Raw genomic sequence first — 47947 nt, forward strand, 5'->3', positions numbered from 1 at the left:
CTGATGGTACTTCGTCTCAAGACGCGGGAGAGTAAGTCGCTGCCAGGTCTGCTAAACGCATGGAATCTTCTCTTTACAGGATCGACTTCCGAAAGGCGGTCGACGATGGCAGAATCGATCTCTTGTGTAGGCGGTTGCCTACGAATGGCGCGGGGTGGAGCAGCCCGGTAGCTCGTCAGGCTCATAACCTGAAGGTCGCAAGTTCAAATCTTGCCCCCGCAACCAGTTCAAAGCCCGGCCGCGCGCCGGGCTTTTTGCTTTTGGTCCTACGGCGTCATGGTCAGGGTAGAGCAGCCTGCCCGGAGGTAGCTCGTCGTTCGCGGGCTCACCATAACCTGAAGGTCGGAAGTTTAAATCTTGCCTCGGCAATCAAGGTTGCTGCACGCGAGAGCCGCTGCTCGATCTCTGGCCTGCTACCGGTCTTTCGGACCCATCCTTGAGCTGACATGGCTTGTTCCTCGAACTCGACGGACCCAGATTGCCATCGGCGAGTGCCTCGACCGAATATTGTAGAAGCGCTCGATGTAGTCGAACACGCCCGGCCCGGCGTCATTCCTCGTCCCGTAGACCTTGCGCGCCGTGCGTTCGGTTGTCAGGGACGAGAAGAATCTCCATGGCGGCATTGTCCCAGACTTTGCCTTACCGGCTCATCGAGCAGCTGCCGAGGTTGATCATCAGGCGTTGGAACTGCTCTTGAAGCTCCGGCCGATTGCCATCACTAGCACCTCGTCCTGCCGGAATCGGGTGCTCGGGCTGCGGTTTGAGCCAGGCATGGAAGCCCGACCGGGAAATATACATCCAGGTGGTATAGCCATGCTCGCGCAACCTTTTGTCGTGTGGAGCTTTGCCATCGCCTGGGGTAAAGGCGGCACATGATAAAATCGTTCGCGCGACCTATTGCATGGCTGCTGCTCGCCGCCATTCTGTATGTGACAATCTCGCCGATACAGGCGCGGCCGGTGACACATCAGCCCGTAAGCGTGGAGCGACTTGTTGCCTTTGGGCTTCTCGGCTTGGCTTTTGTGATCGGATACCCGCGACGCTGGCTTTTGGCTGCCTGCTTCGTCATTGGGTTGGCATTCGTGTTTGAGGCTGCTCAGCTTCTTGCTGCAACCAGGCATGCGCGCTTCGATGACGCCCTAGTGAAGGCGATCGGAGCGGCTATCGGGGTTACAATCGGGGTTACGATCAACCGGCTGTCGCTTCTTCGGCATTGAGCGGCCTCGAACATCATCGACCGGGGATCAACGGCTTGCGGCTAGTTCAAGGGCGCATGCCGTCCGCCTTTAGACGGCGCGAGGGCGCAGCCTGGTCAAGTCATGCTCGCATTGTTCAGATCCGGCGGACTGCTCGTGTCCCACGCCAGCTTGGCCGGCCCCGTGGAACCCTCCGGATCCCACCCCCGCCCTATCGCCTCGTGGGCCCTAACGTCGTCCGTCCGCCATTCCTTTGAGCGACCAAGCTAACCTGCGACAACTGCCCACAGAAAGACTCCGGCTCCAACAAGACCAAGCGCTGCCGAACCCAGCCACGCAAGTCGCTTCCGCGTCAATGCAGCCACAGCGCCTAGGGCAATAGCGACCTGCAAAAGTGCTACGGTGTAGGCGAAGAAATGGTGGCGATGGATCAGGTCGTCGGCCTCCGTGTTCTTCGCGTCGCGCTGCTGTTCGAACGCCTGGGCGTTCTTTTGCGAATCCTGCTGCTCGTCCTTGTAGCGCGAGAGGTCCTTTTCGACGTCTGGAGAAGCCGGCTTCTCCATACTGGCAAGAACTTCCCTCTGGGAGCCGAGAACGACGGCCTTAATGCCTTTTGCCTGGTAGTACGCCCACTGGTCAGATGCTTGCGCCTGTAGCTGCGCAGCCTCGGTTTTGAGCGCGAGTGCCTCATTCACCGCGCTGCCGGCCAGCAATGAGGCCACTGCCGCCAAGGCGGCAAAGAGCGCAGTCGTCAATGCAATCGTGCGGAGGAGCGTGCTGCCCTGTTTCTCCACCTCCTCTTGGACTGCGTCGTGGAGTTGATCGGTATCGATTTCGATCTCTTCGGGCATGACCGTCTCGCGCCTGGGACCGCCTCACAGAAGATGGTGTTCTGTTCCAGGCAATCCAGAGGCCCAGCGGCGTCCGACTTATGACGCTGGCGAGCCGCCGGCGTGCTCTATTGAAAAAGGAGGCCCGGTTGACCCCGACCAACGTCTTTGCGGACGTTTCGCTGCGGGCTCAATTCAAATCCATGCCGCTTGAGTCTAGCCGCGGAAAACGTGGCCGGGCTCCACCTTCTGGCTGATCGCTCGAGTCATAGGAATGAGTTCCTTTGCGGCCTTCTCCCAACTCGGGGCCGAGCCACGCACCGGCTCGGCGGAGGAGTTTGGGGAGGCGGAGTGGGAATCACTGCGCTATGAGGACTGCCGGATGCGGCCACCTCGTCCATTTGCGGACGATGCTGAGAGTGCGAATCCTGCCCCATTCCAGGGATTCGTGCGTGGCCATTCGCCCACGCGCGTAGTCGTATATTCGACTGATGCTTGATGAGTTTTTGGGAAATGCTGCCAAGGCATTGAAAATCAGTGGTACGCCCAACGGGAGGCGGCGATGCCGGGCTGAAGGAACTGAAAAATAATGGCTTTTTGCTCGTCTCTGTAGCAGAATCGTAGCAAGATCCGGTAGCACGCGCAATCAACCTAGCCTGGAACGTGTGCCTGCCTTGCAGCTCTCATTTGGTAGCCGTTTCCATGCTTGGCAGACCGAGCAGAACCCCGTGCCCAGCGTAACCACCAACTGGTTGGATCAACGAGAGCCCTGGGCCGTGGTTTGTTAGTCTGAAGAGGTTGCGTTCCGCATTGGCCCTAACGAGGCACCCCGCTCGACTTCGGAACGACTGCTTTGCGCCGAACTCGGCCGTAGAGGCAAATTTTGCGTGCGCCCGGAAGCGGACGTTCCGGCGAGCGTGTAACCGAAGTCACCTTTGCACCGATATCGGCGATAGTGACAGGCTGTTTCTGCTTCCTGGAAGCAGACATGGGCGCAAGCGATCAACGCCGTCTTCGCTCCTCACGCCCACGCTTGCGTTCGGGGCAGTGCAGGGCTGAGTTTGCCTATCTGACGATACTTGAAGTGATCGATCCAATGACCTCCGATGCCTTCTGAAAAGCAGCATCGCGATCCTTTATGCCGTGACGGCGGGCAATGTAGTTGAAATCATTGTAAGCCGCCCAGACAGTACCGTCCTCGTCTTGCAACACGAGCAGGCGCACCGGCCAGTCGATTCCCGAAATCGGATTGGAGGTCATAAACTGGGAGCCGAGAGGCGGGTTGCCGAACACCAGTAGGGTTGAAGGTCGCAACTTGATCCCGGCATCGCCCGCCAGCTTGGACTGGTCGACGGAGAAGAAGAACATGATGCCTTTCGAGGCCACGTCCTGCTTTATCCGGTCAATCGTCTCGCTGAATGTGTAGGCGCTTTTCACCTTGACGATTCCGTTGTCCAAGTTTTGCCGACCGGGCTCTTCCGCTCTGGTGATGGCGGGCGAAAAAATGGGGGCAAAGAGGATGAGAACGGCGGCGCACAGGCCTGCAATTCGGGTAGCCATGGAGCACTCCTCCGAGCTGCCACTCGTGCACCACGCACGAGCCACTAGAGCAGCATGAAGAAGGTCCCCTGCATGGTGAAATGCCGAGTCGCTCCCGATTTGATACCCGCCAGCTATCGTCCGAAACTTGCGCGGGTGGCATTGGGTCGACTGTGCTGGTCAGCCCTAAGCTCGCGGATTCAGGATTCTCGCTCGACAGCCACCGTCTCCTTTCCGGACCGTGCGGCAATTGCCGGCTGGCCGAGCCAGCGTGCGCTCATCGCCTCCTTCACCAACACCCCGACCGCGGGCGAGTGCGGACGGCCGCGCACGGTCACGAGGTTGACCTCGCGCCAGAACTCGGGGTCGACCATGGGCCGGCATACCACCTGGGGATGCTTGGCACAGCTCTGTGTCATGAAGCCAAAGCCCAGCCCGGCGGCAATCATGGCCAGGATCCAATCGTCCCGTTCGCTCCGGTACACCGTCTCGCATCCCTCGAAGCCATGCTCACGCCATAGCGCGCCGGCATAGCAGTAGAACTCGCAGTTGATCCGGTTGAGGTAGCGATCGCCGGTTAGGTCGCTAGGCCGGATCGTGTTGCGCTGCGCCAAGGGGTGGTCGCGCGATACCACGATCATGAATTGCTCCTGGAACAGGGGCATGTAGTGCAGGCGGTCATCCGGATTCTGGCCTGGAATGCAGTAGATCGCCATCTCGAGCTCCCCCTTCAGAAGCCGCTGCTCCAACTGGGCCGCACTGGCATCAATGACTTCCAGCTCAATGCCCGGGTGCCGAAGCTGCAGGCCGCTGACAAGGCCAATCAGTTCATCCGGCTGGATGGTGCACATAACGCCAAGCTTCAGGCTCGTCTTCTTGAGCTTGGTGAAGTCGAGTGCCTGTCGCTTGGCCTCCTGAGACTGGGCAAGTACCTCTTCCAGGTGTGGCCTGACCATGCGCCCAAGCTCCGACAGATGGGTGTTGGAGCGTTCCCGATGGAATAGAAGGCCGCCAAGTTCCTCCTCGAGCAGCTTGATGGCTCTGGTCAGCGAAGGCTGCGCGACATTGCATCGCTCCGCAGCCCGCGTGAAATTCAGCTCCTCGGTCACAGCGAGGAAGTACCTGACCTGGTGCATCTCCATCGGAGCATCCCTCCGATTTTGCTGACTGGCCCTTACAACGCCATCGGCCCTGCCGCATGCCGGGCTATCAGACTACCGCCGACGGGCCTGCTGCGTCGATAGCCGCGGGCTATGGAATCGAAGCTCACTCGGCATTTCCAATGAGCCCGGGCCTGAACGACCATGACGCAACCGCGTCTCGGGCGCCCGCATCCGGGAGCAGCGGAATAGAGGAGACATCGACATGCTGAACCGAATTCAAGGGACGTTGATGGTCGGGCAAGTACTTTCCGCGGCCGCTCTCCTTTGGGGGACAATCCTGGTTGCCTCAGCAAACGCAGGGGAGTGTCCTGCAGACAAGATGAGTGCCGGCGCGCGCACCCAGGGAGAAACGCAGCCCAACGGCGTCACGGATACGGTATTGGCTACGATCGATCTCTCGAAGGAGAAGGTGAACCTCGCCGATCGCCAGTTGCGGACCCGGAAGCTGGAAATCCAGCCTGGTGGCGTCGTTCCCTGGCATAGCCACGAGGACCGCCCGGCCCTGATCTACATCATCTCGGGGACGATCGAGGAATATGCGAGCAACTGCTCGGTCCCGATCGTGCATAAAGCCGGCGAGGTCTCCGTTGAGAAGAGCGGTGTCCAGCACTGGTGGAAGAACACGGGCACGACTCCCGTCGTGCTGCTCTCCTCCGACGTGTTCCACGACATGCCCAAGGCCAACCCTCACGCGATGTGACGAGTGCCTGCTTCGGCTGGTGCTCGATCCGTCAAGCCAAGCAGCAGCCGACTCTCCTGAGACAGGAGACAAAGATGACAGTATCCAGCCAAGACCAAACACTATCGATGCAGCGCCATCATGGCGGCGCGCTCGAGCGGACGATCCTGATCGGCCTGATCGCCTTCCTGACCGTGGTCGATCTGTTCGGCACCCAGGCCATACTGCCGGCTCTGGCCAGGAGCTACGGCGTGACGCCGGCGGCGATGGGATTCGCCGTTAATGCGACCACGATGGGAATGGCGGTCGCCTGCCTGGCTGTCGCCTACTTCAGCCATCGGATCGACCGCAGGCGCGGCATACTCATAAGCCTCACGCTGCTGACGATCCCGACCGCCCTTCTTGCCGTTGCGCCCAACCTCGCGACCTTCACGGTGCTGCGGATCGCCCAGGGGCTATGCATGGCCTCCGCCTTCACGCTCACGCTCGCCTATCTCGGCGAGCATTGCAGCGCCACGGACGCAGGTGGTGCCTTCGCGGCCTATATCACCGGCAATGTCGCCAGCAATCTGTTCGGCCGGCTTCTGGCGGCGGGGCTGGCCGACCATCTCGGTTTGCCGGCAACGTTCCTGTCCCTGGCGGGGCTGAACCTTCTCGGCGCGGTGATCGTCTATCTCTGGCTCACGCAATCGGCGATGATGCCGGCTGGGGACGAACCCAGCCGATCGCCATACTCGATCTGGGTCGAGCACCTGCGCAACCTGCTCCTGCGATCCAGCTTCGCCATCGGTTTCTGCATCCTGTTCGCCTTCATCGGCACCTTCACCTACGTGAACTTCGTTCTGGTCCGCGAGCCGATCGCGATCGGTCAGATGTCCCTCGGGTTGGTCTACCTCGTCTTCGCACCTTCCATCGTCACGACCCTGCTGGCCGGCCGTGCGGTTCAATGGTTCGGGACCCGAACCACCCTGTGGGGATCGCTGGCGGTTGCAGCACTCGGCCTGCCCCTGCTGGTCGTATCGAGCCTCCCCGCGGTCCTGTTCGGGCTGATGCTCGTGGGCATCGGTACCTTCTTCGCCCAGGCGACCACGACGGGGTTCGTCAGCAGTGTGGCCACGACGGATCGCGGCTCGGCGAGCGGGCTCTACCTTGCTTCCTACTTTTCGGGCGGCTTGGTTGGCAGTACGATCCTGGGTCAGCTCTTCGATCGCCTTGGCTGGACGGCATGCGTTGCCGGGGTCGGAGTATCGCTCCTGATCGCCGCACTCCTCGCCATTCGGCTGCGACCCGAATCCGAGAGGCCCTTGTCCGAGACAGGGCGCGACGCGCCGGCCTCGTCTCCGGCCGCTGTGCACTAGCCGTCTCCGGGGCTCGATAGCGACCCTCCGTAGAAGCCGAATGAGTCACCACAAGCCTGCAGGAGGATCATCATGAACCTCGCCCACACCCAGCCAGGGACCGTTCCCGCGGGAGTTCTGGACGGTCAGGTCGCAATCGTCACCGGCTCCACCAGCGGCATTGGCCTTGGCATCGCCCGCTCATTCGCAACTGCCGGAGCTTCGGTCGTCCTCAACGGCTTCGGCGAGGCCGACGCCATCAACGCCACCATCGAGGGACTGCAGGGCGAGACCGGTGCCAAGGCAGTCTATTCGGCTGCCGACATGACCAGGCCGGACGAGATCGCCGGGATGGTGGATCTGGCCCTGGAGACCTTCGGCCGCCTCGACATTCTCGTCAACAACGCCGGGATCCAGCACGTCAGCCCTATCGACCAGTTCCCGGTCGAGAAATGGGACGCGATTCTCGCCATCAACCTGTCCTCTGCGTTCCACACGATCCGTCTGGCCCTTCCGGCCATGCGACGTCAGGGGAGGGGCCGCATCATCAACATCGCTTCCGCGCACGCGCTCGTCGCCTCCCCGTTCAAGGCAGCCTATGTGGCTGCAAAGCACGGGATTGTCGGTCTGACCAAGGTGGTCGCTCTCGAGACGGCGGAGGAGAACATCACCTGCAACGCGATCTGCCCGGGCTATGTGTGGACTCCGCTGGTCGAGGCCCAGATCGAAGGCCAGGCCAAGTCCCATGGCATCCCGCGCGAGCAGGTAATCAGGGACGTGCTCCTGGCGCAGCAGCCCAACAAGCGGTTCGCCACCGTCGAAGAGATCGGAGCCTTCGCCACCTTCCTGGCCAGCAACGCCGCGGCCTCCATTACTGGCGCCGCGCTTCCGGTTGACGGCGGTTGGACGGCCCACTGAGGAGGACGCCATGCTGAAACACGTCAGATCCGATGCCCTCGGTTCGAAAGGCGGCTCCGACGAAGCGCTCATCACCGAACTCGAACGGACCGGAACCCCACCTGAAGCGATCACGGAACAACGGCTACCGGACGTCGTACCGGCCCCGATGCGACGAATCCCGAAGGAGCTCGGCCAGATCGTCCTGGTGCTGCAGGGCGGCGGGGCGCTCGGCGCGTATCAGGTCGGTGCCTATCAGGCTCTGCATGAGGCCGGTGTAGAGCCGGACTGGGTGATCGGCACGTCGATTGGGGCGATCAACGCCAGCCTCATCGCCGGCAATGCCCCGGAGCATCGCATGAAGCGGCTTCAGGAGTTCTGGAGCCGTATGCAATCCGGCTCTTGGGTGAAGCTTTTGGAGAACTGGCCGGTAGTGGGATCAGTTGCGACAAACGCGACGACGATCACTCACGGCATACCGGCCTTCTTCAGGCCCAACCCACCGGCCTTCCTGGGCTTTCACATTCCCCTCGGACCGGAATCCGCAAGCTACTACGACACCTCGCCTCTGGCCGAGACCCTGTCCGACCTGGTGGATTTCGACTGCATCAATGGCACCGGGACCCGCCTCACGGTCGGCGCCGCGAACGTGCGCACCTGCGAGATGCGGTACTTCGACAGCCGCGACATGGATCTCGATGTCCGGCACGTAATGGCATCCGGCGCGCTTCCGCCTGCCTTTCCGGCAGTCCGCATCGATGGCGATCTCTACTGGGACGGTGGCATCCTCTCGAATACACCCGTGGAGGCCGTCTTCGATGACAACCCACGGAAGAACTCGGTCATCTTCGCGGTCCATATATGGAGCCCGCAAGGGGGCGAGCCGGACACGATCTGGCAGGTCATGAGCCGACAAAAGGACCTCCAATATTCCAGCCGAGCGATCAGCCACATCGCCCGGCAGAAACAGATCCACCGGCTGCGCCATGTGATCGCCGAGCTCGTGCAGCGGTTGCCGGAAACAGAGCAGATGACCGGGGTTGTGCGGGAGCTCGCAGGCTACGGCTGCCTGACCCGCATGCACGTGGTCCGGCTGTTGGCTCCGCCTTTCGAGGGGGATGACCACACCAAGGACATCGACTTCAGCCCGCGAGGCATTCGCCGTCGCTGGGAGGCCGGGTATGTCGATACCAGCCGGGTTCTGGATCTGGCGCCCTGGGCAGGGGACTTTGATCCGATGGAGGGCTTCATCCTGCACGAGGCCCGGCCTGGCATGATGATGACGGCAGGGTAGGACGGCGATCGCGGAGACCGGCGACCTCGATGGATGAATAGACCTAATAGAACTGGGGCAGGAGACCTATCATGCAAAACACCTTCCCCCCCCCGTGGCCGAGACCGCGCGGATACTCGATGGCAAGGTGGCGCTTGTCACAGGTTCCACCAGCGGAATCGGCCTTGGCGTCGCCCGCTGGTTCGCCGCCGCGGGGGCCTCGGTCGTACTCAACGGCTTCGGCGAGCCCGAGGAGATCGACGCGATCGTTGAAGGCTTGCGAAGCGAAACCGGCACGACGGCAGTTTATTCGGCCGCAGACATGACCAGGCCGGACGAGATCTCGGGCCTAGTCAACCTTGCCCTCGAGAGCTTTGGTCGCCTGGATGTGCTCGTGAACAACGCCGGAATCTTCCATGTCGGCCCCGTCGATCAGGTTCCGGTCGAGAAGTGGAATCTGATCCTCGCAGTCGACCTGTCCTCCGCCTTCCATGCCATCCGCAATGCCCTTCCAGCGATGCGCCGGCAAGGTGGTGGCCGCATCATCAACATCGCCTCGGCACTTGCGCTGGTGGGCGCACCGCTCACATCGGCCTATGCGGCGGCCAAGCACGGTATCATCGGCCTGACCAAGGTGGTTGCCCTCGAGACGGCAGAGGAAAACATCACCTGCAATGCGATCTGCCCCGGAAACGTCTGGACCCCCCTCGCGGAGGCGCGCATCACCGAGCAGGTGAAGACACATGGACTGCCCCGCGAGCAGGTCATCCGCAATCTGTTGCTCGCCGAGCAGCCAAACAAGCGGTTCGCGCTAATCGAGGAGATCGCGGCCTTCGCCACCTTCCTGGCGAGTGATGCCGCCGCTTCGATCACGGGTGCTGCTCTCCCGATCGACGGCGGCTGGACCGCCCATTGAGACAAGCCCGAGGTTCCATTACGCCCGGACATTGTTATGGGCGGGAGCGGGGCGGACTTGGCGCTCCCGACAGCCAGGGCCCGCTTGCCGAACGAACCCGCGATCGTCGACGATTGAACCAGGCCATGGACCGCTCGCTTCCACCCCGGCTTTGTCGCTTCCCGCGGGGTTGGCAGATCAAGATTCGAGAGGGCCAGCTGCGAAGCAGAGGAAATTGCAAGTTCCCTGGCGTCTATGAGATCCTTGTGCATGGATTGCGGGACGACGCGCGAAAAGTTGCAGGAATGTGCCTGACTGGCGTGCATTCGTTGCATGGCTCGCCCGCTCGACGGTCAATCTTCACCGAATTGCAAGGCAGTGTGACGTCCGCCTCGTCCACGGCGCCGACGACTGCTCCAGCGGGCGCCCGGCCAGCCAGCGCTCTTGCAAGGCCACCGTCAGGGGAGAGGCTCATCACTGGCACTATGCGCGCCGCAAGGCGTCGTCGATGTAGCGGACAGGCGCTGACGATCATCTTCGCCGAGGCAACTACGGGAAGACCAGCAATGGACGCCCAAGCCTTCGAGGGTGGAAGGGAAGACAGCCGGGGTGAAAATACCCCGGCCGTGGACGCGACCGGCGCGACTAGGCTTCCTTGTCGAGCCAGACCTGCGCGAATTCGTGTTCGTAGGTTGGATGCATCCTATGGTTCTTCACGTAAGGGGCCGAGTGGTTGAACACAGAGCGCCAGTAGGGCTGGATGATGAGGCCGGAGTCCTGCAGGATCTGCTCGAGATCTTTCATCACGACGCGACGCTTGTCCGGATCCGCGATCGCCATCGCCTCGGCGAGCTTCTTGTCGAATTCGGGATTGGAGTAGGCGGACTCGTTCCACGCCTCACCGGTCCGGTAGGCCAGAGCCAGAACCTGGACCCCGAGCGGACGCATGTTCCAGGCCGTCATGGAGAAAGGATACTTCGTCCAGTCGTTCCAGAACGTCGAGCCCGGCAGCACCGTGCGCTTGACCTTGAAGCCGGCTTCACGGATCTGCGCGGCGATCGCGTCGCCGCTGTTCTTGTGCCAGTCCTCGTCGGTGGTGATGAGGTCGTGCTCGTAGTCCTGATGTGCCGACCCGGCCATCAGCTTCTTGGTGCCTTCGATATCGCGCGTCGGCTTCGGCAGTTCTGCGTATTCGGGATGGATCGGCGCGACGTGATGGTTCTCGCCGACCGCGCCCAGGTTCGCGATCCCGAGTTGCATCACGACCGCATTGTCCACGCACATCTGCAGTGCCTTGCGCACGGCCTGCTCGTCGTAAGGCTTGTTCAGCACGTTAAAGCGGGCGAGCAGTGTTGCCGAGGTGTTGGCCTCCGACTTCACCATTCCGAGATCATCCAAGATGGTGACAAAGTCCGAGGAGGTCTCGTAATTGGTATCGATCTCGCCCGCCTCGAACGCATTCACGGCCGCTGATGGGTCGGAGCCATAATCGATGAACTCGATGCCATCGAGCAGAGCCTCGCCGCCCCACCAATTGCCGTTTTCACGGCGCTTGAGGACGACCTTGGTGCCCACATCATAGGATACGAGCTCGAACGGACCGGTCCCGACAGGATGGGCGACGAGATCGTTGCCGTTCTTCTCGAAGTCGCGATGGACGACCAGCGCCGGATAATCAGTGAAGCCGGGGATGACGGTGATGTCCGAGGCCTCCAGCTTGAGCGCGATCGTGTAGTCGTCGACCTTGGTAATGGCGCCCTCGCGCACCTTCTTGGTCGCCGGATCGATTAGGCTGCTCAGACGTGCCGCCATCGAGTTGCCTTCGGCGGTGCCGTCGCACCAGCGCAGAAGGTTGAACATCACGTCGTCCGCGTTGAACTCGTCGCCATTGTTCCAGGTAACGCCCTTACGCACGTGCAGCGTGTATTCGGTGGCGGAATCGTTCACCTCCCATTTTTCGAGCAGGCGCGGCTCGAAAGTGTACTCGGCGGTGTACTTCACCAGGGGCTCAAGGAACTGACGGCAGGCGACACTCATTTCCGGCCAGTCCCAGGTCCGGGGATCCTTCATGTCCTTGACAAACATGGCGCAGCGGACCGTGCCGCCCTTCTTCGGCTCCTGTGCCTCCGCCTTGCCGGGGGCGGCGAGGCCAATCATGCCATAGGCCATGGCTGTCGAGGCGCCGTACACGCTCGCCAAGGCCAGGAACTCACGACGGTCCATCTTTCCGGACCTGACCGCCTCGGCCATCTCATCGATGTGGCCGGGAACCCGGTTGCCGCTGCTGACGTAATTACTCATGAATCTCTCTTCCCTTTCATGGCCGAGTACTGGACCGGGCACGGTGCCGAAGAGGCATCCTGTGTTTGGCGGCTGACGGAGGCGGTGGAAACGACCTCCTTGCGTTAAAAACCGACGCGCGGGTTGACGTTGGGGCGACGCTCGCTGGTTCCTGTTACAGAACGACGTGCGGCATTGACAGGCGAGGACGCCGCCCTCCACTGCTGCAGGAACGTTGCTCGAGAGGAACCTCATGACCGGCATCATCTTGGATTGCGACCCTGGCGTCGACGATGCCATCGCCCTTGCGCTCGCCGTCGCCTCTCCGGAGATAAGGCTGCGCGCCGTGACGGCGGTGGCAGGCAACCGGCCGGTCGAGACCACCTCTCGCAACGCCCGCCGGCTGCTCGATCTGCTCGGCGCAGGCGACATCCCCGTCTATGCCGGGGCCGCGCGTTCGCTGGCCTACTCCGAGCCGCGCTGCAGCACGAGCCACGGCGAGGACGGCCTCGGCGGAATCGATATCGGGTCGGGGAATTCCATCGGCTCCGACCATGCGACGGACATCATCGCCGCGGCCCTTGCCGGTCCGCAAGGCGCGGAACTGACGCTGGTTGCCGTAGGCCCGTTGACGAATCTCGCGCTGGTCGAGATCAAATACCCGGGGCTGCTGGCACGCGCCGCCGCAATTTTGGTGATGGGAGGGGCGGCGTTTACGGCCGGCAACATCACGCCGGCCGCGGAGTTCAACTTCTGGTCCGATCCCCTCGCTGCTCATGTTGTGCTCTCATCCGGTGCCGATCTCCGGATTTTTGGTCTCGACGTTACAAGCCGGGTTGCGATGACCCCTGATTTTCTGGGCCGCCTCGCTAGAGGCGGCGGCAACTCTGCCCGCAAGTTGCACGACATGCTGAAGGTGTACGGGCGCTCCGATCCGCTGCTTCATGACACCTGTCCCGTCGCATTCCTGGTTGAACCGGGCATGTTCACGTCGGAGCGGGGCTACATGCAGATCGATTGGTCTCCCGGACTGGGTGAGGGCCGAAGCCATTTCTGGCCTGAGATGATGGAGACCCGACCAAAGCCCTCCAATGTCTCCGTAGTCACGCATGTCGACAACGGAGCGCTCCTAACTCTGCTCGAGGAACGCCTGGTCCGCCTGCCCTGATGTGTTGTCTCCTTCCTTTAATCGATCTGCGATCGACAACTTGCCGAACGATCGTGAGCAGCGGGCAGTGAGGCGGCTGGAGGCACAGCGGGCCGTTGTGGTCAGGTTTCGCTCCCTCAACTGACCTTGCCACCCGCGGCACATTCAAATCGCGAATGACGGCAGTTGGACCCTCAAGCGACTTTCCTGGTCAATCGGCTTGGTGCGCGGGGCGTTGCGTACCACGGCGTCCTCCGGAAGCTTCTTGCGGCGGATGGCGATCCAGCCCGGTTCCGTTACCGCCTCGCTGCCCGTCGCTCTATCAGGCGGTCTGATTAAAACCGCGCACCTTGGGCAAATAACAAGACGAGCCGGTCAGCCAAGCGCTTTGTCGAAAACGCCGGAGCGAACTTGGGCAAGTCTGTCCGCTTTCCGAGTGCTTCAGCCGAAACCAGACAGTCCGCAAACGGCCGTTGGGACGCGGCCGTTGAAGGTAAGAGCGTCGAGTGAGTCTAGTCGAAGGTGATCAGGCCAAGTTTGCGCCCCGTTGGCCCGCGAACATCGTGCCGTGCAGCGAGCAGCACCTGACGGCCGACCAACGTTATCAAAGGCCTCACGTGGACGAGAATTTTACCGTAACACCGCGCTGTCGAAAATAAGCCTGCATCAGCTTTCTGCCCGACCGGTTGCCCTGTGCGAGCCTAGCCGGGTCGAACACGGCTTCTTTCAGACCCGCCCGCGTCAGCGCTGCCCTGAGGATCGCAATATGCGCGTCAAGGTCTGCATTGTCCGCCTGGAGCGACGAATAGATGCTGTCTGTCGCATCTGCCACAGTCGGTTCACTCACGCTTATACTCCTATGTTGTTCGTCTGGCGGGTAGCACAGTTTCGGCTTGACCAACACCGGGTGATGCTGGTGCCTACTATCGTAGGTTGGCGAGATGAATTGGGCCGACCTGCGTCGGCTCTCGAAGCTGCGCCGCCAGAAGCCGACAGTCAGTTCACGGCCCGAGCCTGCCGTTCCGCAATGCGCCCCAATCCTGCCGGGCAGGAACACGCCGCTATGTGGGCAAAAGTGGCTCCGTGGAAATGATGACCCATCAGACAGCCGAATAGGCTCGGACATTACAGCCCTGAAGCGGGGGCTGCTTAACCCCCCCCGGTAGCATCCTGTACGGGTCTGCAAGCCAGCACGCCCTCGTGAGCTTCGCGGCAGTCCTTTATCCCAAAATGGCTCCTGTCAGTGCCGAGTCGGCCTTCGAAGCCGCGCCTTCATGCCGAAGCCCGATGGAGCGAGCACGATGATGTTGATGTCACAATAGCCGTCGTCTCCGAACCGGATGCTGTAGAGTTCACCCGTGATGGGGATCCCCTTGCAAGCCAGAGGGCGGGTCAGACGTTTCTCAGCGCCTCCAACTCCGGAAGCCCAGATATTGCAGTTCCGGAGATTGACAAGATGGCCGCTCCTAACAGGGCGCCTATCAAGTTGCCGTTTAGTGTCCGCCGCCGCGCCCTATCTCAGATGCGCGCTGCTGCCATCGTCCTCCCATCGTCGAAGTCCTAGGGTTAAGGCGAGTAGCCGTTGCGAGATTTCCGATCAGGATCAAGCCATGCCCTTGTTGAGAGCACTCGGCCAAGCATTCAGGCTTGCTCCGTCCGGCTACTCAAGGCTAATGATCGATGCGGGCGCGAAGGTCATGACCTTCTTCAGGCCGCTGGTCATACCCGCGCCGTGGTCTGGTTGTCTCGACTGCGCTTTGTCGAGGTGTCATCGATAGTTGGAGTGGAAATATCCACGGTCGTTTGTCGGCTCGCACTAGAGCGTTGGCCTGGCGAGCAGTCTCCAAGGTGCCGTTGACAAGCCGCATCGCGGACAGGCTGATGCCAGTCGCGGGCGGATAGTCGATGATCTACTGAGCGTAAGTGTCGCGAATGGCGGTTAGAAGCTGCCCCTGAGCGGCTTAGGCGTTCGACGGGGCGCTATATGATCGGCTAATGGCGCTGGTCGGGGATGTCGAGATTGAGCTCGACACAACACTGTCTGCCGATGGCGAATGACGAGATGAGACGCACTACTCAAGGCCCCTCGTCATTAATCGGTGGTCGATTTACGCGCATCCTCTCTTCCTCGATCAGATCTTCGAGTTGATCGAGGAAGTTGAGGCTCTCAAGGCGCAGGATCCGTTGACTTGCCGGAGAAGAACTGCACCAAGCGGCTGGCTGCGCGATCGCCAGTTGCCTGACGCCGGGCGCTTCGTATGAGGGGAGCGGTCGAAAGCCCTTCCAGCGCGACACCGACGTTCGATCGGCGGATCGAGCGATCAGTTTGCCGGTCGCTTAGGCGATGTGTCCTCGACAGCAACGGGAGCCTGTCTCTGCGACTGATAGAACGCCCCTTCGACGTAGCGCGTGGCGAATACGGACATGGGCATCGCAAGAGCGAACGTGCCGAAGCCCAGCAACGCGATATAGACGCCCTGGGGTAGGTCCAGTCCATTGAGCCCGTACATCAGGCCATAGAGCGGGATCATGTGAAGCAGGTAAAGGGAATAGGATATCTTACCGAAGAAGAGCATTGGCTTGAGCTTCAGCGCCTTGGAGAGGATGTCCTGCCTCCCCGCCCGATCCCGTACATAAAGGGCGGAACCGAAGATGAATATCCAGATTCCGATGGCGATGCTGACGGTGCCGACCGCCAGCGCGGCTGCGGCGATCGTCCATTTGTTCAGATAGGTCTGATCCCTCCACGACCGGCCCCAGGCATAATAACTGACGATCCCCGTCAGGAAGTAGATCGCGAAATAGCTGAGGGCCGCGGTGTTGGGCCATCTCATGCCGACGTACCAGGCAGCCGCGATCCCGGCGATGAACAGAACCTTCAAGGAGAACCGGGCGTCGTGAAGCACCCAGAACAGGATCGGCGCGATGATGTAGAACTGAAACTCCGTCGAGATGTTCCATGCCTGACCGAGAAAGGTATACGCGCCGAAGGGAAGCCACCCTCGAGGGATGATGCCGTGAAGCAGCGTCAGATGGCTCAGCACATGCTCTGGCCACTGCGCGAAACTTGCTTCGTAGACGACCACGCGCCCGGCATTTTTCGGGCCGCTAAAGTCTGCCGACTGCAGTGCCTCATAAGCGACGCCCGACATGGCCACGGACAGGACGAATGCAAACAGATAGACGGGATAAATCCTCAGGAACCGTCTGGAGAGAAAGGGCAGATAGGGTTCGCGCCTGCGCGACATCATCATGAAGATGACGAAGCCGCTCATGATGCAGAAGATTTGAACACGGATAAGCTCCCCAAACAGGGGTTCCAGCACGCCGAGATTGCTTGCTTCTATTCCGGCCGCCGGGAGGAGATGGACAAAAACCACCCATACCGCCAGAAGGCCGCGAAGGCCTTCAAGTTCGTCGATTCGAGCCAATCTGGGGAATCCTCTTTCGAGTTCAAGACGGCCCGCCGCACCCCAAATACCGAAGCCTAGATACCGCGATTCACAAAAACAAGCCGCGAGCGAGAGTGAATTCGGCGATGCGATCACTTTCAGCGGCAGGCGTCATGAGAATTGATGCGTCTGAATGCGGTCGCAGGACGGGCGACGACGAAGCTTCGGCGATGGTCCTGCTATCCGACAGACTCGCCGTCACGCCGGAAAAGCGCGCCCTAACTGGCCACCACGCCGCGCCTTCCGGTAGCGCTGGCGATCATCCGCTCTACCGCTAGTCCTGCAATCCACGCGCTATACATAACATTTATCGTTCTCGCGGTGACTGCCGCCGTATTCTATCGGACCGAGTACGTCCGAACTCAGGAGGTATCACGGCAGGCAGATCAGCTTATCAGCGACAGGCAAATGAAATATACCGCTCGTGGCTTCGCACATGCAGCGCTGGCGTTTCTCGAAAAAGAACCGGGATCTGTACCCAGATGCATATGCGCGAGCAGTTACCATGTGCGCAAAGTACAAATGCGAAGAGCCTGACAGCAACGTCGAGATGGTCGGCTATTCGTACGCACTCATGGGCTTGGTACAGGGCTTGGGTACGCTCTCTCCTAGCCAAGTTACGATTCTCACGGGCGCGACGTGATCGTCCTGCGTCGACATCGTGAGGATAATGACTGAGTTGTCGATGAAGGCGATGGCCTTGAGCTTGCTGCGCACAATGGGCCGCCTGCCGAGGGGCAGCTATCGAACGAACTCGTCCGGTACCGACAGTCAGCAAACGGACCCTTGCACGCCGAAAGATGGACTCGCTCAGAACAGCAGCTTTCGGAGACGTGGGGATTGCCTGAGACCGTCTGGAATGGGGTCGTAAGCTGACTAGGCAAACTTTGCCTGATTGTCGGAACTCAGAACGGCAGCTTACCGCGGAACGTTCCCATAACCGGACGGTCCGGAGAGCGGCGTCAGTTCCGGCAACGGCTTCGAGCGCCGCGCGTGGAGTTGGGCGGCCACTGCGCAGAGGATGACGCATGCCTCGTCGTCCTGCCCCGACCGGGCCATGTCACTCAGGGATGCCGATCCCGTTGCGCGCTCCATCAGCAAGGCATCGCCGAACCGGGCGAGCACCCGAGCGGCCCCATCCCCGCCCCACCATTCCATGAGCACGCCGCCGAGCCGTTCGTCAGCCTCATGGGACAGCTTGAGCATCGCTGGCATACCATCCTTCAGCACCGGTAGGAGGTGGGCGGCGGGCGTGACGATAGGCGCACCATCAGGAGCCAGATTCCAACGGGTCAGGTAGGAGTCAAACATCAGCCTGCATAGCACGGTGTATGGCTGCTTGGGGTCCAGCGGTCGCACGACCAATGGCAGCTATCTCGCCATGATCCCCAAAAGCAGCTGTCCTGAATCGGCCCAAACGCGACGTCGCACCCGCCACTTTAGGATGCTTGCTTCGGCCGGCCGGCGAGATGCGCTTGGCCAATCGAAGAAGAATGTGCTCACTGCTCAGTGCTTACGCGGCTACTTGTGACGTGGTCATAGTGGCGGCCTACATGGTGCAAGTCGATCGCTGCGGCGGCGACCTTGTCGCCTTCATCGATCAGATGTTGGCGGTGAGCGAATGCGAGCTGGCGCCCACGATTATAGGGCGCGAGACCCTGATTGCGCTGCTCGTTGCCGTTCGGGGTGTCTCCCGAAAGCTCGCCAGCATGATGCTGGCGTGGATCATGGGTGCGGCTGGCGACGATCGGCCCCACTGGCGTGCGGTTGCCGCATCGATGGTTGCGGTCGACAGCCTCGTGCACAATCACCTGCATCGCACAGGTATCCTGTCCGCCTATCGGGCACAGCACCCCTACGGCAATCGCTGTTTCGGGCTGATCGGCTGCGAGATGGTGATCCGTGACCTGGCCGAGCGCGTCAGCGATCTCAACAGGTTCACCGTTTCGCGCCGCCGGCTCGAGCGTGCCATCTGGCGCTTTTGCGCCACCATTGAACTTGCCAGATGCAACGGGCGGCGCATCAAGGATGATGGCCCGTGCCAGTTGACTAACTGCCCACTGTGGGACGGCTGTGGACATGTACCGCTGCGACCGCCTCGATCCCAGGAGGCGTCCGATGACACACCAGATCCAGCCGTTTAAGCAAGGCCAACTCGATGGGCTCTGCGGCATCTACGCCATCATCAATGCGATCCGCATCGCCTTAGGCGCCGAAGAGAAGCGCTTCCGCCGCTCCGACTGGGAGGAACTGTTCTATGTGCTGCTGTGCGCCGTCGATGAGGAGATCGGCGCGGTCAAAGCCGTCAGCTATGGCCTGTCGGCAAAGTCGTTCCGTAAGGCTGCGAAAGTTGCTGTCGAGCACATGCGCGATGAACATGAGGCGGCGATTTCGATAACCCGGTTGATCCCGCGGCATGCGAAGCCGACCGCACCACAGGTGATCCAGGCGATCGACGCTACAAGCGCTGGCCAAGCCGTCATCGCCGGCCTTTCCGGCAAGCTTGATCATTGGACGATCTGCCGGCGCGTCAGCGCCAAGTCGCTGATCCTCTTTGACAGCAACTCCTATCTCCGAATTGCTCGCCCGAACTGTCGGATGTGCTATGAACCGAAACATGACCACGGGCGGCAAGACATCATGCATTGTTCCGGACTGTGGCTAGCTACGGCGGTGCCAGGCTCTTAAAATTTTGTCTTGCGAGCAGCCCGTCCGCCCAGCTGAAATTGTGAGCGTAGCGTGCGCTTCTGCGGCCGCTGGTAGAGGACAGGGGACTGGGATCCAACCTTCTCCAGCCCCCGAACTGTATAGCTTGCCAAATAGGGGAGCACTGCTCATTGATGCGAACACGCAATCGGCCGCATATGCGAGCAGGGCGAGGGCACCTCATCGAGACGTCGCCCTCGCACGCCACAACCGAACCTGCGTGAGAGGCAAGGTGCCTGGCGCCATCACTCCGGTGCGTCTTCTGAACCCTAGGTGTTCAGTCTGGATTTGATATCAGTCGATATTCTCTAACGCTTGCTCGATGGTCGCCACAATTAGTCCTATCTGCTCCGTCGATATGACGAGAGGCGGGGACAGTACAATCAAATCCCCCGAGGCACGGACGAGCACGCCCTGATCTAGGCAAAACTGCGCGCACGCGGCGCCGCGTGCACCGGGTGCCCCCGGTCGGGGATCAAGTTCCACCACGCCGAGCAGACCGATCGTCCGGATATCCGCGACGTGTGGTCGACCTTTCACACTAAGCAGCCGGGTTTCCCACAACGGCGCAGTGCGTGCCGCCTGCTCGGCCAAGCCGCTATTCTCGAAAATATCTAGTACGGCCATTCCAGCCGCGCATGCGAGGGGATGCGCCGAATAGGTATAGCCGTGAAACAACTCTATTGTTTCTGGGGGACCGCTCATGAAAGCGTCGTAGACATGATTGCCGACGATGACGCCGCCCATGGGCACCGCGCCATTCGTCATTCCCTTGGCGCACGTCAGAATGTCCGGTGTGACGCCAAAGGCCTGGGCTGCGAATGGCGCCCCCAGGCGACCGAAGCCCGTGACGACCTCGTCGAAAATCAGCAAAATGCCATGACGATCGCAGATGGCGCGCAAGCCTTCAAGATAGCCTCGCGGCGGCGGATAGACACCCCCCGAACCGACCACGGGCTCGACGATGACGGCCGCGACCGTGGCCGGATCCTGAACCTGCAGCAGTGTCTCGAGCTCGTCGGCGAGAGAGCCGCCGTCTGCCGGCTGTCCCTGCGAGAAGGCCATCGTTTCGGGCTTGTATGGCAAGGAAAGATGGGCCGTGTCGGCAAGCAGCGGACCGAATCCCCGCTTATAGCGGCCGATACCGGAGACCGACAAACCGCCGAAGCCCATCCCATGATAGCCCTTGGCCCTGCCGATGAGCTTGGTTCGCGCGCCATCGCCGCGCGCATGATGATAGCCTCGCGCGATCTTGAGCGCCGTGTCGACGGCTTCAGAGCCGGAATTCACGAAGAACACGTAATCGAGTCCAGCCGGCGCGAAGGCCCGCAGGCGTCGAGCATAGGCCAGCGCGTCCGGATGAGTCATTTTGAAGGATGACACGAAGTCGAGTCGACCGGCCGCTGTGCGGATGGCTTCGACAATATGCGGGTGGCCGTGGCCGGCGTTCACGCACCAGAGTCCGGCGGCGCTGTCGAGAACACGACGGCCATCCGCACCTATGTAGTGCATACCCTCGGCCCCCGTGAATATCAGGGGATCGTGCTGGAACACTCGCATGGGCGTAAAGGGCAGCCAGAACGCATCGGTATCGTTGCGCAGGCCCTCATTGCGTGGCCGAGTGATCATGGCTGTCTCGCAAATTGCTGGATGATCTGATCGTCGCCGTGTGCCTTTGCCGGCGCCGGTCGCCACACTTCATCGAGAAAGCGCAGCCAGTTTTCGCCCAGGACTCCCCGGATTCTCCGCTCGGGCCAGCCCCGACGTTCCATGGCGCGCGTCAGTGAGGGGTAGCCGGCCAGCGTCTCCAGGCCTTTGACGACCGCGGCCTTCCCCTTGGCAGGAACCATCTGGCGGCCGGTTCCCTTGTCCTTCCGAATCCATTCGAAGAAGGCTTCGTCTTGCCCTTCGGTGGAATCGGTGCCGACGCCGACATTCTCCTCCCCGCATACGTTGAGGACGTACTCGAACGTGTCGATGCAATCCTCGATTGTAGAGGCTGCCCCGCTTCGCATGAAAGGTGCATAAGTCGCCATGCCGACGAAGCCGCCGCGGTCAACGATCTCGCGCAGTTGTGCGTCCGTCTTGTTGCGCGGATGGGCATAGAGGCCGGCCGGGCAGACATGGGTGTAGGCGCACGGCTTGGTCGAAGCGGCGATTGCCTCGCTCGCGGTCCTGCTTGCGACGTGGGAAAGGTCGATCGCTATTCCCAGCCGATTCGCTTCGGCAATGAAATGCCGTCCGAAACTCGACAGGCCGGAATCTCGGTCTTCCCAACATCCGGTGCCCACATAGTTCTGTGTGTTGTAGGTCAACTGGATGAAGCCGACGCCGAGATCCTTGAACAGCGGCAGAAGGCGGATATCGTCGTCGATGCCGCAGGAGTTCTGCCAGCCCAGTACGATCCCGACTTTTCCAAGCGTCTTTGCCCGACGGATATCGGCCACCGTATGTGCCGGCATGATGAGATCGCTGTGTTCGTCAAACCATCTTCGCCAAAGGGCGATGTTGGTCATGGTGTCCCGGAAACCTTCCCAGATACAAATGGTGCAGTTTGCCCCGGTCAGGCCGCCTTCCTTCATGTGTTCGAAGGTCCGCCGGCTCCATTGAGCGACGACGAGCCCGTCAAAGACGACTGCAGACTCGTGTAGGGTCGTTTCAGACATGCAAGCTCCGTGCCGTGTACTGTGCGGTCAAGCAAAGAGAGGGGTAATGGACGGGAGCGAACGATTTTCGATTTCGTTCACTGCAGCTGTGCAGGCGGTCGCGCGTTGTTCTCCCAGCGCGCCCGAAGCCAACCGAACGAATTTGGCCTCGAGAGCGCCTCGGGCGTAGCCTCCCGCGGCCGTGCTGCCCGTGGGATTCTCGCACGAGGCAGCGAACTCTCCTCCGTTCCGCGTCCGGAGCACGACACGAACGGGTAGAACCCCATGCCGATAGTATGGCTCGTCGGCGGCCGGATCATGATGGAGCACCACCGAGTCTCTGAGCGCACCTACTTGCGGGTCAAGTAGATCCGCTTCGAGAAGCCCTTGCGCTGGCGACCGGCCCAAAAGCTCCAACGCCGCCAGATGTGGCGCATGGAACTGAGCGTCGATAATCGAGGTGGGCGCATCACCACTGAGTTGGGCGAGTTCCTTGAAGCAATGTACTTCTACGGACCGGATATCCTCCGCCTTCACCTTGCCGGCGCAGTCGCGAAGCGCGTCGAGCATGGTGTGGGTCCAGCGGCAGCACCCATAGTGCTTGAAGCCGACGTCACGAAGTAGCCAGTCGCGCCCGAGGCCCTGCACCATCAACTTCGGGTAGTAGCGGTCGGAACCGCTCATGATCCAGAAGCCGTGCTCGCCCTCGAAGATGCTGCGGCTGCCGATGTATCCTTCGCCGGCCAGCAGCGCGGCTAGCAAACCCGCTTCGCTTGCGGCACCGTAGGTGTTCTTGATCCAGGGATATGGCCTGGGTTCTCCCGTCCCGAGTTTGCGTAGGCTGGGCACTGGAGCGTGGACGGCGGCAAGGCCCAGAGCATTCACCACCTTTTCCGCCGACAGACCCAAGGCACTCGAGGCCGCTGCGGCGGCTCCGAAAATCTGCCATGTGGAGAATCCGTAGACCTGCTGCTTCCGCTCGGGGCTTGGCTGCACGGCGCGCCCGATCCGCAGGGAGACTTCGTACCCGATGATCACCGCCCGCAGAAAATCGACACCGTCCATGGCGCGATGCTGGCCGAGCGCCAGGGCCGGCGGCACCACGGTTGCGCCCGGATGCGAGGGCGCGCCCGACCGAAAGGAATCGTCGAAGTCCAGCGCATTCGCCGCCTGGGCGTTCATGTAAGCCGCACCCAGCAGTGACAGCGTCCGGCCGGTACCCGGCACGACGATAGTGCCGGGGCCGTGCTGCCCGAGCACGTCGAGCACGGTCAGGCAGGGAGGCGTGGCGGCTCCGGCGATCATGCAACCGATGCTATCGAGAATGCACGCCTTTGCCTGTTGGACGACGTCGGTCGGGACATCGTCCAGTTTCATGTCCGCCGTCCATTCGGCGAGCAGTCTGGTTTCAGAATTCGTCAATCACCGACCCCTTCCGTCTCGATAGTCTCCGGACCGGAAGCGGCCTGCACCTGCATTGCGGCGGCCGATCACGCGCGTTCGAAGTGCCTCAGAATGTGCCGGACCGCACGTGGAAGTCTATTATCGATGTCGCGCCAATTGTTTCCGATTTCCTACATTTTGTTCGTGTTCATTGGGAAAAAACGGCTTGATCGCCTGGTTGAGGCCGATTGTGTCGAAGATCGGAACAATAAGCGGGCGGTTCGCTATTATTCCCGCCATTTGGTTCGCATAACATTCCGGCGCTATGAACCAGCCATAATCGGCGACTGGCTGCGCCGGCACCGCCGAACTACAACGAATTACAACCCACTGGGAGGGAGGGACAATGAAGTTCTCCAGCATGCTGAAAGTTGTGGTCGCCAGCACGATGCTAATCGCGGGCGCTGCTCAGGCCGAAAATAAATGGGAGACGATCAGAATAGGGACGGAGGGGGCGTACAAGCCGTGGAACTTCACTGATGCCAGCGGCACTGTGATCGGTTTCGAGATAGATCTCGCGAACAGCCTGTGTGCTCGAATGAACGCGAAGTGCGAGATCGTGGCTCAGGACTGGGACGGCATCATCCCTGCCCTGAATGGCGGCAAGTACGACGCGATCATGGCGGGCATGAACATCACCGACAACCGGCTGAAAGCCATCGATTTCTCCCGTCCATACGCCATTTCGACGGCGAGCTTCGGTGTGCCGAAGGACAGCCCGCTGGCGGCCCTTGCCGGGACTGGCAAGAACCTCAACCTCGAAAGCGATGCCGAGGAAGTCAAGAAGGTCATCGAGGAGTGGAAGCCTCTACTGGAGGGCAAGACGATCGGCTTCCAGGGTGGAACCATCATCGATGAATTTTTCGAGGCATACCTCAAGGATGTCTTCGTTCTTCGCGGCTACAAGACGACCGAACAGCATGATCTCGATCTTGCAGCTGGCCGGATCGATGCCATTTTTGCTGCCCAGGCAGCGCTTACCTCCACTTTCAAGCGACCGGAATTCAGCGACTTCGTGATCGCAGGCGCGGGTATCTATGGAGACATCATGGGTCGTGGAATAGCGGTGGGGCTGCGCAAGACCGATCCGGATCTCAAGGCGAAATTTGATGAGGCCATCCAATCGGCCGTGGAGGACGGAACCATCGAGCAACTGTCGCAGAAGTGGTTCGGGCTCAGCATGACACCCAAACAATGAGGTAAATCGATCCCTGCACCGGAGCACGCCAAAATGACCATCTTCGAGCTTATTGGGTTTGGCCCAAATGGCTGGGGACTGGCCATGCTCCTTGCAACCGCCATGACGATCGCCTTGGCCTTGTGCGGTTTCTCAATCGGCTGTGTTATCGGCGTTGCCGTGGCTCGTGCCAAATTGTCGAAGAGCCGCCTGGCGGTTGTCATGGCGGACTTCTACACGACCGTCCTCCGTGGGGTTCCGGACCTCCTTGTGATCTATCTCTTCTACTTCGGGCTGAGCCAGTTCCTCAGCGGGACCGTCACCTTCTGGTGTGCCGATGGCGGCTTTCTTCTCGGGCTCCTGCAGCCTTCCGCAATTACCCCAGGACTGTGCGGTTCGCGCGGCTTTATCGAGTTGCCGCGCTTTCTCATCGGCAGTCTCGCCCTTGGCGTCGTTTCGGGTGCTTACCAGGCAGAGGTCTTCCGCGGCGCCTATGGTGTTTTGAGCCGCGGGCAGATCGAAGCCGCCAAGGCCGTCGGCATGAGCCCCTTCCTTATGTTCCGCCGCATCATCGCGCCGCAGGTTCTTGGATACGCCATCCCTGGCCTGGCCAATGTCTGGCAACTCACATTGAAGGAGTCGGCGCTGGTATCGGTGATAGGACTGGTGGAGATTCTGCGCCAATCGCAGATCGCCGCCAATTCCACGTTCAAGCCCTTTTACTTCTATGTCGTGGCCGGTTCGCTCTACCTCGCGATCACGGCCGTATCGACCTACGGCTTCAGCCGCGTCGAGCAACATTCGTTGCGCGGTATACGGAGGGCATGATGGACATGTCCTACATGGTCGACGTGTTCCTGGAGCTTCTTTCCGGCGTGCCGTTGACTATTCAGCTCGTAGCCACCTCGACCGCGGCCGGCATGATTCTCGGCCTTCTCCTGGCGTTCATGCGCATGTCTAGCAGCGCTGCCGTTCGGCTATTCGCGCAAACTTACATCTTCGTGTTCCGCGGTACGCCGCTTCTTGTGCAGATTTTCCTTATCTATTACGGGCTCGGCCAATTCCACCACACGCTGCAGGACATTGGCCTGTGGTGGTTCTTCCGGGAGCCCTACTGGTGCGCCATCCTGGCGCTGACGCTCAACACCACCGCCTACACGGGCGAGATCTTTCGCGGCGGCCTCCAATCGGTGCCTTTTCCGATGATCGAGGCTGGACGCGCCTTCGGAATGTCCCGGTTTGTACTCTTTCGGCGCATCGTGTTTCCGATCGCACTTCGCCAGGCTCTTCCCGCCTACTCGAACGAGATCATCCTGATGATCAAGGCTACGTCGCTGGCATCGATCGTGACGATGATGGAGATTACCGGGCTTGCTTATAAGCTCATCTCGGAAACGTTCCGCGCGGTGGAAGTCTTCGTCTGCGCTGCGGCCATCTATCTCGTCCTCACCTTTGTGATCACACGAGTTGTGCAAGGACTCGAATGGTGGCTGTCGCCGCATCTGCGCCGCGATCCGAAGTGGATGATGCGGCGGGACGGCGATCGGCACTACGCCAAGAGCCAAGCCGCTTCATCAGGAGGGCTTTGACAGATGCTGGCCGCGCCTCCCGGATTTGAGACGATGAGTTCATCGCACATGCATTCTGTGTTTCCGGAAAAGATTGAACTGCTTGTAGACGGCCGTTGGGTTCAAGGCAGCGAGCGAAATACGGCTGAACTCGTCAATCCGGCAACAGCGGAGGTCCTTACCGAGATCCCCCTCGCCGGCGTGGCCGATCTGCAAAGGGCGCTCGATGCTTCGGTCAAGGGGTTCTCAGTCTGGAAAGAAATGACCGCCGCCGGACGCTGTGAAGCTCTCCGAAAAGCGGCGGAATTGATGGCCGCGGACAAAGAACGCATAGCCACGATACTGACGATGGAGAATGGAAAGCCGCTCGCCGAGGCCAGGGCCGAGATCGAATTCTCCGTCGAAGCTCTCCAATGGTACGCGGAAGAGGGCAAGCGCGCCTATGGCCGCATGATTCCGGGCCGCCTCGAAAACCAACGGCAGATTGTCCTGAAGGAGCCGGTCGGCCCGGTGGCGGCGTTTGCCGCCTGGAATTTTCCTGCCGCCAACGTGGTCCGCAAGATCGGCGGCGCGCTGGGGGCCGGCTGCTCCCTGACTCTCAAGGCATCGGAGGAGACCCCCGGTACGGCGGTTGCAATCGCCCGGTGCCTGGAAAAGGCCGGTCTTCCCGAAGGCGCGCTGCAGCTGGTCTTTGGCGTCCCGGACGAAATCTCATCCTACCTTCTTGCTTCTCCTGTCATCAGGAAAGTATCGCTCACCGGCTCGACCGCCGTTGGCAAGCTGCTGCAAAGGCGCGCCGCCGAAACGCTGAAGCGTTGCACCATGGAACTGGGCGGCCATGCGCCGGTGATCGTCCACCACGATGCCGACATCGAGAAGTCAGTGGCTGTTCTCATCGCGGCCAAGTACCGGAACGCCGGTCAAGTTTGCACCTCCCCGACGCGCTTCTACGTGCATCAGGACCTCTACACCCCCTTTGTCCAACTGTTCGCTGAGAAGGCAGCCCACCTCAAGCTCGGCAATGGGCTGGAGGCAGGCACGCAGGTCGGACCGGTCATCACACGGCGGCGGCTTGCGGCGATAGAGTCGTTGGTCAGGGATGCCGAGACCAAAGGAGCACGGTTGCTGACGGGTGGCCGAAGAATCGAGCGGGACGGCAATTTCTTCGCGCCGACGGTGCTGGCCGATGTGCCGTCGAGTGCCCGCATCCTCAGAGAGGAGCCATTCGGGCCGGTCGCATCGATTATGCCGTTTTCCCATTTTGACGACGTGATCGAGCGCGCCAACTCGACGCCCTACGGGCTGGCCTCGTTCGTGTTTACGCGAGACGCCGCGCTGGCGCAGCGTACGGAGCTGGCATTGGAGGCGGGTCTTGTCGGTGTCAACAATACGGCGATCTCGGCTCCCGAGACACCCTTTGGCGGTGTCAATGAATCTGGCTACGGGTCCGAAGGTGGGATTGAAGGTCTCGAGGGCTATCTGCGGACAAAGTTCATATCAGAGGTCTTCTAGATGAGAATACTCCGGGGGCCGGTCGGTATGACTGCCATGTCCAACGCCGAGGCCGAGGGCAGCATCCCTTCCAATGCCGCCGTCGCGGTTCGTAATCTGCACAAAAGGTTCGGAGCGCTCGAGGTCCTGAAGGGAATCTCGCTGACCGCTCGCGAAGGTGATGTCGTCTCGATCATTGGCGCCTCCGGCTCCGGCAAAAGTACCTTTCTGCGCTGCATAAATCTGCTCGAGATTCCCTCAGAGGGCCGCCTTTGGGTATCTGGGGAGGAGGTTCACCTCAAGCCAGGCAAGGACGGCAACCTCGTCCCTGCCCAGCCAAGGCAGGTGGAGCACATCCGCGCACGGCTCGGGATGGTGTTCCAGAGCTTCAACCTTTGGGCGCACCTCACCGTGTTGCAGAATGTCATCGAAGGGCCGGTTCACGTGCTCAAGATGCCGAGGGCAGAGGCTGTCGTCCGCGCCGAGGTCCTGCTCCAGAAAGTAGGCCTTTACGAAAAACGGCATCAATACCCCTCCTTCCTGTCGGGAGGACAGCAGCAGCGGGCGGGAATTGCCCGCGCACTGGCGATGGACCCGAAGGTGATCCTCTTCGATGAGCCCACCTCCGCGCTTGATCCAGAGCTCGTTGGGGAGGTGCTTCGCGTCATCAGGACCCTTGCGGACGAAGGGCGCACGATGCTGCTCGTGACACACGAGATGAGCTTCGCCCGCGATGTTTCCAGCCATGTCGTTTATCTGCATCAGGGGCTCGTCGAGGAAGAGGGACCGCCGCAGCAGATCTTCGGTGCCCCGATCAGCGCGCGCTGCCGCCAGTTCGTCTTGGGAAGCATTGCTGCGTGAGCTGCGGATGCCTCGGTTTATCCGAGCTCGAGAGGGACGCTCTCTGGCCGACAGGGCAATGATCAGTCGGGGCAGACGCTTTCGCAATCCAACCTCTGCCGACGGTCGGAATTGGAGACATTGTTGTGATGGAATTCGAAGAGAACCTGAACAGGCTGCGCGCGAAGTATGTCGGGACGAACGGCGATGAGCCTTTCGATGCACGCTTCCGCAAAGTCGTCGAAAAAATTACTCCGCTGACCGGCAGGCGCTCGGCACCCTATGCCGGCTTGCCGACGCTTCTGGACGCGCCCTTCAGGGCGGTGGATGCCGACCATGCGGATTTCGGTGATCTGCAGGTCGCGCTATTGGGAGTGCCGATGGATCTCGGCGTGTCCAACCGAGCGGGGTCGCGCTTCGGGCCGAGGGCGCTACGGTCAATCGAGCGGATCGGCCCGTACAATCATGTTCTGGACTGCGCGCCGGTCCACGACTTGCGGGTGGCCGATATTGGCGATGTTCCATTTCGCAGCCGCTACAAGCTCGAACTCTGCCACGAAGACATCGAACGGCGCATAAATCAGATCGTCGACGCCGGCGTCCTTCCGCTGTCGGTCGGCGGCGATCACTCGATCAGCCATCCGATCCTCCAAGCCGTAGGGAAGCACGGCCCCGTCGGGCTGATCCACATCGATGCGCATTGCGACACGGCTGGCGTCACCGACCTCACGAAATTTCACCACGGAGGGCCATTCCGCAATTGCGTGCTCGACGGCGTCATCGACCCCAGGCGAACGGTTCAGATCGGCATTCGGGGGTCGTCGGAGTTTGCATGGGAGTTCTCCTACGACTCGGGCATGACTGTCATCCATATCGAAGACGTTACACGCATGGGGATTGCCGCCGTCATCGAGAAAGCGAAGTCGGTAATCGGCGACGGAGCGACGTATCTATCCTTCGACATCGACAGCCTTGATCCGAGTTTTGCACCTGGCACCGGCACTCCGGAAGTGGGTGGGCTCACGACGCGCGAGGCACTGGAACTGATCCGTGGATTAAAGGGGATGAATATCGTCGGCGGCGACGTCGTCGAAGTGGCTCCGCAGTATGACGCGACGGCGAATACCGCTCATGCGGGCGCCCAGATCCTGTTCGAGATTCTTAGCTTGATGGTGTTCTCCGCGGCCAGCAAACAGAAGGTGCCCTAGGATCTCCTCTCTTCGAGTGCTGCACATCCGGCGTTAACGCCTTTGTAAACTCGGTCGCAAGGACGCAAGACCGAACGACGCCTGCAACCGAAGGTCCATGCCGTTCGGTTCCGGCTAGCTCCACGGCATGAAGGCACAAGTGCGGCCGGCGACAACAGCGTCGATGCGGGAACATCCGACTAGAGATCTGCCAATATTTGCGATTCTTGTCTGGGATGACGATCTGCATAGAGAGCTTCTATCGCGCTTATCGTCCTGCGGATGCGAGGAGCGACATTTGTCGGGTTCCAGGCCAGCGAGACATCCCCGATTGCTATGCGCTCCTTCAGCTTCCTGAACGTCACGCCGGGCATCTTCAGGTTATGGGTCCACTCGGGTACAAGAGCCACCCCCACCTTCGCGCCCACAAGAACAAGCGCTGACCAGGTATCATTCACAAAGATGTATTCGTTCGGCCGGAAGTCGGCACGATTCAGTACTTCACGAATACGGCTGTACAGGTTTCGTGTCAGTTTGGCTTCATCTTTAAGTTCAGGGGAAAACAACAGCATTCTCTCAGACTGGAGATCGTATATCGACAACGATCTATCCGGTGGCGCATTATCCCCCTCGGGGAGTGCTACGATGAATTCGTCAGAGAAAAGCGGAAGGTGCGCGAGACTACCATCAACTTCAAAATTCCGCATCAACCCCAGATCAATTTCGCCACTTTGGAGACGATGATTCTGCTCGTTCGACGACTTGAAACTTAGTTCAATATCAAAACTGACGTCGTCGCTGAGATGCCTATATATCTCACCGATATGGGTGAAAATGAGTGCATTGTTGTAGGCTATCTTAACCGATCGGACGAGGCTCTTGTTGGACGTTACCTCTTCAACGCTATGTTCTAGGCGGGAGAGCAGAAATCGAATGTTTTCAGTTAACCGCTTCCCTTGGTATGTAAGAGATACGTGACGTGTCGACCGCTCGAAAATCTGAGCGCCTAGTGTCAATTCCACTTTTTTGATGAGCTGGCTGAAGGGAGCCACGCTCATATTGAGCCGCTTCGCCGCGCGTCCAAAGTGAAGCTCTTCAGCCAGAATCGATATCGCTTCTAACTCGCGAACCCGCAGGCTCGACAACGCCGCCCTCAAGAGCAAACTCCAAACCCATGCTGCAAAACAGGATTCAGAATAGGGCATGGCACCGCCTCCCTTGCAAGCCTTCATGCGGACTCAACTGTGTTCGTGCATGAGAGCTCGGCGCAAGCGCTCTCGGCCTGATCTACGAGAGTTCATCAGCTATAGACGTTCCGCACTCGTAATGCTGTGATGCAGGCGCGATCCAGGACACGGAGGTCAATCTTGTACAGTCACATTCTCATAACGACCGATGGTTCAGAACTTGCGCAGAGAGGCGTCGACCATGGCCTAAGCCTTGCTAAGAACCTCGCCAGCAAGGTCACAGTCCTTACCGTAACTGAGCCATATCCGTTGCAGAGCGCAGCCACAGTGGAATCTTGGACGAATGCCCAGAAGGAGCATGCCGCGGCGGCGCTGGCAAAAGCCGGTTCAGCCGCCTCTAACATGGGCTTGAACGCCGAATTGCTCCAGACAACCAACAGTTCCCCGGCCGAGGCGATCGTGGAGACGGCAAAGCAGCTTGGCTGCAGTCTGATTGTAATGGCGTCCCACGGGCGTCGCGGCGTCAGCAGACTGCTGCTTGGCAGCCAGACGGCGGAAGTCGTCCACTACTCAGCCATTCCAGTTCTCGTCGTGCGCTAACGCTTCCCTGTGGAGCCCTGTGAACAGGGGGCTTTCACTGACTGGCTGTTATAGTTGCCAGCCCGTCGGAGATGTAAGCAGATTAGCTCGTGCAAAGAGGCCATTTGGTATCTGCAGAATTGCTCCTGGGTCGACGGCTTGATCGCGACAGCGACGGCAGACCTTGCGAGGGCCTGTGTTGAACGACGGCTCTTTCACCGACGGGACTGGTCGCATGTTCGGCTGTCTACTTCTGGCGCCACAACGTCATTGACCTTGTGAGAACGCGAAGATCTGACCCGTTGGTGACCTTCGTTTTGGTATCGCGATGACCGCTACGCGCCCGATGTCGGTCGTTGAAGCAACCTTTGCCTTCGCCCGGAAGCGAACGTTCCGGGTAGCTTGCATCGAAGTCAGCTGTGCGCCGCGATGTCGGTCATTCAGGGGCGTTGACCGCTCTCCCGAAAGCAGACCTGAGACTTGTCCCGCCTCTACGTCGGGAACCCCCGCCGACGAACTGCGCGCTGGAGGTGTCTGTGGCATCACCATCTGAGAGATTGCCGCGCGACCTGGAATGTCGCCGTCCTTTGGCCAAGTAGGCCATCCGCCTTGTCGAGCGAGAATGCCTTATCGCCGTCCTCCGAGCGCGCTCCAAAGATCTGCGCAATGGACCCAACCATTTTCCCATCCTGTCTCAGAAAGGCGTGGTTGAATATTCGGCGGCGCCCTCGGATCGAGATTTCAGCTTCGGGCCGATTGAGCCTGCCAAGCCGAACGCCAGAACCACCAATAGTGGTATACACCGCCTCTCTGAGGTTCTGGCCTACGAACCCGGCTGCGAACCATAGTCACAGTTCATGCGGAAAGCCGCCACGGTCCAGCGGCCAGACCGGACGGCGGACGCGAACATAGGGTCGAAGGTGCGCCTGCGGGGTAGCGAGCGCCCCGGTGTCGCAGACGATTACCCGGCCTGCGACCGGCTCGAAGGCGGCGCGGAAATGCTGCATCGACTTCACCACCAGAAAGCGCAGTCGCGAGGGCTCGATGCCGAAGGTGCGCACCTGTTGGAGGTCGAGCATCTGCCCCGGCAAGGTGACGATGAGGATGTCGATCCCCCTCACGCGAAACACGGCGGTCCGGCCGAAGCTGTGGGTGATACCGCCAAGGATCGGCCCGTCGCCGGTATAGGTGCCGTCCGAAAGGTGAACGATCTCACCCGTTAAAGTAAGCGGGCCGCCGCCGAAGGCTGGGTCGCACTTGCCGCCGATCGCCAGCGACACGGTCTCGCCGACCGTGTGCCGATGAAGTTCCGCTGCGGCTGCCGGGTCGATCATCGGCGCAAAGGCCCCTCCCGCGGTACCGACTTTCAGAAGGGCGGCGAGAAGCGCGGTGGCATCACCATAGGCGCCGGCGCCCGGGTTGTCGGCGTAGTCGGCGATCACCAGAGGCCCCCGGGATGAATCAAAGTCGCGGGCGGCGGCGGCGGCCTCGGCCGGGCTGAGAAAAGCGTTCGCGGTCTGCCCACGGCCCTCCCAGATGGCGTGGGCGAGGTCCTCGGCGATTTCGCGGGCGCGCGGGCCGGCGCCTACGTCATGCGTCACCAGAACGGTCGGACCCATCTCTTCGACATCGGCTTCCGAAAAGCCGGCGTTGATCGAGACGGCAAGGATCCCCGGCTCGGCCTCGAAGGCGCTGGCACGGGTGTAGAGCGCCGCCGTCTGCGGCACATCGGTGCGGCCGCCATTGGCCTCATCGAGCATCGGGCGGTGGGCGCGCAGCGTGCGCGGCCGGACCGCCCCGCGCATTGCCGCATCGAGAAGCCGGCCGGCATGGCCGCCGGTCTCGCGCATGTCGACATGCGGATAGGTCTTGTAGCTGACAAATATCTGCGCCTGTTCCACCATCGCGGGCGTCACCATGGCGTGCAAGTCCAGCGTGACGGCGATGGGGAGTGCGTCACCGAGGATGGCACGGAGGCGGGCAAGAAGCTCTCCCTCGCCGTCCTCGCAGAAGGTGGGCACCATGGAGCCGTGCAGGCTGAGCGCCACGCCATCGAGCGTGGCGCAATGGGCGCGGGCAGCCTCGCAGATGATCCCCGCGATGTGGTCGAAGGCTTCGCGCGAGACGCGGGCGCCCGGCGTGGCATGGGCTGAAACGGCGTGGGTCACACGCCAGCCGGCCTCTCGGCCCGCGTCGAGGAACCCCGCCAGTTCGTCATTCACGTCCCCGAACCGGTCGATGGCCGCCTGGCCGATATCGAGCACACCGTCGCGGAAGTCCTGGAGCGTTGTCTCGCCCTTCTTGAAGGTATTGCTTTCATGGACGAAGGCGGCGGTAAGGACGTGGAATGGCATCGGATGTGGCTTTCAGAGAGGATGGAAGCAGGCGACGGGATGGGCCGGGTCCTGTGACAGCACCGGCCGCTCGCTGCGGCAGCGGTCGGACGCAAAGGCGCAGCGCGTGGTAAAGGCGCAGCCCGCAGGCAAGGCGAAGGGACTGGGGATCTCACCGCCAAGCGGCGCGATCTCGCGCCGGCGGGCCGGATCGGGGGCAAAGCCCGACCGCATCAGCGCATCGGTATAAGGGTGGCGCGGCGCGGCTTTGGTATCCGGCAGCACCTCGACCACCGAGCCGAGATACATCACCACGATTCGGTCGCAGAAATACCGCACGAGGCCGAGGTCGTGGCTGATGAACAGGTAGGTCAGCCCCATCTTGTCGCGCAGATCGGCGAGAAGCGCGATGATCTGCGCCTGGATCGAGACGTCGAGCGAGGCGGTCGGCTCGTCCAGCACGACGAAATCGGGGCGCAGTGCGAGGGCGCGGGCGATGCCGACGCGCTGGCGCTGTCCGCCGGAAAGCTGGTGCGGGTAACTGGTCGCAAGCGTTTCCGGCAAGCCGACGGCGGCAAGCATGGCCGCCACGGCATCCGGCGGCATGGCACGGCTCTGCACCCGGAAGGGCTCGGCCAGCACCCTGGCCAAGGTGAACCTCGGATCAAGACTCGAATAGGGGTCCTGAAAGACCATCGCCATGCGCTTGCGCATCGCGCGCAGGGCGGACGCGGGCAGGGCGGTCAGTTCGGTGCCGTCAAAGACGATCCGGCCGTTGGTCGCCTCGATCAGCCGCAGGATCAGGCGGGCCAGTGTGGACTTGCCGCAGCCGCTCTCGCCGACCACGCCCAGCACTTCGCCACGGGCGATTTCCAGCGAGACATCGCGTACTGCGATCATAGCGCGCTCGCGCGAGAACAGGCCGCCGCCGGAATGGAAGCGTTTCGTCAGTCCTTCGATGCGGAGCAGGGGGCCGGTCATGGCGCAGCCCCTGCATGGTGGCAGGCAACGCTACCCGCGTCTCGGGGTAGAAGCGGCGGGGCGCTGTCCTGGCAGAGCCCGGTCGCCCGCCGGCAGCGCGGATGAAAGCGGCAGCCGGTCGAGAAGGCGAGGGCCGAGGGCACCGCGCCGGGAATGCCGCGAAGGCTACCCCTGGCGGTCCCTTCCTGCGGGATGCAGTCGATCAGGGCGGCGGTATAGGGATGGGCAGGGGCCGCGAAAATCGGGCCGACCGGCCCCTCTTCGGCCAGGCGGCCGCAATAGAGCACCGCGACACGGTCGCAGATCTGCGCGATGACGCCCATGTCATGAGTGATAAGCAGCAGCGCCAGCCCGCGGTCGCGCACCAGAGCGCCGAGTATCTGGATGATCTGTGCTTGCACCGTGACATCGAGCGCCGTGGTGGGCTCGTCGGCGATGATCAGTTCGGGTTCGCCGGCAAGCGCCATGGCGATCACGATGCGTTGCTTCATGCCGCCGGAAAGCTGGTGGGGATAGGCATCGACCACGGCTGCCGCGTCGGGAATGCGCAGTTGGGTCAACAGGTCCAGCGTGCGGGCGCGCGCCGCGGTTTTCGTCAGGCGAAGGTGCATGCGCGAGACGATATCGACCTGCCCCCCAATCCGCTGCACCGGGTCGAGCGCGGTCATCGGGTTCTGGGTGACGAAACCGATGCGCCTGCCGCGCAGCGCGCGGCGTTCGGCCTCGCTCATCGCCGCTATGTCCCGTCCGGCGAAGCGCACCTCACCTTCGGTGACACGCCCGCCGATCAGCGGCAACAACCCTATCGCGGCCATGGCGGTCAGCGACTTACCCGAGCCGCTTTCACCGACGAGGCCGAGGATGCGGCCGGGTTCGACGCTGAGGCTGATGCGGTCGAGGAGCGCCACCTTGCCGATTGCGACGCTGACGCGGGAGAGTTCCAGAAGCGGACTCATCCAGCACCCCGCAGCTTCGAACGGATATCGAGTTCGGCGATCAGCGCATCACCGTAGAGGTTGATCGCCAGCACCGTCGCCGCCACGGCAAGGCCCGGAAAGATGATGATCCAGGGCGCCTTGAACACCAGCGCCGAGCCGGCTGACATCATGCCGCCCCAGGAGGGCACCGGCGGCTGCGCGCCAAGGCCGAAAAAACCGAGCGTCGCTTCGAGGATGATCGCATCGCCCGTGGCCAGCATCGCCGCGACGAGCACGGGGGCGAACGCATTGGGCAACAGGTGGCGCAGCAGGATATACGTGTTGCCCGCCCCGAGGCTGCGCGCCGCCTCGACAAAGGTCTCCCCCTTCAGCGTCATGATCTGGGCTCGGGTTAGGCGGGTGAACTGTGCCAGATAAGCAACGGCGATGGCGATCATCGTGCCGGTGGTGCCGGGGCCGATGATGGCGACCAGGATCAGCGCGATCAGGATCTCCGGGAAGGACCAGGTCAGGTCGACGACCACCGTCACCGCGCGGTCGAACCGGCCGCCGAACCATGCAGCGGCCGCGCCGAGCACCATGCCGCATGCCACCGATAACGATATGGCGGTGGCGCTGACCGAAAGCGAGGTGCGCGCGCCGTACATAAGGCGGGTCAGAAGGTCCCGCCCGAACTCGTCCGTGCCCAGCCAGTGGGCCGCTGAGGCAGAGCCATAGGCCTCCTTCAAGGCCTGTGCGTCATAGGCATAGGGCGAGAGCACCGGGGCGAAAAGCGCCGCTGCGACGATAAGGATGAGCCACGCGCCGGCGATGCCGCCGACCGGCCAGCGAAGCGCACGCATGGGGGCGGGCCACGCGCTCATCCCATCGCCGCCCTAACGCGCGGGTCCATAATCGCCTGCACGACGTCGCCCAGGAGCGTGCCCAGCATCACCGCCATCGCCAGCATCAATAGGCACGCCTGCACCACCGGATAGTCATGCTGACCGAGCGACTTTATCAGCAGTGTCCCGAGACCCGGCCGGGCAAACACCACCTCCACGGTGATCGCCCCGCCGAGGATCCAGCCGATCCTAAGCGCAAGGATCGTCACCACCGGGATCAGCGCGTGGCGAAGGACGTGAAGAAGTTCGATGCGCCAGGGAGGCAGTCCCTTGGCATGCAGAAGCGTGACGAAGTCCTGCCTGACGGCCTCGATCATCGCCACGCGGGTGATGCGCGTGACCAGCGCGGTGCCGCCGAGGCCGATCGTCAGCACCGGAAGCACCAGCGAGTTCCAGCCGCGCGCGCCGGAAACCGGGAACCATCCCATCCAGACGGAAAAGACCAGCATCAGGATCAGCCCCAGCCAGAAGTTGGGCATGGTGGAGCCAACGAGCACGCCGCCCATGATGGCGCGGTCTGGCCAGCGGTCGCGCCAGAGCGCCGCGATGATTCCCAGCGTTACTCCCACGACACTGGAGAAAAGCAGCGCCAGCCCGCCCAGGCGCAGAGAATGCGGCATCGCCTGCGCGATCAGTTCGGCAACCGGCCGGCGCGCGACAATGGCCGTGCCGAGATCGCCCTGAAGCACCTTTCCAAGCCAGATGCCGTATTGCACCGGCAGCGGCCGGTCGAGACCGTAGCGCGCCTCCATCTTAGCGCGGGCCGAAGCCGGCGATCCGACCTTCAGCAGGTTATCGATCGGGTCGCCGGGTAGGAAGTGGAGAATGGAGAAGATCACCACCGACACGGCCAGGAAAACCGGCACGAGCATCAGCACACGGCGGATCAGCCACGGCAGCATGCCGGTCCTCCCTTGCCGCGGTCGCGCCTACTCCTTCACCTCCATGTCCATTATCGCCACCGTGCTGATGCCGGGCGCATTGATCTCCTCAGGCATGACCAGGCGGTCCTTGTTGTAGGCGACCGCCTGGACGGGCTGATAGATCGGCGCCATCGGGAACTGGGTCAGCACATAGTCATGATAGGTGGTAAAATTCGCCACGCGCTCCTCCATGTTCTTCGAGCCGCTCATGGCTTTCGCGCGCAGTTCTTCCGCCTTGGGGTCGTTGAACATGGAAACGTTGGGATAGCCCAGCCTGTCGGCGCCGAAGAACCAGTCGACGATGTCGGCATTGTCCCAGTTGTAGGAACGCACGGCCAGTTGCTGGTTGCCGGTCTTGTACTGGTCGCGGATCATCGAGCTGTCGAAGGTGGTGATCTCGGCTTCGATGCCGACCGCCTTGAGTTGCGCCTGGATCACTTCGGTGAGGCGGCGGAAGATTGAATCGGACTGGGTCCACAGGGTTACTTTCAGGGGGGCTCCGTCCTTGGCCCTCACGCCGTTTTCACCCTTCTGCCAGCCGGCCTCGTCCAGCAGTGCATTCGCGCGGTCAGGATCGTAGTGGATCTTGGCGCTGTCGGAGACGTGGCTTTCCGGCAAGGCGGAAATCAGGAACGTGTCGGCGACCGATCCGACTCCCCCGAAAACCGAGGCCAGGATTTCTTCCTGGTTGATCGCCTTTGCTGCCGCTTCGCGCACGCGGATGTCGTCGAAGGGGGCCTTCGTCACATTGATCGGCATGTAGTAGACGTCCTCGCCGGGCATGGTCAGGACGGCGAGGTTCGCGCTCTTCTCCACCTCGGTGGTGAGGTCGGCGGGAACGCTCAGCAGAAGGTCGACGCCGCCGGTCTTGAGTTCCAGCAGCGCCGTCGAATCCTCGGCGATCTCGCGCAGCGTCAGCTTGGCGATCTTCGCCGGCCCGGCGTTCTTGGCCAGGGACGGACCCCACTTGTAATCGTCGTTGCGAACGAGCACCGTCTCCTGGCCGATCGTAAAGCTTTCCAGCTTGAACGGACCGGTGCCGTACACCTCGGTCACGCCGAAATTCTCGCCGAGCGCGGCCCTGGACTCCGGTTCGACGACCGACATGTAGCTCGAAGACAGGTTGTAGAGCAGGTTGGGCTCCGGCCGCGCCATCACGAACTTTACCGTGTCGCCGTCGATCACCTGAACCTCGGCGATCGCCTCGCTCATATAGGCGTTCTCGCTGGTCTTGAACTGTTCCAGCCAGGTCTTGACCACCCCGGCGTCGAACGCCTTGCCGTTGTGAAATGTCACGCCCTTTTTGAGATGAAACGTCCAGGCCATGCCGTCCGGCGCTTCTTCCCAGCTTTCCGCAAGCCAGGGGTGATAGGACAGGTCCGCTGCCTGGCTCACCAAGCGGTCGAAGATCAGGACCGTCCCACGGCCCAGATTGTTGGCCCGGATCGGATCCAGCGTCGGTATCCCCACCTCGCTGTTGGGAGCGACGAACACCACCTCTTGCGCCTGGGCGGCGAAGATCGCAGCAAGGCTGACGGAGGCTGAAATCAAGGTCTTGCGGAAGGGAAAGGTCATGGCGTCTCCTCTCTGTGTTTTGAACCTGTGGCTCACTTTTTGCCGGGACTGCGCCCGGTGACGATATGGCCGACGAACTCGTCGTAGAGGGCTGAAACGTGGGCAATCCTGGTTTCGACCTCGGCCCCCAATTCGCGAAACACGCCATTCACCATCAGCCCTATCAGGGAGGACATGGCCGAAGTCGCATCCCAGAATTGATTGAGGTCGGTCGGCACGGCGAACAGTTCGGTGACGACGCCGGGCGCCCAGTCGCAATAGGGATCGGTAATCAGCGTCACCGGGATCCCCTCGTCGCGCGCGGCCAATGCCAGATCGTGCGTCAGGCGCGAATAGCGCAACCCGTCGATCAGGACGAGCGTGGTCTCGGCCGCCTCTCCCAGCAGGATTTCCGCGAAATGGCCGCCCGCGACATCCGCCAGATGCACGCCCGGCCGTAGGTATTGCAGGTTGTGGGCCATCTCGACCGCGTGGCCGCGTTCCGTCTGGAACCCTGCGATGAAGACCGAGCGCCGCCGCGCCAGCCGCTGGATCGCCGCCTCGAAGGCCGGTGTCGCCGCAAGCTCATAGACGGTGACAAGCGCGGCAATCTCGCGTTCCAGCGCCCGCGCCAGTTCCGCCCCGCCTTCGCGGCTGCGGTGGTGGAAATCCTTCAGCCGATCGCCGATGAGCCAGGGCTTGTCACCCAGATCCGCCTGGAGACCGGATTTCATGTCCTTGAGATGGCGGTAGCCAATGGAGCGGCAGAACCGACCGACGGAGGCCTCGGACACGCCCACCTTGCGGGCAAGCGTTGCCGCGGTCTCGAATGGCAGCGACGACTGGTTGGCCAGCAGGTAATGCGCCAGCGCGCGTTCCGAAGGCGTGCCGCCTTCCACGGCTGCGGTCAGACGGTCATGCAGATTGCCGTCGGAGGCGGTCCGATCGGCCGCACCATCAGATTGCTCCTCCTGCGAGCGACCCACCGGCTCTCCCCTCCCATGTGGATGAATTGACCGTGACAGAAATCTTTCACCTCGTCAAACAGTGTAAGTAAACTGTAACAATGCTGCGGAAGCGCATTACTTCAGGATACCCGCCATGCCCGATTCCACGTCCACTCGCCTGCCTCTTCGCATCGATGGCGCCGAACTGCGCCTGGTGCGCCTGCCGCTGGTGAGCCCGTTCACCATCGCCACCGGTACGATGACCGAAAAAATTTTCCCGCTGTTGATCCTTCGCTCGGGCGGGCTGGAAGGCTACGCAGAGGGCGTTATGGACACGCTGCCCGATTATCTGGAAGAGACGGTTGCCGGGGCGATGGACCTTCTGGCGACCGTGCTTTTGCCGCAGGTTCTGGGTAAGGCGTTCCCCCATCCGCTGTCGCTGGCGCGGGTTCTCGCGCCATGGCGCGGAAATTTCATGGCCCGGGCGACGCTGGAGATGGCCTTCTGGGACCTGTGGGCCAAGGCGCTGGACATGCCGCTACAGACCGTTCTCGGCGGTGAGGGCGAGGCGGTGGACGTCGGCGTCTCGCTGGGCATCGCGCCGATTGCCGCAACGCTGGACAGCGTCGCCTCCCATGTGCTGCAGGGCTACAGGCGGATCAAACTCAAGGTGAAGCGCGGCCACGACATCGCGCTCCTCGAGGCCGTCCGGCAGGAATTCCCGGACGCCCATCTGACCGTGGATGCGAATTGCAGCTACACGCTGGCCGATACTGACCTGATTCGGCGGATGGACGAATTCGACCTCGACTACATCGAGCAGCCGCTGGCCTGGGACGACATCCACGATCACGCCACGCTGCAATCGCGCGTCCGCACGCCGATCTGCCTCGATGAATGCATCCGCACGGTGGAGCACGCGCGGAAGGCGTTGCAAGCGGATGCGGCACGGGTGATTAACATCAAGGTCGGGCGCGCCGGCGGCCATGCGGCGGCGCGCGCCATCCACGATCTGTGCGAAGCCTTCTGCGTGCCGGTCTGGTGCGGGGGAATGTTGGAAGCGGGAATCGGCCGGGCGCACAACATCCATCTTTCGACCCTGCCGAATTTCACAAAGCCCGGCGACACGTCCTCGGCCAGCCGCTATTTTACCCGCGACATCATAGAGCAGAAACTAGAAGCCCGGGATGGAAGGATGCCGGTGCCCGAAGGTCCCGGTATTGGCGTTACGCTGGACCAGCATTATCTCTCCACCGCCACCCTGTCGCGGCAGGAGTTTCGGCCGTGAGCGGCCCTGTCCTGCGCGAACTGTCCGGCATGGCGGAATTCCGCGCCGCCGAGGCGCTTCAGCGCGAAGTCTGGGGTCCGGGCGACCTGCCCGATCCGGCCGATTTGATGATGGTGATCCAGGCCGAGGGCGGCCTCGCCGGCGGCGCCTTTGCGGAGGGGCAGCTTCTCGGCTACGTCTTCGGCTTCCCGACACGCGACCCTTCGATCCAGCATTCCCACCGGCTGGCCGTACGGCCGATGGCGCGCGGCGCCGGCCTCGGCGTCCGCCTGAAGCGGTATCAGCGCAACTGGTGCCTGGCGCGGGGCATCACCCGGGTTCGCTGGACATTCGATCCTTTGCGCGCGGTGAACGCTGTCTTGAATATCCATCAGTTGGCGGCGACCTCGAACACCTATCTCGAGGATTATTACGGCGAGATGGAGGGGATCAACCGCGGCCTCGCTTCCGACCGGCTTCTGGTGGACTGGCACCTCGAGTCCGCGGTGGTCGCCGCCTTGGCGCAGGGTGGACAGCGCCCTTTGCGACCGGCCACAGCGCTACCGCTTTCCCTTCCGAAAGATCTCGAGCAACTGACGAAAACGGCGCCTGGTCATGCTCGCGACCTGCGCAACCGGCTACGCAATCTGTTGCAAACGGCTTTTGCAAATGGGCGCTCGATCGTGGATTTCGACCGGAACGAAAGATGCTATCTTCTTACCGAAAACAATACGGCATAGCTGATGATTTTGAGCCGGAAAGCGACGCATTTGTAGAGGATGATGTCAGGTTAATCTGATGACGCCATACCTTGGAAAGTGAGAAGGTTCAGGTTACGACGGCCAGCGCATTCCACTGCGCGATCGTCCGCAGGCAGTGCAGATGGATGGTTATAGGGCGGCTCTACGAAGCTATCACTGATCCCCGGTTGACCTGACATCACCCCCTTAGGTGCTTCAAGCAACGGCCGCTTTGCGCGGATTGTTTCCGAAATCGGACCGGCAGGAAACGGCCCGTTGTATCCGTCCGACAGCTCTGCGCCACATGTCAGCCGTAGAGGGCGCTCTTGCCACTACCCAAAAGCAGACCTTGCCGACGTCGAAGGTTCTAGGCCGTGGATTCGCACAACGGCCAACCAAATTTCGCTAGGCGGCCACGCACCTCTAGGCCGGGCGGGCTCTTACGCCGGATGCTGCAGAGCACGTGGCGAGGTCCGCACCGCGCAAATCTGGCAAGTGGATGGTTGAGGAGAGATATGGACACGAAGCATGTCGTAGAGAGAACGGCTATGCCGCACCAGCTTGCCGCGTCCCGGCGGGCGGCCTTGACGGGCCGGCGCCGGGGAGCCCGAGTGCCGCATGCGCCGCACGAGCTTGATGGCGAAACTGTCGCTGACGCCAAAGTGGCGGGCCGCCGCCCGGCAGGAATGGCCCGCAACAAAGTCTGCGACCCGCACCCTGAGATCGAGGGAATAGCAGTAACCCATGATCCACCTCCCTTTCCAGGCAGGGAATCACAGATCACATCAGTCCAAAACCTCAAGAATCCAATTTCCAGTCCGATGCTCTAGGGCACAGGGAATCTCAAAGAAGGAACGCCCAGCCCAAAAATTCCGCTGGGCAATTCCGAGAGCTGGAAAGGCGACGCTGGGTCTCGAAGACTGAACCGAGGTGCCCTGACGGTCCATGGCTGCGTGATTACAGGCGACAAGCGAGCCGGCGCCATAGGCGTCCTGTCATTGGTGGATGCTGGTCATCCTAGAGGAAGAAATCAGCCCCTGTGAAGGCGTGCTTGCCGGCCACCTCGAACCAATATTCAGCCTTGCTGTCGGCGTCGGTGTTCAACTCGACACGCGTGACTTCCTCGGCTGAGTCATAGATCGCGCGCACCTGGCTGGCATTGCGGGAGCCGAAGTCTGCCTCACCGATGAAGGTGAAATCCTGGTTGCCGCCCTTGCCCTCATTAGCGTCGATGGCACGAAAGTCGAACTTGTCGGCCCCTTGAGTGAAGTCCATGAACAGGTCTACCTTGCCGCCACCGTCCATGTCGCCGCCGCGCGTGAACACGAAAATGTCGTTTCCGCCGCCGCCCCAGATCGTGTCGGCGCCGTTCCTGCCGTTAATGATGTTGGCCTGATCGTTGCCGACGATGGTCTCGGCCGAGTTGGTGCCAGTGAAGCTGGTGCCGCTGAAGGTCGTCTTCGGCATGGTAGGCGCGGGCTGGCTTGCGGGCTCCTGGACTGAGGTGTCGGGCGTCGGCTGCAATTCGGTGGCGGGTCCTGTGGTCGGCTCGGTCGGCTCCTCTGTGGCCGGAGCCGTGGCGCTGGCGCCGTGCTCGTTGATCCACTCGGCCTTGGCCTTGTTCCAGTAGTCGCGTGCGGCCTGGCCCTGCAGGATGGTGAAGCCGGCCGGCGGCTTCGGATAATTCGCTGGCAGCGGCGTGTCGGACAGGTTCAGGAAGAAATTGTTGCTCGACTGCTCGACCCGCTCCCAGGCGTGAGCCAGGCGCTCGTAGCCGTTGTGGTCGACCTTCTCGATGGCGATCACCGTGTCGGTGATCTTGATGTGCGGCACGACCTCGTCGGCGCCCGTGCCCTTGTCGACCTTGAACGGCGAGCCGTGGGACATGTTGCCCTCGGTGAGAGCCGGCGTCAGGCGCATCAACACTCCGTCGAGCGTCACCGTGTTCATGCTGCCGTCGATCCCCTTCGAGGAAGATGACGGAGCCATGCTGATGCCGGCGTGAACGCCGTCGAAGAGCGAGTCGCGGATCGTGCCGCTCATCAGCTTGTCGTTCTCCAGCGCATCATCACGGGTGCCGATGACATGCACGTGCTCGATGAGGAAATTCGGGCTGTTTTCGGAGATCCGCAGGGCATCCCAGGTGTTTGAGATCGTCCAGTCTCGGATGGTAGCGTTGGCGCTGCTTTCGATGCGAAGCCCCGCCGAGTTGCCCATATCGTAGATCGTGCGCCAGTCGCCCTTCTGGTCGGTCTGACCGAGGATGGTGCCGCCGTGGACGACAACACCAGGAGCGTTGACGATCGCCACGGGATAGGGATTGCTTTCGCCGTCGCTGCCGTCGTTGTCCTGAGCCCATGATGCGGTTTGCGCATCGATCGTCGTGTTCGCTGCAGAATTCTTCAGCTTGTATTGCGTAAAGCCGTAAGCGCCGGTCAGGGTGATGGTGTTGCTCATGCCGATTACCCCTTTTGTATGATAGCCCTGTTTCCCCGGCCAAAATGGCGAAACGGTCGCGCCTACGTGGCAAGAAGGGGGAGAATGAGTGGACAAAGAAGGGCAGGCGGGGCAGCAACAGAGCGGTTCTAATCGTCCTCGATCCGCGCGAACGCGCCGCCGTCATTTCGTCGATGGAACGCCTGACAACGGGCAAGTCGACGCTAGTTCTGCAGTTAGGGCCGCCGGCGGGTGCCGGCCGTGGCGGAACGGCTATCCGAGAAGGTAGTGCGAGCCGCTTTCGAGCTCGTCGGCGAGGCCCCGCGGCAAGATAGTCAGGTGCTGGTGGTCAACCACGGCGGTGTGCAGACTGTCGGCACGCAAATCGGGTCTTAGGAATCTCCGACTAGCCAGGGGAGTGGCGGAATCGTGCCCCACCGCTGAAGCTGCATGCGCCAACCGAGTTCAAATCCTGCGCAGGTAAGGTCTAGCTTATTAGCCTGGAGATGCCCCACGGACGCTTCGGGCACGTGGTTAGTCACTAACGTCAGCATGTCTGCTTTCCGAGCGTCGCTCTCCAAAAGCTGCCTGTCTGGTCCCGGCCCAAACACGACATTTACAGATCACTCTGCCGAGGCGGCTCCTGGCGCAACTTGCTCGTTCGGCATCAGAGCTGGAAGAGAGACACTGAGAGCGCCGGCAGGAGCTTTGTGGCCAAGCCTGCATGTTGTGATGCCGGCGGTGTTTGCTCGTTGCTGTGTTCTCCTACGCCATCCAAGAGCTTCGCCGCACGCGACGCCCCTGTGGCCTTCTGTACCGAACTGACCGCACCGGCTGCGAGGATGCTGGCGGAGGAGATCCGGCATCAGTGTCCGCATCTGGCGCTGCTGCCACCAATGGCTCTGCCCGAAACCCGAACTCTGCCTCGAGATCGGCCCAGTGCGAGGGCGGCCAGCGGTCGGCGCCGATCAGCCAGGCCGCGGCCCGGGCGTAGACGCGGCAGTCGAGGGCCTCGTTGCGTTCGCGCAGCTTCTGCCATTCCAGCCGCGAGAAGCCGCGCTTGGTGCGCACCGTCACCAGCTGCTCGCCGACAAACTGCTTGCACCACTCGCTGTCGATCCAGGTGGGAAGATGGATGGTGCCGGCCGGGTATGCTGCTCCGGCTTCCCGTTCCTCGCCGCTCGGACGGGGCAGGCGCAGGAAGCGATAGGTCTCGGCCTTGAAGGCGGAGCCGGCCACGGTCCAGAGCTTGGCGCCGCGGCGGATGCGCTTGCCGCGGGAGGTGGCGTCGACATAGGTCGGGCCAGTGACGGAACTGGCGCGATTGAAGCTTTCGACGCCCTTGATCGGCGCGACATGCGACGATCCGGACCGTCGGGCCCAGGCATAGACGGCCGGCGCCTCGAAGCCGGTGTCGATCGCCAGCCTGAGGATGCGCATCGCCTTGCCCGAGGCGCTCTGCCAGGTGCGCGACAAGAGCGCGTCGAGCCCTGCCCAGCAGGCTTCGTCGCCCGGTCCGCCGTCGAGCACGACATGATCGACGAGCCAGCTTTCCAGCCATGGCCCCAGGCCCACACATCGACCTCGATGCGGTTCTTCTGGACATCGGCTCCGGCGGTGAGGAACAGCCCGCCCGGCGGGACGGATCCGGCTAGCCAGGACTCGCGCCGGTCGTGCAGACGCTGCCAGTCCGGCGCCTCGCCAGTCTCGACCCAGGTCTCGCCAAGGATGGTGTTGCGGAAGGCCTTTTGCGACTCCTCGGAGCCTTGCGCGGCTTCGCAGGCGCGGGCGATCGCCGCCCAGGACAGCCAGCCGGCCGGGGAATAGAGCGCCGAGAGATGGAAGCCGGCGGTCGAGATGTCGCTTGCCGTGGCAGTCGCTCGCCACTCGCCTTTTTCAAGCATGGCGGTCTTGCTGTGCTCGCCGATGGCGACGTCACAGGCCTCGCACTGATAGCGCGCTGTCTCGGGCTGGCCCTTGCCCCAGCGCAGCCGCTCGAACTTCAGCCACTGCATGGCGCCGCAGGCGGGGCAGGGGACATGGTAGCGGCGCTGGTCGGAGGCCTCGTACTCCCGCTCGATGCGTGACAGCCCACGGATGGTCGGGGTGGAGGCCCGGAACACCTTGCGGCGATGCGAGAAGGTGAGTGAGCGGGATTCGGCCAGCGTCACCGGATCGCCCTCGTCATCGGCCGAGGCCGGATAGGCATCGACCTCGTCGAGGAAGATGTAGCGGGCCGGGGTCGAGCGCAGGCCGACGGCGGAGTTGGCGCCGGTCAGGATCAAAATGCCGCCGGCGAACTCTTTCGACAGCATGGTGTTGCCGGCATCGCGCGAGCGCGCCGGCTTGACCCGTTCCCTGAGCGCCGGGCTTTCCTCGATCAGCGGATCGATGCGGTGGCGGGAATTGCGCTTGGCCAGTTCCACGGTCGGCTGGACTGCCAGCATCGGCCCGGGCGCCTGGTGGATGACGAAGCCGATCCAATTGTTGCCGGCCTCGGTGGAGCCGACCTGGGCCGCCTTCATGAAGACGACGCGCTGGACGGGAGAGCCCGGCGACAAACAATCCATGATTTGCTGCATGTACGGCGTGCGGCTGGTGCGGTAGCGGCCGGGTTCGGCCGACGCCCGCGCCGCCAGCATGCGGTGCTTGTCGGCCCATTCGGAGACGGTCAGGAACGGGTCGGGCCGCAGCCCGTCGCGCCAGGAGGCGCACAGCTCCTCAAAGCCGGCAAAGCCGGCAACACCTGTCAGACTATCTTCCAGCACCTCATCGGAAGTCGGCACGAACATCGGCCAGCTCCGCCAAATGCGTGCGCACCTGGCGCTCCAGAAGATCGTGCATGGTAGCCGTATCGACGCCGAGCTCGGCCGCCATCAGTGCGGCGACCCGTCCGGGCCAGTTCACCCAGGCATCGCGTTCTTCGCGCGCCAGCCGGAACACCAGGATCTTGGCGCGATCGAGCGCGACGAGTTCGCCCTTCAGCTTCTGCAGCTTCAGGCGGCGTTCCTGCGCCTTCAGCACCTCGTTGGCGGTGCGGGCCTGCAGGAAGGTGGTGGAGCCACCCACAGCCGGCGCCGACAGCCCCTGCTCACGCAGCGTCTCGCCGACAGCCGACAGCGCCGCCTCCGGCACCGGCTTCAGCTTACCTCGGCTGGGGGCAGGGCGCTGCTTGGCCGGGTCGGTCATCGCCGCCCGGCGGGCATCCGAGCCTGCGGCATCGATCGAGCCATCGGCAAACAGCACCAGCCGGCCGGCAAGGCGCGCCTTCTGCACGGCGCCGCGGGAAACACCGGCATGGGCCGCATAGCGCCGCTCGCTCATGCCCTGCATGGCGGCCACTATGCCCCCGAACTCTGGCGCACCGCCTGCCGGCCGGTAAACCGCTGCCAGCGCTCCACCGCCACATCGCAGTAGCGCGGGTCGAGTTCCA

Annotated in this window: 38 protein-coding genes, 1 tRNA gene and 2 pseudogenes; 18 read left to right on the top strand and 23 right to left on the bottom strand. The window is 62.1% G+C overall.

Annotation, left to right across the window (positions count from 1 at the left end):
• Positions 1–148 precede the first annotated feature (148 nt).
• Positions 149–225: transfer RNA gene (locus HUI96_RS27760), tRNA-Met, on the top strand.
• Positions 226–482: 257 nt separating this feature from the next.
• Here the strand turns inward: HUI96_RS27760 and HUI96_RS27765 are convergent.
• Positions 483–693 (bottom strand): annotated as a pseudogene (locus HUI96_RS27765) (IS3 family transposase); the annotation flags it as partial.
• A 182-nt stretch (positions 694–875) separates the two neighbouring features.
• Here HUI96_RS27765 and HUI96_RS27770 point away from each other — a divergent pair.
• The gene (locus tag HUI96_RS27770) at positions 876–1217 is read left to right on the top strand and encodes a VanZ family protein (RefSeq protein ID WP_425299317.1); all 342 of its coding nucleotides are present in this window, start codon (positions 876–878) and stop codon (positions 1215–1217) included.
• Positions 1218–1462: 245 nt separating this feature from the next.
• On the opposite strand, the gene HUI96_RS27775 is transcribed toward HUI96_RS27770, so the two are convergent.
• The 3 genes from HUI96_RS27775 to HUI96_RS27785 all read right to left on the bottom strand — a co-directional run bounded on the left by HUI96_RS27775 (position 1463) and on the right by HUI96_RS27785 (position 4707).
• A complete protein-coding gene (locus HUI96_RS27775; RefSeq protein WP_188257951.1) occupies positions 1463–2047 on the bottom strand; it encodes a DUF4337 domain-containing protein in 585 nt (194 codons plus the stop codon).
• 1044 nt (positions 2048–3091) lie between these two features.
• Positions 3092–3586: a DUF302 domain-containing protein gene (locus tag HUI96_RS27780; RefSeq protein WP_188257952.1), complete on the bottom strand. Its 495-nt coding sequence runs from the start codon at positions 3584–3586 to the stop codon at positions 3092–3094.
• Positions 3587–3765: 179 nt separating this feature from the next.
• Positions 3766–4707 carry a LysR family transcriptional regulator gene (locus tag HUI96_RS27785; protein WP_188257953.1) on the bottom strand — a complete coding sequence of 314 codons (942 nt, stop codon included), beginning with the start codon at positions 4705–4707 and terminating at the stop codon, positions 3766–3768.
• A gap of 340 nt (positions 4708–5047) precedes the next feature.
• On the opposite strand from HUI96_RS27785, the gene HUI96_RS27790 reads away from it, so the two are divergent.
• The 5 genes from HUI96_RS27790 (at position 5048) to HUI96_RS27810 (ending at position 9830) form a co-directional block, all read left to right on the top strand.
• The gene (locus HUI96_RS27790; RefSeq protein WP_237684431.1) at positions 5048–5428 is read left to right on the top strand and encodes a cupin domain-containing protein; all 381 of its coding nucleotides are present in this window, start codon (positions 5048–5050) and stop codon (positions 5426–5428) included.
• A gap of 74 nt (positions 5429–5502) precedes the next feature.
• Positions 5503–6765: an MFS transporter gene (locus HUI96_RS27795; RefSeq protein WP_188257955.1), complete on the top strand. Its 1263-nt coding sequence runs from the start codon at positions 5503–5505 to the stop codon at positions 6763–6765.
• 72 nt (positions 6766–6837) lie between these two features.
• Positions 6838–7662 (top strand): 3-hydroxybutyrate dehydrogenase, encoded by an 825-nt coding sequence (locus HUI96_RS27800; protein ID WP_188257956.1) that lies wholly within the window; start codon positions 6838–6840, stop codon positions 7660–7662.
• A gap of 148 nt (positions 7663–7810) precedes the next feature.
• Positions 7811–8935 (top strand): patatin-like phospholipase family protein, encoded by a 1125-nt coding sequence (locus HUI96_RS27805; RefSeq protein ID WP_237684434.1) that lies wholly within the window; start codon positions 7811–7813, stop codon positions 8933–8935.
• Between the two features lie 127 nt (positions 8936–9062).
• Positions 9063–9830: a 3-hydroxybutyrate dehydrogenase gene (locus HUI96_RS27810; protein ID WP_337918671.1), complete on the top strand. Its 768-nt coding sequence runs from the start codon at positions 9063–9065 to the stop codon at positions 9828–9830.
• 624 nt (positions 9831–10454) lie between these two features.
• Here the strand turns inward: HUI96_RS27810 and HUI96_RS27815 are convergent.
• Positions 10455–12110, bottom strand: coding sequence for an ABC transporter substrate-binding protein (locus tag HUI96_RS27815; RefSeq protein WP_188257959.1), 1656 nt, complete (start codon positions 12108–12110; stop codon positions 10455–10457).
• A 232-nt stretch (positions 12111–12342) separates the two neighbouring features.
• Between HUI96_RS27815 and HUI96_RS27820 the strand changes: the two genes are divergently transcribed.
• On the top strand, positions 12343–13257 hold the full coding sequence (locus HUI96_RS27820) for a nucleoside hydrolase (protein WP_188257960.1): 915 nt from the start codon (positions 12343–12345) through the stop codon (positions 13255–13257).
• 592 nt (positions 13258–13849) lie between these two features.
• On the opposite strand, the gene HUI96_RS27825 is transcribed toward HUI96_RS27820, so the two are convergent.
• The 4 genes from HUI96_RS27825 to HUI96_RS27840 all read right to left on the bottom strand — a co-directional run bounded on the left by HUI96_RS27825 (position 13850) and on the right by HUI96_RS27840 (position 18769).
• On the bottom strand, positions 13850–14083 hold the full coding sequence (locus HUI96_RS27825) for a hypothetical protein (RefSeq protein ID WP_188257961.1): 234 nt from the start codon (positions 14081–14083) through the stop codon (positions 13850–13852).
• A gap of 1474 nt (positions 14084–15557) precedes the next feature.
• A complete protein-coding gene (locus HUI96_RS27830; RefSeq protein WP_188257962.1) occupies positions 15558–16667 on the bottom strand; it encodes an acyltransferase family protein in 1110 nt (369 codons plus the stop codon).
• Between the two features lie 939 nt (positions 16668–17606).
• Positions 17607–17999, bottom strand: a complete 393-nt coding sequence (locus HUI96_RS27835) for an aminoglycoside phosphotransferase family protein (RefSeq protein WP_188257963.1) — start codon at positions 17997–17999, stop codon at positions 17607–17609.
• 188 nt (positions 18000–18187) lie between these two features.
• Entirely contained in the window at positions 18188–18769 is a 582-nt protein-coding gene (locus HUI96_RS27840; RefSeq protein ID WP_188257964.1) for a hypothetical protein, read from the bottom strand.
• Between the two features lie 37 nt (positions 18770–18806).
• Between HUI96_RS27840 and HUI96_RS27845 the strand changes: the two genes are divergently transcribed.
• The gene (locus tag HUI96_RS27845) at positions 18807–19376 is read left to right on the top strand and encodes a hypothetical protein (RefSeq protein WP_188257965.1); all 570 of its coding nucleotides are present in this window, start codon (positions 18807–18809) and stop codon (positions 19374–19376) included.
• A gap of 312 nt (positions 19377–19688) precedes the next feature.
• Here HUI96_RS27845 and HUI96_RS27850 read toward each other — a convergent pair whose 3' ends face one another.
• From HUI96_RS27850 to HUI96_RS27860, 3 genes are read right to left on the bottom strand one after another with little or no spacing between them, the layout of a single operon-like run.
• Positions 19689–21023, bottom strand: coding sequence for an aminotransferase class III-fold pyridoxal phosphate-dependent enzyme (locus HUI96_RS27850; RefSeq protein ID WP_188257966.1), 1335 nt, complete (start codon positions 21021–21023; stop codon positions 19689–19691).
• On the bottom strand, positions 21020–22060 hold the full coding sequence (locus HUI96_RS27855) for a membrane dipeptidase (protein WP_188257967.1): 1041 nt from the start codon (positions 22058–22060) through the stop codon (positions 21020–21022). The genes HUI96_RS27850 and HUI96_RS27855 overlap by 4 nt, the downstream gene beginning before the upstream one ends.
• A 27-nt stretch (positions 22061–22087) precedes the next feature.
• Positions 22088–23461: an MmgE/PrpD family protein gene (locus tag HUI96_RS27860; protein WP_188257968.1), complete on the bottom strand. Its 1374-nt coding sequence runs from the start codon at positions 23459–23461 to the stop codon at positions 22088–22090.
• A gap of 367 nt (positions 23462–23828) precedes the next feature.
• Here HUI96_RS27860 and HUI96_RS27865 point away from each other — a divergent pair, with 367 nt between their 5' ends.
• From HUI96_RS27865 to speB, 6 genes are all read left to right on the top strand, one after another.
• Positions 23829–24680 (top strand): transporter substrate-binding domain-containing protein, encoded by an 852-nt coding sequence (locus HUI96_RS27865; protein ID WP_188257969.1) that lies wholly within the window; start codon positions 23829–23831, stop codon positions 24678–24680.
• A gap of 33 nt (positions 24681–24713) precedes the next feature.
• Positions 24714–25487 carry an ABC transporter permease gene (locus HUI96_RS27870; protein ID WP_188257970.1) on the top strand — a complete coding sequence of 258 codons (774 nt, stop codon included), beginning with the start codon at positions 24714–24716 and terminating at the stop codon, positions 25485–25487.
• Positions 25487–26248, top strand: coding sequence for an ABC transporter permease (locus HUI96_RS27875; RefSeq protein WP_188257971.1), 762 nt, complete (start codon positions 25487–25489; stop codon positions 26246–26248). Before HUI96_RS27870 ends, HUI96_RS27875 begins: the two co-directional genes overlap by 1 nt.
• Before the next feature lie 3 nt (positions 26249–26251).
• Positions 26252–27739, top strand: a complete 1488-nt coding sequence (locus HUI96_RS27880; RefSeq protein ID WP_237684432.1) for an NAD-dependent succinate-semialdehyde dehydrogenase — start codon at positions 26252–26254, stop codon at positions 27737–27739.
• 27 nt (positions 27740–27766) lie between these two features.
• Entirely contained in the window at positions 27767–28579 is an 813-nt protein-coding gene (locus HUI96_RS27885) for an ABC transporter ATP-binding protein (RefSeq protein WP_273033231.1), read from the top strand.
• A 128-nt stretch (positions 28580–28707) separates the two neighbouring features.
• Positions 28708–29766 carry an agmatinase gene (speB, locus tag HUI96_RS27890; RefSeq protein WP_188257972.1) on the top strand — a complete coding sequence of 353 codons (1059 nt, stop codon included), beginning with the start codon at positions 28708–28710 and terminating at the stop codon, positions 29764–29766.
• Between the two features lie 179 nt (positions 29767–29945).
• On the opposite strand, the gene HUI96_RS27895 is transcribed toward speB, so the two are convergent.
• A complete protein-coding gene (locus HUI96_RS27895; protein ID WP_188257973.1) occupies positions 29946–30950 on the bottom strand; it encodes a LysR substrate-binding domain-containing protein in 1005 nt (334 codons plus the stop codon).
• A gap of 162 nt (positions 30951–31112) precedes the next feature.
• On the opposite strand from HUI96_RS27895, the gene HUI96_RS27900 reads away from it, so the two are divergent.
• Positions 31113–31532, top strand: a complete 420-nt coding sequence (locus tag HUI96_RS27900) for a universal stress protein (RefSeq protein ID WP_188257974.1) — start codon at positions 31113–31115, stop codon at positions 31530–31532.
• A gap of 827 nt (positions 31533–32359) precedes the next feature.
• On the opposite strand, the gene HUI96_RS27905 is transcribed toward HUI96_RS27900, so the two are convergent.
• Genes HUI96_RS27905 through HUI96_RS27935 form a run of 7 tightly spaced genes read right to left on the bottom strand, consistent with a single transcriptional unit; the run spans position 32360 to position 40110 of the window.
• Entirely contained in the window at positions 32360–33865 is a 1506-nt protein-coding gene (locus HUI96_RS27905; protein WP_188257975.1) for a M81 family metallopeptidase, read from the bottom strand.
• Between the two features lie 12 nt (positions 33866–33877).
• A complete protein-coding gene (locus HUI96_RS27910) occupies positions 33878–34825 on the bottom strand; it encodes an ABC transporter ATP-binding protein (protein ID WP_188257976.1) in 948 nt (315 codons plus the stop codon).
• Complete coding sequence (locus HUI96_RS27915; protein WP_188257977.1) at positions 34822–35781, bottom strand: ABC transporter ATP-binding protein; 960 nt, start codon at positions 35779–35781, stop codon at positions 34822–34824. Before HUI96_RS27915 ends, HUI96_RS27910 begins: the two co-directional genes overlap by 4 nt.
• On the bottom strand, positions 35778–36626 hold the full coding sequence (locus HUI96_RS27920; protein ID WP_188257978.1) for an ABC transporter permease: 849 nt from the start codon (positions 36624–36626) through the stop codon (positions 35778–35780). The genes HUI96_RS27915 and HUI96_RS27920 overlap by 4 nt, the downstream gene beginning before the upstream one ends.
• Positions 36623–37549 carry an ABC transporter permease gene (locus HUI96_RS27925; protein ID WP_188257979.1) on the bottom strand — a complete coding sequence of 309 codons (927 nt, stop codon included), beginning with the start codon at positions 37547–37549 and terminating at the stop codon, positions 36623–36625. The genes HUI96_RS27920 and HUI96_RS27925 overlap by 4 nt, the downstream gene beginning before the upstream one ends.
• A 27-nt stretch (positions 37550–37576) precedes the next feature.
• Positions 37577–39145 carry an ABC transporter substrate-binding protein gene (locus tag HUI96_RS27930; protein ID WP_188257980.1) on the bottom strand — a complete coding sequence of 523 codons (1569 nt, stop codon included), beginning with the start codon at positions 39143–39145 and terminating at the stop codon, positions 37577–37579.
• A 32-nt stretch (positions 39146–39177) separates the two neighbouring features.
• Positions 39178–40110, bottom strand: coding sequence for a MurR/RpiR family transcriptional regulator (locus tag HUI96_RS27935; protein WP_337918672.1), 933 nt, complete (start codon positions 40108–40110; stop codon positions 39178–39180).
• 175 nt (positions 40111–40285) lie between these two features.
• Between HUI96_RS27935 and menC the strand changes: the two genes are divergently transcribed.
• Together menC and HUI96_RS27945 are read left to right on the top strand one after the other, a co-directional pair.
• Entirely contained in the window at positions 40286–41359 is a 1074-nt protein-coding gene (gene menC, locus HUI96_RS27940; RefSeq protein WP_337918673.1) for an o-succinylbenzoate synthase, read from the top strand.
• Positions 41356–42078 carry a GNAT family N-acetyltransferase gene (locus HUI96_RS27945; protein ID WP_188257982.1) on the top strand — a complete coding sequence of 241 codons (723 nt, stop codon included), beginning with the start codon at positions 41356–41358 and terminating at the stop codon, positions 42076–42078. Before menC ends, HUI96_RS27945 begins: the two co-directional genes overlap by 4 nt.
• A gap of 1017 nt (positions 42079–43095) precedes the next feature.
• Here the strand turns inward: HUI96_RS27945 and HUI96_RS27950 are convergent.
• The 3 genes and pseudogenes from HUI96_RS27950 to HUI96_RS27960 all read right to left on the bottom strand — a co-directional run bounded on the left by HUI96_RS27950 (position 43096) and on the right by HUI96_RS27960 (position 47847).
• On the bottom strand, positions 43096–44535 hold the full coding sequence (locus HUI96_RS27950; protein WP_188257983.1) for a M10 family metallopeptidase C-terminal domain-containing protein: 1440 nt from the start codon (positions 44533–44535) through the stop codon (positions 43096–43098).
• Positions 44536–45279: 744 nt separating this feature from the next.
• Positions 45280–47306 (bottom strand): annotated as a pseudogene (locus HUI96_RS30400) (phage terminase large subunit family protein).
• On the bottom strand, positions 47284–47847 hold the full coding sequence (locus tag HUI96_RS27960) for a hypothetical protein (RefSeq protein ID WP_188257987.1): 564 nt from the start codon (positions 47845–47847) through the stop codon (positions 47284–47286). Before HUI96_RS27960 ends, HUI96_RS30400 begins: the two are co-directional and overlap by 23 nt.
• Between the last annotated feature and the right edge of the window lie 100 nt (positions 47848–47947).

Origin of the sequence: Pseudaminobacter soli (ex Zhang et al. 2022) (assembly GCF_014595955.1) — a bacterium.
GTDB lineage: Bacteria > Pseudomonadota > Alphaproteobacteria > Rhizobiales > Rhizobiaceae > Kumtagia > Kumtagia pseudosoli.

Excerpts from the sequence above, each read along its gene's own strand:
- HUI96_RS27785 (WP_188257953.1), bottom strand. The coding sequence starts at position 4,707 with ATGGAGATGCACCAGGTCAGGTACTTCCTCGCTGTGACCGAGGAGCTG.
- HUI96_RS27815 (WP_188257959.1), bottom strand. The coding sequence starts at position 12,110 with ATGAGTAATTACGTCAGCAGCGGCAACCGGGTTCCCGGCCACATCGAT.
- HUI96_RS27845 (WP_188257965.1), top strand. The coding sequence starts at position 18,807 with ATGACACACCAGATCCAGCCGTTTAAGCAAGGCCAACTCGATGGGCTC.
- speB (WP_188257972.1), top strand. The coding sequence starts at position 28,708 with ATGGAATTCGAAGAGAACCTGAACAGGCTGCGCGCGAAGTATGTCGGG.
- HUI96_RS27870 (WP_188257970.1), top strand. The coding sequence starts at position 24,714 with ATGACCATCTTCGAGCTTATTGGGTTTGGCCCAAATGGCTGGGGACTG.
- HUI96_RS27925 (WP_188257979.1), bottom strand. The coding sequence starts at position 37,549 with ATGCTGCCGTGGCTGATCCGCCGTGTGCTGATGCTCGTGCCGGTTTTC.
- HUI96_RS27895 (WP_188257973.1), bottom strand. The coding sequence starts at position 30,950 with ATGCCCTATTCTGAATCCTGTTTTGCAGCATGGGTTTGGAGTTTGCTC.
- HUI96_RS27795 (WP_188257955.1), top strand. The coding sequence starts at position 5,503 with ATGACAGTATCCAGCCAAGACCAAACACTATCGATGCAGCGCCATCAT.
- HUI96_RS27960 (WP_188257987.1), bottom strand. The coding sequence starts at position 47,847 with ATGCAGGGCATGAGCGAGCGGCGCTATGCGGCCCATGCCGGTGTTTCC.
- HUI96_RS27885 (WP_273033231.1), top strand. The coding sequence starts at position 27,767 with ATGACTGCCATGTCCAACGCCGAGGCCGAGGGCAGCATCCCTTCCAAT.
- HUI96_RS27800 (WP_188257956.1), top strand. The coding sequence starts at position 6,838 with ATGAACCTCGCCCACACCCAGCCAGGGACCGTTCCCGCGGGAGTTCTG.
- HUI96_RS27820 (WP_188257960.1), top strand. The coding sequence starts at position 12,343 with ATGACCGGCATCATCTTGGATTGCGACCCTGGCGTCGACGATGCCATC.
- HUI96_RS27930 (WP_188257980.1), bottom strand. The coding sequence starts at position 39,145 with ATGACCTTTCCCTTCCGCAAGACCTTGATTTCAGCCTCCGTCAGCCTT.
- HUI96_RS27910 (WP_188257976.1), bottom strand. The coding sequence starts at position 34,825 with ATGACCGGCCCCCTGCTCCGCATCGAAGGACTGACGAAACGCTTCCAT.
- HUI96_RS27850 (WP_188257966.1), bottom strand. The coding sequence starts at position 21,023 with ATGATCACTCGGCCACGCAATGAGGGCCTGCGCAACGATACCGATGCG.
- HUI96_RS27805 (WP_237684434.1), top strand. The coding sequence starts at position 7,811 with ATGCGACGAATCCCGAAGGAGCTCGGCCAGATCGTCCTGGTGCTGCAG.
- HUI96_RS27775 (WP_188257951.1), bottom strand. The coding sequence starts at position 2,047 with ATGCCCGAAGAGATCGAAATCGATACCGATCAACTCCACGACGCAGTC.
- HUI96_RS27855 (WP_188257967.1), bottom strand. The coding sequence starts at position 22,060 with ATGTCTGAAACGACCCTACACGAGTCTGCAGTCGTCTTTGACGGGCTC.
- HUI96_RS27905 (WP_188257975.1), bottom strand. The coding sequence starts at position 33,865 with ATGCCATTCCACGTCCTTACCGCCGCCTTCGTCCATGAAAGCAATACC.
- HUI96_RS27920 (WP_188257978.1), bottom strand. The coding sequence starts at position 36,626 with ATGAGCGCGTGGCCCGCCCCCATGCGTGCGCTTCGCTGGCCGGTCGGC.
- HUI96_RS27880 (WP_237684432.1), top strand. The coding sequence starts at position 26,252 with ATGCTGGCCGCGCCTCCCGGATTTGAGACGATGAGTTCATCGCACATG.
- HUI96_RS27840 (WP_188257964.1), bottom strand. The coding sequence starts at position 18,769 with ATGTCCACAGCCGTCCCACAGTGGGCAGTTAGTCAACTGGCACGGGCC.
- HUI96_RS27875 (WP_188257971.1), top strand. The coding sequence starts at position 25,487 with ATGGACATGTCCTACATGGTCGACGTGTTCCTGGAGCTTCTTTCCGGC.
- HUI96_RS27915 (WP_188257977.1), bottom strand. The coding sequence starts at position 35,781 with ATGAGTCCGCTTCTGGAACTCTCCCGCGTCAGCGTCGCAATCGGCAAG.
- HUI96_RS27780 (WP_188257952.1), bottom strand. The coding sequence starts at position 3,586 with ATGGCTACCCGAATTGCAGGCCTGTGCGCCGCCGTTCTCATCCTCTTT.
- HUI96_RS27790 (WP_237684431.1), top strand. The coding sequence starts at position 5,048 with ATGAGTGCCGGCGCGCGCACCCAGGGAGAAACGCAGCCCAACGGCGTC.
- HUI96_RS27950 (WP_188257983.1), bottom strand. The coding sequence starts at position 44,535 with ATGAGCAACACCATCACCCTGACCGGCGCTTACGGCTTTACGCAATAC.
- HUI96_RS27865 (WP_188257969.1), top strand. The coding sequence starts at position 23,829 with ATGAAGTTCTCCAGCATGCTGAAAGTTGTGGTCGCCAGCACGATGCTA.
- HUI96_RS27835 (WP_188257963.1), bottom strand. The coding sequence starts at position 17,999 with ATGTTTGACTCCTACCTGACCCGTTGGAATCTGGCTCCTGATGGTGCG.